Source organism: Streptomyces sp. NBC_00569 (assembly GCF_036345255.1).
Lineage (GTDB): Bacteria > Actinomycetota > Actinomycetes > Streptomycetales > Streptomycetaceae > Streptomyces.
Genome location: NZ_CP107783.1, coordinates 9,256,775 through 9,312,855, shown reverse-complemented (window position 1 = coordinate 9,312,855; position 56,081 = coordinate 9,256,775). Strand labels below are relative to the sequence as shown.

The window sequence follows — 56,081 nt, the reverse complement described above, 5'->3', positions numbered from 1 at the left end:
GGCGGCGGCCTGCTCCCGCGCGTTCCGGGGCTCCTTCTCGCGGCGCGGGAGCAGCAGCGGGGTGGCCAGGAGGACGACCCCGGCGATCGCGATCGCGGTGCGGGGGCCGGTGACGGCGGCGATCACACCCCACACAGCCGTCAGCGCGGCGATGGACAGGCTGCTGCTGACCGACCACGCGGACAGTGTGCGGGCCACCCGCTCGGGGTCGCTGTGTTCGAGCCGGTAGGTGGCGAGCACGGGGTTGAACAGGCCGCAGCAGGTCACCAGGCCGAGCTGGACGGCGATGACGAGCACGATCCCGGGAACTCCGGGCTGGACGAATGCCAGCCCGATGGGCCAGCACGCACGCAGGGCTCCGACGGTGAGCATCACCTTGCGCTGGCCGAACCGTGCCACCAGCGGGTGCGCCATCCGTGAGCCGATGAGTCCACCGATGCAGGGGGCCGCGAACGCGAGACCGTACTGCCAGGGTGCGAAGCCGAGCCGGCTCAGCATGAGCACGGCGATCAGCGGCTCGGAGGCCATGATGAGGCCGTTGACGACGATCGAGTTGAGGAACAGCGGGCGCAGGGTGCGGTGGCCGATGATGTAGCGCCACCCTTCGAGCAGATCGCCCGCGCGCAGCCGTGGAGCGGCGGCCCGCGCGGAACGCGCTTCCGTCCCTCCGATGGCGCGGATGCCGAGCGCCGAGAGCAGGTAGCTGACCGCGTCGGCGATCACCGTCGTCACGGGGCCGAACATCCCGATCGCGGCCCCGCCGAGCGGTGGCCCGACCACGATCGAGGTCCATGTCGTGGACTCGAACCGGCCGTTCGCGACGAGCAGGTCCTCCGGTGGCACGAGCGACTTCAGATACGCGCCGCTTGCGGCCTTGAAGGCGATGTCGGCCGCGGCGACGACGACGGAGACGACGAGGAGCTGGGCGAAGCTGAGCCCGCCGAACGCGAACGCGACGGGGACGGTCATCAGCGCCGCGAACCGGATCAGGTCCATCGCGATCATGACGGGCCGCTTACGCCGGAACTCCATCCACGGCCCGAGCGGCACCGCGACCACGGCCCCCACGGCCCGCCCCGCGGCGGCCAGCGCCGCCACCTGCGTCGGCCCGGAGTGCAGCACGAGGATCGCGATCAAGGGGAACGCACCGAACCCGAACCCCGTGCCGTACGAACTGACCGCGAACGCCGCCCACAACCACCCGAACCGCCGCCCCAGCGCCCGCCTGCCCTTCACGCCCACCGCACCTCTCGCCGCCCCCGACAACCACATGCCGACCGCCGACATCAAAGCGAGGAGCAGACGACGAGATCAAACAACCGACCCGCCATGAGAACACAACCAGTCGTTGTGCGGACACTCGGGCAGCGTGGATCTCCCGGCGACGAACCGGGAATCGCGCGGGCCTGAGGCTCGAAAGGGGATCGGCGGGCCGCGATGATGTGGCCATGACGTTGTCGACGGCGTTCACGGAGATGTTCGGCGTGCGGTACCCGATCGCACTGGCGCCCATGGGTGGGTCGGCCGGGGGCGCGCTGGCCGCAGCCGTCTCACGCGGCGGCGGGTTCGGATTCCTGGGCGGCGCGTTCGGGGACCCGGAGTGGCTGGCGCGCGAGGTGCCGATCGTCGCGGGCACCGGCAGTCCGTGGGGCATCGGATTCCTGACCTGGGGCATCGACGCCGCCGCGGTGGAGCGGGCGCTGGAGTACGGACCGAGGGCCGTGATGCTGTCGTTCGGCGACCCGGGCCCGTACGCGGAGCGGGTCCGCCGCGCGGGCGCGCTGTTGATCCTTCAGGTCACGGATCTGGAGGAGGCCGAGCAGGCCGTGGACCTGGGCGCCGACGTGATCGTGGCCCAGGGGACCGAGAGCGGGGGGCACGGAGCCCGGCACGGGCGCTCCACGTTGCCGTTCGTGCCGGCGGTCGTGGACCTTGTGGACCCGGTGCCCGTACTGGCAGCCGGCGGGATCGCCGACGGCCGCGGCGTGGCGGCCGCACTCGTGCTGGGCGCCGCCGGAGCACTCATCGGCACCCGCTTCCAGGCCACCACGGAGGCCCTGGTCGCCCCCTCGATCACCAAAGCGATCCTCGAAGGACGCGGCCGGGACACCGAGCGCAGCACGGTACTGGACATTGCCCGCGGCTCCCGATGGCCGGCGAAGTACCCCGCCCGCACCCTCGGCCACCCGTATCTCGACCACTGGCGCGGCCGCGAGGCGGAACTCGCCGCCGACCCCCAGGCCCGTCAGAACTACCAGGACGACGTGGAACGCGGCACGGTGCCCCCGCTCCCGGTGTGGGCCGGCGAAGCCGTCGACCTCATCACCGACCTCCCGTCGGCCACCGACCTCGTCCCCGCCCTGGCCGCTCAGACGCAGGAAGCGCTGACCCGCGCGGGCCGCCGCTGACATACCGACTGCCTACGTGATCAAGACGCGTAGGCCGCTCGCCCGAGGAACGCCCGGTCGGCCAAGGCGTAGTCCACGATGCCCGGGTGGAGTTGCCGGATCTGGCCACCCGCCGCCTCGTCGACGGATTAGTTGCCCCTGCCGCCCAGCCAGTAGTTCCAGATCCACGCGGTGTGCGGCCCGCTGGTGTCGATCCCGCTGTACCGGCCGCCAGGCATCAACTCCCTCTCATCGTGAGGCGATTGAGGGACACCGAGGTGAAGGAGACCGGGCGGGCGCCGTTCTGAGGCGGGCCGGCCTCAGCTGACCGCCCGCTTGATGAGCGCGCCGATCCGCGCCTCGTCGTCGGCGTTCAACTCGGTCAGGGCGTACGCGGAGGGCCACATGGTGCCGTCGTCGAGCTTCGCCAGATCGCTGAAACCGAGCGTGGCGTACCTCGTCTTGAACTTCTGCGCGCTTTGGAAGAAGCAGACGACCTTGCCGTCCCTGGCGTACGCGGGCATGCCGTACCAGAGCTTCGGGGCCAGGTCCGGGGCGCTGGTCCTGACGATGTCGTGGATGCGCTCGGCGATGACACGGTCCGCTTCCGGCATCTCGGCGATCTTGGCGCGCACCTCGCTGTCACCGTCCGCCTTGGACGTGCGCGATCCGCGTCGAGAGGACGCCTTGAGTTCCTTGGCGCGCTCCTTCATCGCGCCTCGCTCCTCCTCGGTGAACCCGTCGTACGTCTTGTCGGCCGTGACGGTGCCGGTGGTGCTCCTGGCGCTCTTCGGGGTCCTCTGCGGGTTCGGCATGGCAGGTTCCTCTCGGGCAACGCGTGGTCAGGGCGAGGGGGACGGGGGTGGCTCAGATCAGGCGGCGGAGGCGACCGTGGTGGCCTGCCAGGCGAAGTCGTCCGGGTCGGTGAAGGTCCCGGCGTCGCCGCCGAGTACGAGCCGGTGCGATCCGCTGCCGTCGACGGGGACGCCGACATCCTTGGCCAGCGCGCGGCGCCCGTAGAGAGCCAGCTTGACCGGGCTCGACGGTGTTTCGAACTCGACGTACTTACGGCCGAAACTCTTCGCCACGGTGAGACCGCGGTCGACGTAGAACTGCCTGCTCGCGGCCACGTCCGCCACGCCCAGCAGGAGCACGATGCTGTCGATCTGCCGGGTCGCGGGGCCCTTGTCCTTCCGCGCGGACGTGGCGACCTTCCAGATCGTCCCGTCCGGTGCCTGGACGACGCCGCCGTATCCCCACAGGGACTTCGTGACGGGCTTGAGGGGCGTGGCGCCGGCGTCGAGGGCCGTGCCGATGAGTGCCTTGACGTCGGCCGGCTGGGACACCGTGAGCGACAGCGAGAAACCGCGGAAGCCGGTCGTCGGCGCCTCGGAGGCGCTCAGTCCGACCTGCGTGTCCAGGCCGAACGCGGCGGTGTAGAAGCGCTGGGCGGCCGTGGGGTCGGCCACTTCGAGGGTGATGGACTCGATGGAGGTCATGGACATCACGCTAGTTCCGGCTCGGCGAGGAATGCTTCTCCATTCCTGACCGGTATCGGCGGCGTCCCCGTCGCGGCGGCCACCCCGAACCGGTACGCGCCGGGCGTCATGCCGACCAGCTCGGTGAAACGCGTACGGAAGACGCCCTGCGACGAGTAACCGACCAGGAAGCCGACCTCGGCGACCGTGAGGTCGCCGCCGCGCAGCAACGCCTTCGCCCGCTCGACACGACGCGTCATCAAAAATGCGTACGGCGACTGGCCGTACGCGAGCCGGAACTGCCGGCTGAGATGCCCGGCCGGCCACTTCACGCGGCGGGCGAGCGCCTCCATGTTCAGCGGCTGCGCGTACGCCCGGTCGATCCGGTCACGGACACGGCGCAGTCGCACCAGGTCCTTCAGCCGCTCGTCCTGGGCGAGCGCACGCCCCCAGGCGGGATGGCACATACGACACCTACCTTCATGGGTGTCCGCGCGCGCCAGGGGACCCGGGGGCCACCTGGCACGGCAGGGCTCAGCGAAGCTCCTGGATGCGGACCATGTTGCCCGCGGGGTCACGGAAGGCGCAGTCTCGGACGCCGTACGGCTGCTCGGTCGGCTCCTGCACGACGTCCACGTCGGCTGCCTGCACCTTCTCGAACGTGCCGTCCAGGTCCCGGGTGGCCAGCAGGATCCAGCCGTAGGTGCCCTTGGCCATCATCTCGGCGATGGTGCGGCGCTCGTCCTCGCTGATGCTGGGGTCCGCGGCCGGCGGCGCGAGGAGGATGGACGTGCCGGGCTGGCCGACGGGACCGACCGTGATCCAGCGCATCTTGCCCTGGCCCACGTCACTGCGGACCTCGAAACCGAGGACGTCGCGGTAGAAGGCCAGGGAAGCGTCCGGGTCGTCGTGCGGGAGCGAGGTGGTGTGAATGGTGATGTCCATGGCACCACGTTAGTAGCGGCCCGGCGGACTGCGCTTCTCCAATCCTGACCGGCCGGGCCGGATCTCACCCCAGTGGAGCGAGGGGGCATGCCCACGACCCGGTGCGACTACTGCTCCAGTCCCTTGACGTTGTCCCCGAACGTCCACCCCTTCGACCCGTCCCAGTTGATCGACCAGGTCATCAGCCCCTTGAGGCCGTCGCCGTACGTGTTCCATGCCTGCGACACCAGACTCGGCGACATGTAGCCTCCGCCCGCGCCGGGCTGGGCGGGCAGACCGGGAACCTGCTTGTCGTAGGGGACCTTGATGGTCGTTCCCTGGACGACGAGCCCCTTGTTCAGGCAGTCGGTCTGGGCGGTGAAGCCCTGGACGGTGCCGGCCTCGTAGGAGTCGCCGGAGCAGCCGTACATGCTGCCGTTGTAGTACTGCATGTTGAGCCACCACAGGCGGCCGTTGTCGGCGTACTTCTTGATGATGGGGAGGTACGCGCCCCAGATCGAGCCGTACGTGACGCTGCCGCCGGTGACGTACGCCGTCTCGGGGGCCATCGTCAGGCCGAAACCGGCGGGCATCTGGGCAAGGATGCCGTCGATGATGCGGACCAAGTTGGCTTGGGATGTGGAGAGTTGGCTGATGTTTCCGCTGCTGGTGAGACCCGTCTCGATGTCGATGTCGATGCCGTCGAAGTTGTACTTCTTCAGGATCGGGACGATGGTCTCGACGAAGTGGTCGGCGACGGCGGTCGAGTTGAGGTCGATGCCCGCCGCCGCGCCGCCGATGGACATCAGGACGGTCTGGCCCGAGGCCTTGGCCTGACACATCTCGGCGGGGGTCGCGACCTTGACGTTCGTGTCCATGCCGTCCTCCCACAGGGCGGTGCCGTCGGAACGGATCACCGGGAAGGCCGCGTTGATGACGTTGTAGCCGTGCTGCGCCATCTCAGGGTTGGTGATGGGGGTCCAGCCGAACGGCGGGTGCACGCCGTTGGACGCGCCGTCCCAGTTCTCCCAGTACCCCTGGAGGACCTTGTCGGCCGGTCGCGGTTTGGTCGCGCAGGTGTCGGCGGCGGGGGCGGCGGGCGCCGCGACGAGGACGGTGGAGAGGGACGCGGCCGCCGCGAGGGCTGCGCCGAGGAGACGGGACGTACGACTGCGACGGGACATGGGGGGCCTCCGCAGGATCGCCGGGCGAGTGGGGGTTGGCGTGAGCACGACGCACGGTAGAGAGGTCCAGACCTTTCGTCAATGGGTATGGACCAATGGGGAGTTGGGGTCGATTCGCGAACGGCCCTAGGACGTCGCGCGCCTCTGCTGCGGCCGGGCCCTGCTCCCGTCGGCGGTGTCGGGGCGGTCCTCCGGCGCCGAGCGCGCGGCCTGCGCCCGCAGGGCGGCGAGCCCCGCGACGACCTCACTGCGGTTGGCGGCCGAGGTCATCCAGTCGGGCAGCCTCGGGATCATCGCCAGGGACGACGACGGACTCCCCCGCTCCCTCAGACGCGCGCCGATGTACGCCGCGAGCGCGTCCACATGCTCGATGTCGTACGCCCACAGCAGCCGGCCCGCGCAGCGCGCCTGCAACCACAACGGCCGGCCGAAGAACGGCTCGGCCGGACCACCGAGCGTCACCCCGACGCGTGCGCCGCCACGCCGCTCAGGCTCCCACTCGGCCGTGGCTCCGCAGCGGGCGCAGACCAGCCGTCTGGGCAGAAACAACAGGTCTACGGAGTAACGCAGTTCGGGCCCTCCGGGCCGAGGCACGACCACGGCGCGCCCGGAGCAGCGGGGACACACCACGAGGATGCGGGCCGCGAAGCGGGCCAGCATGGCACCCCTGTCGGCATGCCGTTGCCCGGCGTCCATCGGGCCTCCCCCGCGCACTTCGGCACTCGGATCCGCTTACCTCGACAAGCCGCAGCGTACGCAACGGCCGACCACGCCGCGCGGACCGCGCCAGGTCACCGGCCGCCCTCCGCCCCGGTCAGCGCATCGAGATCGAGCACAGCGCCCAACGCCCCCTTCAGCGCACCGACACACATCCTGTGCAGTTCGGCGCGACTGAACGACTCATTGGTCAGCCAGTCCACACAGAGCACGCGGACGAAGACCAGCCAGCTCGTGAGCGCGGCCGACACAAGGTGTGTCGGCCCGTCGCCGAGCACCGTCGCTTCCAGCAACCTCCGTCGCAACTCGGCCAGTTCGCCCGTGATGATCGCCTGGATGACCGGGTCGCCTGCGAGCACCCGGTTCGCGGCGAGCACGGTGTGCCTGTTGGCGGCGAAGTAGTCGAAGTGCGCGTCGAGCCCTGCCGCGAGCTGCTCCATGACGGGCGCCGACTGGTCGAGCCTGGTCGCGGCCAGCAGCTGGTCCGCGGCCTGTTGGTAGACCGCGGCGAACAGGGCGTGCTTGCTCGGGAAGTAGCGGTAGAGCAACGCGCGTGAGACACGCGCCCGTTCGGCGACGTCCTCCATGAACACCTCGTCGTACGGCTTCGCCGCGAACAGCCGCGCTCCGACGTCGAGCAGTTCACTGCGGCGCTCGGCGGGATCGAGTCTTCGGCGCGCGGTCATGCACCCACCTTACTTGACACATGTCTACTAACGGTTCTAGCGTCGCACTAGTAGACACGGGTCTACTAGTGAGCGGAGGCGGTTCCCTCATGGCCAGACTTCTCAAGTGGCTCGCACTGGCGATGGGCATCGCCTGCGCGGCGATCGGCCTCTACCACCTCTTCCTCGGCATCGCCTCCGTACCCGGCGAGGGCTCGACGGGAGCGACCGTCGACAGCCGGGAGCGGTTCTACAACGCGATCTTCCTCGGATACGGGCTCGCGTGGATCTGGGCCGCACGCCAGTCGCCGATCCCCTCGACGGCGGTGCGGTGGCTCGCCGGCATCTTCCTGCTCGGAGGCATCGGGCGCGTGCTGTCGGTCGCCGTCCACGGCTGGCCGCACTGGTTCCAAGTGCCGCTCAGCGCCCTCGAACTCGCCCTTCCCCCGCTCCTGTTCTGGCTGTCGACCGCGGACGAGCGCAGGACGAGGGAGACGGCCGCGGACGGGGACCGTGTCGGGGCGCTCTGACCACTGACCGTCCGCCCGTCCGACTGCCGGGCGGCGGACCGGCGTTCACCGATTGAGGCCGGTTCCAGTTCTGACGCGCAGGGCCGGCCTCGGCCGGCGGTGCCGTCCGCTTCGCGTGGGTGGGCGGCACCGCTCGGCCTGCACTTTCCAGGCGTCTACGCGTCGATTCCTAGAACGTGCCCGTGGCTACTTCCTGACCGGGCACATCCCCTCGGAGAGGGTGTTGTACGTGGGGGAGCTCTGCGTCGTCACCGCGCTGCTGCCGCCGAGCTGGATGAGGATCTCGTCGGACAGCAGGTCCTCCTTGCCCTTCAGAGCGTCGGCGACCTTCGTGTCCTTCGGGAACACCATCTCCGCAGCGATGTTGTCCTGCACGATCCGGGCGAGGTTGTCGAGCGCCGTGAAGATCGGGTCCTTCGGCGTCTCGAGGCCGGGCAGGTCGATCAGGTGGGTGGCGACCTTCGCCGCGTTCATGCAGTCCTTGATGATGATGGTGTTCTGGTTGAGCACGCTGGTGGTCCACTGCGACAGCACCACGCAGTACAGATCCGCCCATGCCGCCTCGCCGACCTTCGCGCGCCAGGCCTTCATGGTCTCCTGTACGCCCTTGATCTGGGCCTGCGCGGCGTGCTCCATGTTGACGCGGATGTCGGGGTAGACGCTCCCGGAGAAGTCCTCGAAGGACTTCATGTCGAACACCTTCGCCTGGACCGAGGCGTTGATGAACTTCAGCGCGGCGTCGAGGATGTGGCCGCACGATGTGGTCAGCGCGGCCGGCAGACCGGCGGCGGGAAGGTTCTCGCGTGCCGTGGCGAGGGTGGCGGCGTAGGCCTGAAGGGGTTCGATCCACGCGGTGGACTTGTCGTCGTTGAACGCGACCAGCAGGAGGTCATGCGGGTCGATGCGATCGGCGTTCGGCAGGTTCGGGATCTTGTCCGCGAGGTACGAGGCGATCACGGAGAAGCAGCCGAGCGGAACGTGAGCGATGGACTTCGCCAGCTCGAACGTCTCCGCCACGGGGTTGACGGACTCCTGACCGTTCGCCGTCACGAGGGTGAACCTGCCGCCCTTCGCGTCGTTCTGCACCACGATCACCGGCGACAGGTGCTTGACCAACTCCGCCTTCAGAGTGGCGTAGTTGGAGCGCATTCCGGCGTTGACAGCGAAAATCGAGTCCTTTGCCTGCTGCTGGGTCACGGACGACGCGGCCGTTCCCGCCGTGTCCGTCAGCGGAGAGTCCGCGGCACTCGGGGACGCCGAGTAGCCCAGCAGCGCCGCGGTGCTGATACCGGAAGCGCTGCCTATAAATCCTCTGCGCGTAGCCATCTTCGTTTTCTCCGTAGCGGTTCGGTGCGCGAATGTTGACTGAGTGGGGGGACCATCTGCATGGGGGGCATGTGGGACATGAGGGGAAGTCCATTGGTCGGGTGAGTCATTCGTGGGGGGGCCTTACTAGTGGGGGTTCTTCTCTTTTTTGGGGGATCAGGAGGGGCGGAGGGGGAAGGAATGCGCATTCCTTCCTCCTCCGAACGCCGAACGCCGAACTCAGGGCTCCGAACTCAGGGCTCCGGACTCTGACCTCCGAAGTCGCATAGAGAGGCGAGCACTGGGCGAGTACCGGCTACTTGAGCGCGCTCTGCTTGGGGACCACGACTCCGTAGAGGTCCTGAACCGTGGCGAGCGCGGCCTCGTGAACCTGCTTCGCGGGAATGCCGTTCGGGTTGCCCTTGAGCGGCAGCGGCCGGGTCGCGGAGGCGTCGCCCACCACGGTCGGATTGTTGCCGTTGAGGAACGCGCCCTGGGTCGTGAACAGGGTGCACATGTTGGTCATGAATCCGGCGATGATGACGTTCTTGCGCCCGGCCTTCTTGACCTGTTCGGCGAGATCGGTGTGGTGGAAGCCGTTGGGGACGGTCTTCTCGACGACGGGCTCGCCCTTCGCCGGCTCGAGTGCCGGAATGATCTGGCCGGCCTTCGACTTCAGGTCGTAACCCTTGTCGACGATGTGGATGACCGGTGTGCCCGCCGCACGGGCGCGCTTCAGCAGGGCTTCGGCGTTGTTCACCGCGGAGTGCCACCCGTCGAGTTCCATCACACCCTGGGTGTAGGTGTTCTGGTAGTCGACGAGGATCAGTGTCGCGTCGGAGAGCTTCGCCGGGGTCTCGTCCAGCTTGTTGAGCTGCCGGAGCGTCGTCGTGTCCTTCGCGACGTTCTTCTCCCCGGCGTTCCCTCCGGCGTTCTCCCCGGCGTGCGACGGCTTGCGGTCGGTGCGCGCGGCGGCTTCGGAGTTTCCGCCGCACGCCGTCGCGGTGGCCGCGAGGACGGTGGCGAGACTCAGCGCGGCGGCGGAACGCAGCAGCTTCATCAGGCGATCTCCTTCTGGGTCGGTACGACGACGCCGTACAGGTCGGCGATGGTGGCGAGGGCGCTGTAGTGCACCTGGCAGGCGTCGAGGTCGGTACCGGCCACCGGCAGCGAGCGGGTGGCGGTGGCGTCCGCGACGACCGTGGGACGGTTGCCGCGCAGGAACGCGCCCTGCGCGGTGAACGCCACGCACATGTGCGTCATCCAGCCGGCGATGATGACGTCCTGTCCGTCCGGGACGTGTGTGCCCAGGTCGGTGTCGACGAACGCGTTCGGGACCTGCTTGACGACGACGGCCTCACCCTCGGCCGGCGCGACACGGGGGTGGATCCGGCCGATCTCGGCCCGGATGTCGTACGGGGTGCCCTCGCCGCCGTCGTTGATGACGTGGACGACCTTCGTGCCCTCCTGGCGGGCCCGTGCCAGCAGCTGCGCGGCGGCGTCGAGCGAGGCCTCCCACCCGTCGAGTTCCATCACGCCCTGGGTGTAGGTGTTCTGGAAGTCGATCAGGATCAGCGTCGAGTCGGCCAGCTTGGCGGGCGTCTCGTCGAAGCCGTTGAGCTCGCGCAGTGTGGTTCTGGACATGGGTGTACCGCCTTCGGTCTTCGCGTGAGGTTGGCAGCCCGAGCGATGCGGTGGGCTGCGACTAGAACGCTATGACCCAGCAGGCGTGTCGACAATGACGTCTAACATGCAGATACCGACATGCCGCTCGTGCTTCACCGACCGCCAACTGCCAACCGTCGACGGCCGATCGCCGACCAGGGGGACTCATGCAGGACATCGCCAGGCGGCTCATCGTCATCGTCCTCTTCGAAGGCGTCGACCTGCTCGACGTCACCGGACCACCGGAAGTGTTCTCCCTGGCCCGGCGCGAGACCGAGGACGCCGCGGGCTATCACGTCGCCCTCGCCGCCGAGAGCATGGACCCGGTGACCACCTCCGCCGGAGTCCGCATCCTCCCGGACATCACCTTCCGGGAAGCCGCCGAGGGAAGCATCGACACCCTCATCGTGCCCGGCTCGGTGGAGGTCGACAGCGAGCGCCGCGTGCGCGCGCTCGTCGACCCCGAGCTGGTCAGCTGGGTGAAGACTCTCGCCGAACGGACGCACCGGGTCACGTCCGTCTGTGTCGGAGCGCACCTCCTCGCCGCGGCCGGGCTCCTCGACGGCAAGCGGGCGACCACGCACTGGTCGACCGCGCCGCAACTGGCCGCGGATCACCCGGCGGTGGAGGTCGACGCGGATCCGATCTTCATCCGCGAGGGCAACGTGTGGACCGGAGCCGGCATCAGCGCCTGCCTCGACCTGTCGCTCGCCCTGATCGCCGATGACCTCGGCGAGGCCATTGCGCTGCGCGTCGCCCGGCAGCTCGTGATGTACCTGAAACGGCCGAGCGGGCAGAGCCAGTTCAGCGTTCCCCTGGAACAGCTCTCCACGACGCGGCGCATCGAGGATCTGCGCCACCACATCATGCGCAACATCAGCCGGTCGCTCACCGTCGTGGACCTCGCGGAGTACGCGCATGTCAGCGACCGTCACCTCACGCGGCTCTTCAAGACCGAACTGGGCATGACCCCTCACGCCTACATCGAATCCGTCCGGGTCGAGAAGGCACGCCACGACCTCGAATCCTCCGACGCCACCCTCGAACGCATCGCGTCCAGCTGCGGGTTCGGCACGACGGACACCCTGGTGCGGGCGTTCCGACGGCGGCTGAACACGACGCCGACGGAGTACCGCCGCAGATTCCGGGTGCCCCAGACCCGTTGACGACCGAGACCCGCTCACCCCCGCCCCCGCCGATAGACACTGTCTACACATCAGTGGTAGACAGTGTCTATGGCTGATGAGAACTCTCTTCGCGAGCGGCTGATCGACGTCGGTGTGGACCTGGTCCTCACCGAAGGCTCCGCCTCAGTGGGGCTGCGGGAGATCGCCCGGCGGGCCGGGGTGTCGCACGGGGCCCCGCGCCGGTACTTCGCCACGCACCACGCCCTGCTCTCGGCCGTCGCGCGGCGCGGCTTCGAGGACCTCGCGGCCCGTTTCGAGACCGCCGTCGACCCCGAGGCGCCACCACGCGCCCAGCTGGAGCAACTTGCCAAGACCTACGTCGGGTACGCGCTGGAGTGCCGCGGCATGTTCGAGCTGATGTTCCGCCACGATCTGCTCGACGGTGCGCAACAGGACGGCGGCGGGCCTCAGTTGCGCACCTCCACGCTCCCGCTGTTCGCGCGGATGGTCGCGCTGGTCGGCCGGTGCGGTGACGATCCGGGCGCCGTGCACCGGCCCGGCCCGCCCGACGGTTCGGCCGTACCTCCCACGGTGACCGCCGCCGCCCTGTGGTCCGGGCTGCACGGCATCGCCCAGCTGTGGACCTGGGGAAGCCTGCAACTGGCCCTCGCCACTCCCCCGCCGGGTGACGAGGAACGCGACCGGCTCGTCACGGCAGTTCTGGACGCGCACCTCGGCCCGGTGACGGCGTGAGCACTGCCGCACGGCGGCCCTTCGCCCTCCTCGCCTCGGTGTCCGGGGCGATGATCGTGGCGCTGGACGGGACCGTCCTGCTCGTGGCGCAGCCCAGCCTCCGCCATGATCTCGACGCGAGTGTGGCCCAGGTCCAGTGGACGAGCACCGGCTACCTGATCGCCGTCGCCACGCTGCTCGTCGTCGCCGGTCGCCTCGGCGACCGATACGGACACGCAAGGCTCCTCTTCACGGGCGTCCTCGGATTCGGGGCCGCGTCGGCCGGCATCGCGCTCGCGCCCACCATCGGCTGGGTCATCGCGCTGCGCGCCGCACAGGGCGTCTTCGGCGCACTGCTCCAGCCCGCGACACTGGCCCTGCTGCGGCTCACGTACCCGCCGGACCGTCTCGGCACGCCCATCGCCGTCCGCACCAGCGCGATCGCGGTGGCCGCCGGGGCCGGTCCGGTCCTCGGCGGGATCCTGGTGCAACATCTCGGATGGCGTGCGGTGTTCTGGGTCAACGTGCCTGTTGCGCTGGTGATCGCCGCGCTCACCCTCGCCGTCCGTACGCCGGTGCCTGAACGCGCCGGTTCGCAACGGCTGGACCTCACCGGCACGGCCCTGCTCACGGCGGCACTCGCGGTACTCGTCCACACTCTGGCCGGCGTGCCGGGGCGCGGCTGGACCGCCGGGTCGACGCTGCTCGAACTCGCCGTCGGCCTCGCCCTGTCGGCGGCACTCGTCCTGCACGAGCGCCGCGCCGCACACCCGATCGTGCCGCGTGCCGTGGCCCGGTCCGTCCCTGTGACCGCGGCCATGGCACTCCTCCTGGTCATCAGCGCGGGTCTGTTCGGCGCCCTGTTCAGAGCCACGTTCTACCTTCAGGACACCCTGCGTCTCGCCCCGCTCGCCACTGGCCTGCGCGTCCTTCCGCTGACCGCGCTGATGGTCCTGGGCGCGCCCGTGGCCGGCGCCGCACTGCGCCGCTACGGCCCACGGCGCACCGCCGTCGCGGGCACGGCTCTCGTCGTGGTCGGCATCGCGCAGCTGTCGTCGCTCGGTCCGGCCGGCCCGTGGCCGTCCATGGCAGTGGCCTTCGCCGCGCTCGGTGCCGGGTTCGCCACGGTGATGGTCACCGCCACCGGGACAGTCGTCGGTGATGCGCCGCCGGGGTATGCCGGAGTCGTCGGAGGGCTCAAGCAGACGGCGATGAACATCGGCCCGTCGCTCGGCATCGCGGTCGCAGCCGGCGCGACGGGCGCAACCGCCGGCTCCGCTTCCACGATGAGCCTCAGCCTGCTGCCCCTGGCGCTCCTCGCTCTCCTCGGTCTGATTCCCGCCTGCCTACTGCCTCGACGCCCGGCCGGACACGTCCCGCCGCGTCGACCGGAGCCACAGGAAGGGGCTGTTGCAGAGGTCGGCGAACGCCTGTAACAACCACGAAGCGCCGCACGCGACCCCACCCCAGGGCCACGTGCGGCGCGTATTCGGGAGACGGTCAGAGCTTCAGGCGGTGCACACCTCCCTGGACCGTGCCCACGTACAGCCAGCCGCCACCGGCCGCGAGGCTGGTCGCGTTGAGGTTCTGCAGGCCGGTGGAGATGTTCTGCCAGGTCCGGCCGCCGTCCGTGGATCGCAGGACGCCACGCCCGCCGCGTGGCAGGGCGGTCTCCCAGTAGCTGGTGGTCGCCGCGTACAGCGTGCTGCCCACCTGCAGCACGTCCTTGACCCGGAGCGGCAGCTTGCCGGTGTCGCCGGTGCGGAACGTCTTGCCGCCGTCCGTCGACACCTTGATGGCGTCGCCGCCGGTCAGCATCCGTGAGCCGGTGAACTCGATGGTGTCCACGCGGCCGTCGCTGACCTTGGTGATGTCGTCGCCGCCGTTGTCCGAGCGGTAGAGGCCGTCGGGGGCGCCGAGCCACAGCCGGTCCGGGTTCTTCGGGTCACCCGCGACCGCCGTGAAGTACGTCCGGTCGTTGAGCAGGTTCTTCCAGTTGGCTCCCCCGTCCTCGGTGGAGAACAGGCCCACGCCCAACAGGTTGCCGTACGAGACGTACACGCGGTCGGGGTCTGCGGGGTGCACGGCCATCGCGAACACCGTGCCGTCACTCTCGCCCTTCTTCTTCCAGGTGGCGCCCGAGTCGCCGCTGCGCTCCAGACGGAAGCCGCCCCAGGCGTTGTACTGCACCCGCCAGACGATCCGTGAGTCCTTGGCAGAGGTCTGCAGCAGCCGGGTCTCGACGCCTATCCTGCCCTCGCCCCCGGTGGTGCCCCACTCGGCCCCGGAGACCGGGAGCCGGGCCCGGTGACTGCCCTGCCGGCCGGCCGCGAGCAGCTGGTCGCCGCTCACCGCCAGGGAGTTGACGGTGCCGCCCTGGACGCCCAGACGCCGGTAGTCCTTGCCGTCCGCCGTGCTCCGGTACACGCCGGCCGCGTCCGCCGAGACGGTGAGCGAGCCGTCGGCCCAGCGGTCGAAGTCGGAGACGGTCGAGGCCTCGTTGACGCCGGGGATGGTGCTCCACTCGCGGCCGTGGTTGCGGCCGACCCGGGTGTCACCGCCGTAGCTGACGTACAGGTCGCCGCCGGTGAGGGTCATCCCGGAGGCGCCGTATCCGTGATTGTCCAGCGCCGCCCAGGTCTTGCCGCCGTCGAAGGAACCGACGATGCCCGAGCCGATCTCGTAGATCGCCACGACCTGGCTGTCCGCGACCACGTTGACGGAGACCGCGCCGTCCACCGAGTCGTGGACCTTGACGGCCGCGCCGAGCGTGCCGGTGGAGAGGCCGTCGCGCTTCCAGAGGGACGTGCCCGCCGAGAGGTAGAGGCTGTCACCGCCGATCGCCAGGTCGTAGACGTGGTCGGCCGGAAGACCTATGGGCTCGGACGCCCAGGTGTCGCCCCCGTCCCTGCTGATCAGCAGATCGGTGGCGGTGCGGGCGACCAGGGTCTTCGTCGCCTCGTCGGCGAGGAAGTCGTAGAGGGGGGTGTCGGGGGTGTTCAGGGTCTTCCAGCTGCGGCCGGCGTCCTCCGTGCGCAGGATCGAGCCGGTGCGGGGGATGCCGGAGGCGCTGTTCGCGGCGTACCACCAGCGCTTGGCGTTCGTCGGGTCGATGACGGTGAAGGCCTGGCCCGACACATTGCCGAGCGGCAGCCTGGTGTGCTGCTTCCAGGTCGCGCCTTTGTCCTCGGTCGACCAGGGGCCGGCCTTGTTGTACTGAGTGAGGACGGCGGCCCCTGGGTCGCTCTGCGCGGTGCTGATGTCGCCGCTCTCCGAGTTGGGTCCGACCGGCTGCCAGCGGGAGTCGCGGCTGTCCTCGGGGGTGACCTCGAAGCCGTCGCGGTTGCTCGTCAGGGTCTTGCCGTCGGTGGTCCGACCGGTCACTGAGACGAGATGCGCGCCGACGCCGCGGCCGGTGATCTCCGCCTGATAGACGTTCCCGGAACGGAGTTCGGTGGTGACCGTGTACGGCCTGCCGTGCGGCGGGGTCACGGTGAGGACCGGCGGCTTCGCCAGCGGGGCCGGCGTGAAGACGACCGCGGTCGACCTGCCGTCGCTCGGGTCGGGACCCGCCTGCACGAACAGCCGGCGCACCACCAGGAGATACGGGACGCGCAGGGCCGCGCCGCCCTCCGGGGTGACGGTGACCGTGCCGTCGATCTCGGCCTCGCCCGTGGGGCGGTCGGCGCTGAGGGTGACGGTCACGGTGGCGCTGCCACCCGCCGGGACACGCAGGCTGCTCGGGGTGACCCGCGCCTCGCCGCTCACCTTCACGCGGACGGTGCGGGTCCGGGATCCGGAGTTGTTGACGGTGAGCTTCTTGCTGCCGCCCACGGTGTGCTTGGCGAGGTCCGCGAGCCCGTACGAGAGGGTGGCCGGAGCGGTGGTGATGGCGCCGTCCGCCCGGTCCGCGGCCGCGGCGACGTCGAGTCGGCCGGAACCCTTGGTCGTCGTCCCGTAGTCCTTCAACTGCCGAGCGCTGGAAACGAGTTCGGAGGTGATCTTCGTCGGGGTCTCACCGGGGTGGAGCTGGCGCAGCAGCGTCGCTGCGCCCGCGACGTGCGGTCCCGCCATCGACGTACCGGAGAGGCGGTAATAGCCGGGCGCGTACAGGGACTTGGGGATCGTGGAGCGGATGTCGTATCCCGGTGCGACCAGGTCCGGCTTGAGGTCCCAGTTCAGGTCGGGGCCGCGCGAGGAGAAGGAGGCAATCTTGTCGGTGACGTCCGTGCCGCTGATCGTCACCTCGACCTTGCCGTCCGCCAGACGGCGGCCGAGCTCGGCGTACTGGGTCGAGTCGACGCCCAGCATGACCATGGAGTCCATGCGCAGCGAGTCGCCGGACTCCATGACGGACGTGGCCGGGGCGAGCGGCACGGTGCCGTCCGCCTTCGCCGGCGGCTGACCCGCGGTGTCCGGCCGGTCGGCGCCCTCCGGCTGTCCGGCGAGCACCGGACCGCCACCCGAGCTCGTCCCCCCGATGATGGCGAGCGCCCCGTGGCGCTCCGCCTCGCGGGCCATCTCGATCTCCCCGGCGGACAGATGCTCCTGGGTGTCCGCGACGAGCATGTCGATCCGGACGGCCTTGCCCTTGACGTCTCCGGCCCGCTCCCAGTCCTCCGGGGTGCCCTGGCCGAGGTCGACGACCCCGGTCGTGACGGGGGCCGCGGGCGGGTTCGCGGAGATCACGCCGCGGTACGTCTGGATCTTCTTGCCGCCCTTGTAGGTGGCGCCGGGTATGCGCAGGCCACTGACCGAGGCCCCGACCGCGATGACGCCGTCGGCAGCGGCCGGGGTGCCGACGGTGCCGCTTCCCGGGCCCTCATTGCCGGCCGAGGCGACGACGACAACTCCGGCCTTGGTGGCGGCGGTTGCGGCCAGGCCGAGCGGGTCGTGGCCGTCGCCGTAGCCGCCGAGGCTCATGTTGATGACATCGGCGCGGTGCGGATTGGCCGGGTCGATCGCGGCCTCGATACCGGCGACGATGTCGGAGGTGTAACCCTCGCCCGCATCGTCCATGACCTTGTACGCAAGGAGGTTGGCGCCCGGGGCCACGCCGGTGACGCCGCCCTTCTCGGCGGCCCTGCCCGCGATGATGCCGGCGACATGGGTGCCGTGGCCGTTGTCGTCCGTCGGGTCGGCGTCGCGGTTGACGAAGTCGTAGCCGCCGACGACCTTGTGTCCCTTGCCGAGAGCGCCACCCAGGTCCGGGTGGCTGTAGTCGACGCCGCTGTCGAGGACGGCGACGGTGACGCCCTTGCCGTCGGCGCCGTTGCCCGCCGGGTCCTTGCGCTGCCAGACCTGAGGGGCGTTGATCAGCGGCACGCTGTCGTCGGTGAGGATGTGCATCTTGGCGTCGGGGACCACGGAGGCCACCCCGGGCAGCTGCTTCAACTCGGCGACCTCGGAGGCCTTCACGGTCAGGGCGACCGCGTTGAGCAACAGGTTCAGGCGGCGCGGGGAGCCGGTGTGCAGACCGGCGTCCTTCGCGTCACCGAGGAGCGTCTTCTGCCGGGCGGAGAGGGAGGCGCGGTCGGCGCCGATCTCCTGGGCGTCGGTGGACCGCAGCGTGCCCTTTCCCGTCACGGCGGCAGCCCCGGACAGCGTAACGATGACACGCTGCTCGGGGTCCTGGTGTGGGTCCGCGGTGGCGGACTGGGGCACCGTGGACAGCAGGCCGCCGATGACGGCGGCCGTGAGCCCGACGGTGAACGTTCTTCGAGGGGTCATGCCAAACGAATTAATCGGACGCCAGTTGTCCGGACAACGATTTTGCCTGGCCCATTGCTGCCCCTGGCACACACGGGCCAAGATCCGGACATGCCTCAGCTGACCGCCGCAGGAATCGAAGCCTTCGACGAGAGCGTCTACCGCGCGATCCTCGTCCGGCACACCGCCTCGCCCGCCGACCTCGCGGGCGACCTGTCCTGCTCCACCGAGCGGGTCGCCCGCGCCCTCGACCGGCTGCGCGAGAACGGCCTGGTAGGACGGCTCGCCGGAACCCGCCGCCGGTACGCGGCCATTGAGCCGGGCGCGGCTCTGGAGTCGCTGGTCCGCTCCCGGACCGCGGATCTCGACGGCGTGCGGGCGGCGGCCGGCGAGCTGTCACGGCTGTTCGCCGCGGCCCGGCAGGGCGGCTCCGAACAGGTCGAAGTCATCACCGGTGGCGAGGCGTTGGGCCGCTGGTTCGTACAGCTCCAGCAGGAAGCGCGCGACGAGGTCATCACCCTGGACCGCCCCCCGTACGCGCTGACCACCTCCAACCCGGTCGAAGCGACCGCCCTCACCCGGGGTGTCCGCTACCGCGCCGTCTACGCCCCCGAGGCGCTGGAGTGGCCCGGAGTCCTGGGCGACATCCGCGAGCTGGTGGCGCACGGCGAGCAGGCCCGCGTACTGCCGGGCCTGCGCATCAAACTGGCCATCTCCGACCGCCGCCTCGCCCTGATGCCCCTCACTCTCGACTTCACCACGGAGGTACGCGCCGCCGTCATCCGCCCGTCGGCCCTGCTCGACGGCCTCATCGACTACTGGCAACTGTGCTGGCGCACCGCGACCCCGCTGGGTGCCCCCACCGAGGAGGACCCCCTCGGCGAGGAGGACCGGCAGATGCTGACCCTCCTCGTCGGCGGTCTCAAGGACGAGGCCATAGCCCGCCAGTTGGGCTGGTCGGTACGGACGATGCGGCGCCGGATCAGCCGCCTTCACGAGGAGCTGGGCGCCGCGAACCGCTTCCAGGCGGGGGTCATCGCGGCGCGGCGGGGATGGATCTGAATTCCCGTAATCCGTAAGCCGGTTGAGCGGCTAGCCGTGTTGCCCGGCAGCCTCGAGGTCGTCGGAGCGTCCGGCCCGCAGGCGGGGCCACTGGGCGGTGGGGCGTCCGTCGGTGCGCATGTAGTTGCCACTGATCTGCGGCCAGCCGGCGGGCGAGTCCTCCCACGGCTCCTGCCGCCCGTACGCCGTCCGGTCCAGCAGACCGTACGTCTGGTCCATCGCCTCGACGCCACGGCCGGTGGTCCAGTACGTCTCGAACACCCGGTCTCCCTGGCGCAGATAGCACGCCAGCATGAACGGGCCTCGCCCCGCCATCAGTGTGTCGATCGACTCCCGGGCCGAGTACCAGGGCACGTCCCAGCCCATGAAGTCGCGGTAGCGGACGCTCTCCTCGTACGGGCCCTGGCACAGCGTCGCGTAGGTGACGTCACGGGAGTGCAGGTAGGACAGCTCGCGGACCTGACTGTTGAAGAACGTGCAGCCCTCGCACTGCTCGGCGGCGGGGTGGTCGGCGTGCCACATCTGGAAGTACGCGATGAGCTGCGTGCGGCCCTCGAAGGCGTCCAGCAGCGTGACCCGGCCGGACGGGCCGGTCAGCGGGGTACCGGCGTCCACCTCCACCATGGGCAGCCTGCGGCGGGCCGCCGCGATCGCGTCACCTTCACGGGTGTACGCCTTCTCCCGGATCCGCAGCGCGTCCAGTTCTGCCTGGTAGGCGGCTCGGTCGACGGCCTTGGGTGCCGGAGCGCTCGTTTCGGTGCTCATGAGAACTCAATCCCTTCATGTCCTGTCCGGAGGGTGCTGTCCGGAGGGTGCCTACCGAAGGGTCTTCGGCGGCTCTCCTGCGGCTCTTCTCCGGAGCGACTGTCACCCCACCGACGAACGCGGCCCCACCGGATCGACAGCCGCGGCGAAAAAAGTTCGCGGAATGTGCGAAGTTCGTCAGAGCTCACCGTCTCCGCTGGTCAGCTCGCTGATCCGGCTGGAAAGGTAGCGCCGCTCGGCCTCGGTCGGCGCCAGATTCAGGGCTTCCTCGTACGCCTGCCTGGCCTCGGCCGTCCGGCCGGAGCGGCGGAGCAGGTCGGCCCGGGTCGCGGGCAGCAGGTGGTAGCCGTCGAGGCGCCCGGATGCCGCCACCTCGTCGACCAGTGCCAGACCGGCCGGGATGCCCTCCGCCATCGCGACCGCCACCGCCCGGTTCAATTCGACGACCGGGGACGGGGCCAACCGGGCCAGCTCCGCGTACAGCACCGCGATCTGCGGCCAGTCCGTGCTCGCCGCGTCGGGCGCGGTGGCATGGCAGGCGGCGATCGCGGCCTGGACCTGGTAGGGCCCGGTACGCCTTCCGGCCAGCGCCAGGTCGAGGATCTCCACGCCCTCGGCGATCAACCCCTGGTCCCACCCGCTCCGGTCCTGCTTCTCCAGCGTGACGAGCACGCCGTCGGACGTACGGGTCATGCGGCGCGCCTCGTGCAGCAGCATCAGGGCGAGCAGCCCGCGCGGCTCGGGTTCACCGGGCATCAGCCGGACCAGGACCCGGGCCAGCCGGATCGCTTCGGCGGTCAGCGCCCGGCGGGCGGCCTCGCCCTCGTCGTCGTACCCCTCGTTGAAGATCAGGTACAGCACCGCGAGGACGGCGCCGAGTCGCTGCGGGAGCAGGTCGGCGGGTGGCACGCGGTACGGGATGCCGGCCTCGGCGATCTTGCGCTTGGCGCGGACCAGGCGCTGCGCCATCGTCGGCTCGGCCGTCAGGAAGGCCCGGGCGATCTCGGCGGTGCTCAGCCCGGCCAGCGTACGCAAGGTGAGCGCGACCCGGGCCGGGAAGGGCAGCGCCGGATGGCAGCAGGTGAAGATCAGTCGCAGTCGCTCGTCCGGGATGTCCTCCACCGGTGGTTCGTCCGGGCCCCGGGTGATCGCGGCGAGCCCGCGCAGCTTGGCCGCGCCGACGGCGTCGCGCCGCAGCCGGTCGGTCGCGCGGTTGCGGGCGGTGGTGGTGAGCCATGCGCCCGGACGGCGCGGCACGCCGTCACGCGTCCAGGTGGTCAGCGCGGCGGCGAACGCGTCCTGCGCGCAGTCCTCCGCCAGGTCCCAGTCGCCCGTCGCCCCGATCAGGGTCGCGACCACCTGACCCCACTCGTCCCGGAACGCGGTGTCGACGGCCGTGCGGACCCGGTCGTCCGGCGCGGTCATTCCCAGACCGGGCGGATCTCTACGCCGCCCCAGCGCGCGTAGGGATGGCCTTCGGCGATCGCGATCGCCTCGTCCAGGTCCGCGCACTCGACGATCACGAAGCCGCCGACGAAGTCCTTGGTCTCCGCGAACGGGCCGTCCGACACCAGGGTTTCGCCACCCCGGACCCGGACCGTGGTCGCGTCCACCACCGGACGCAGCCGCGCGCCGACGAGCATGCCGCCCCGCCGGTCGAGGTCCGCGAGCCAGGCCTGGTGCACGGGGTCCGCCGCAAGGTCCTCGTTGCTGGGCGAAGCCTTCTCGTCGTCGCAGATGAGCAGCACGTACTTCACCCTGTTCATTCTGCCTCCGATATCGTCGGCGTGAGGGTTGCGAATCGCATCGCAGACGGGCCACACCACACCCGCGCTCCTTGTCGTGACCGGCTCGGTCTGTCGTCCGTCCATGCCAAGATCTCCGCTGCACCTTGACGGACAGCAGCTAATGGGTCGCGGCCGCGCTGTCCGCAGACCGTTGCGACGTCCGGCGCGTTGTCCGGCCCCACAGCGCGTCATGCACTCCGGTCTCCATCCAGTCGGCCTGGCTGTCGTCGGCCCCGGCGATCGCGAGAGCGAGGAGCCTTACTGAGGCCGTCGTTCCCACGCGGGCCAAGGCCTCTGCCGTCTGCCGGTGACCGCCGTGTCCTCGGTGTCCAGCAACAGCCCCGCCAACGCTTCCGCAGCCTCGGGAACATGGGCGGCTCGCGAACAAACCCGGGCCGGGGAGCCGAAGGCGCCGACGAACGACCGTGCCGGAGCAGGATGCTCGACCTGAGGCCGCGGCAACCACTCGGTGGGGTCGGCCATGACCGGCTACCCAGTGGCTGTCGCCGCGTCCACGGTCTCGGGCGCGGTCGGCTCGTCGGGGGTCGGCGGCGTGCGGTACGCGCGGAGGGAGGCGTTCGTCGCTGCCACTGCGGCGACAGCCAGCGTGGCGGAGAGGCCGCCGGTGACCAGGGTGAAGGGGGCGGAGGTTGCCGATGCCATCAAGCCGCCCCGGAAGTTGCCGAGTTCGGGGCCCGCGACGCCGATGACGTGCTCCACGGAGGAGACCCTCCCCCGGTACGCGTCCGGGGTCTCCAGCTGGACCAGTGCACTGCGGGTGACGACGGAAACGGTGTCGGCGGCCCCGGCCACAGCCAGGCATCCGAGCGCCGGCCACAGCGGCCCGGACAGGCCGAAGCCCGCCAGCGCAAGGCCCCAGACTGCGGCAGCGCACAGCTGGACCAGGCCGCCGCGGCGCCAGCGCGTCACCATGCCGGAGAGAAGGCCGGCCGCGATCCCGCCGACCGCGACGGCCGAGAGGAACAGACCGAGGGTCTGCGGGTTGCCGTCGAAGCGGATCTCGTTGACCAGCGGGAAGAGCGCGATCGGCATGGCGAGCAGCGTCGCGGACAGGTCGGTGGCCATCGAGCCCCACAGTGTCGGGCGGCGCAGGACGATCCGCCAACCTCCGCGCTCCGGGCGGCGCCTGGAGACCTTCGCGTCGGTGCCGCCGGGCTTCATGGCCGGGAGGCGGAGCACCGCGAGCACCGAGACAAGCGTCGCCACAGCCTGGGCGGCGTATGCGGCGGAGAGGTCCCAGCGGGCGATGATCAGCCCGGCGAGTGCGGGCCCGGCCAGCATCGCCACCTGGAACGAGACGTTGGTCAACGCGAGACCTGCCGCGACCTGGTCCGCCGGAAGCAGCCGGACCGGGAAGGTTCGCCGGGCAGGGGCACCCAGCGCGCCGCAAGCGGTCCCGGCGGCAACCAGGGCGAGCAGCAGGAACACATTCCGGTTGCCCGCCACGGCTTGAGCGGACAGCCCTGCGGCGACCAGCAGTTGGCCTGTCGTAGTGGCCCGCACCAGCGCCCGGCGGTCGACACTGTCGGCCAACGTGCCGCCGAGCAGCCCGAACAGCACCATCGGCAGGCCGGTGGCGAGCCCGATGGCACCAGTGCCCACCGTGCTGCCGGTCAGCTCCCAGACCTGGGCGAGCACCGCCACCGTCGCTATCTGGCCGCCGAGTTGGGAGGTGGAGGTGCCGATCCACAGGTCGCGGAACGGCCTGCTGCCACGCAGCGGGCGGGTGTCGAGGAATCGGACACGCCTGTTCACCGGATTTCTCCGAGGCCGGTCCGGCCTTCGGGCCGGGGAGGGATCGGACTCCTGCGGGGCAGGGCAGGAGAAGGTGATTCGCCGGCTGGGCGGATCGGCGTGCTCCCGTCGTGGTGGTGGGGCAGCCCATATTGGTTCAGAGCTCTCAACTGTCAGTCCTCCCGGATAGGTTGCTGTTCATGACGAACGCGGCGCAGGAGAAGGCAGGTGTCGGGCATGCCCGCTACACCTTCCGTCTTCGCGTGTCGTCCACCGCAGTTGGCGCTCTCGCAGCGGAATGGGCGCGGTGCCGGTGGCTGTGGAATGAGTGCTGCGCCCGCTCGAAGAGGGCGCACGCCGAGAACGAGAAGTGTGGTCCGGCCCGGCTGGACAAGATGCTGACCGAGGCGCGTGCCTGCATGGGCTGGCTGCGCGAGGGCTCCAGCGTTCCTCAGCAGCAGGTGATACGCGATTTCGCGAAGTCGGGGGCGAAGGCGCTGAAGGACATCAGGGCCGCTGTGCCGGTGCGGCAGCGGGCCGGGATGCCCAAGTACAAGAAGAAGCACCAGGACGACTTGTCGCTGAACTACACCCGGCGGGGTTTTCGGCTCAAGGGCGGCCGCCTGCACCTGGCAGGCGGCATCGCCGTGACGGTCGTGTGGTCGCGTGCCCTTCCCGAGCCACCCTCCAGCGTCCGCGTCTACCGCGACAGCACCGGAGCTTGGTACGCGTCTTTCGTCGTGGCGAGCATGCCCGAGACACTGCCGAAAACCGGCCGGGTGATCGGGATCGACTGGGGTGTGAAGGAGACCGCGACCACCACCAGCGACGACCACGACCTTCCTCACCCGCAGCACGGGAAGAGGGCCGCCCAGCGCTGGGCGCACTATCAGCGGATGATGTCCCGGCGTAAGCCGAAGCGTGGATGCGCCGGATCGAAGGGCTACCGCGAGGCGAAGCGGCAGACGGCGAAGCTGCACAAGAAGGTGGCCCGGCAGCGTCAGGACACCGTCCGCAAGTGGGCCAAGAAGGTCGTCCGCGACCATGACGGCCTGGCCGTGGAGGACTTCCGGCCGAAGTTCCTCGCGAAGTCCACCATGGCCAAGAAGGCCGCTGACGCGGCGATCGGCGCGACCAAGACAGCCCTGGTCGAGATGGCCCGTAAGCACGGCCGGTCCGTGCACCTGGTGCACCCGGCGCACACCACGATGGACTGCGCAGCATGCGGAGCGAGAACCAAGCACGCGCTGCCTCTCAGAACGAACGTATACGTGCACCACGTGCGGGGTGTCCCGACCTCGGGACAAAAACTCAGCCCGTGTGATGCTCGTCCGGGCTGGTCTCTGTCCCGGCTAGTGCTGATCGTGTAAGACCTGCATCCCCGCCGGGGATCAGGCCACGTGAGCTAGGAATCCCCCTGCTTTAGCTGGGGGAGGTTTCAATGCGCTGGCTCCGTGAGGTGGTGGAGGATCCGCTCCCGCATCGACCGGTGCTCCAGTGCCCGCCGCACCTCCTCGACGACAGCCGTCATCGCATGCGGGATCTCGCCGTCAAGCTCGGCGACCGTGGCGTGCGTGGCCCGCCACTCGGCCTCAAGGAATGGCACCAGTGAGCGTCCGCGCTCGGTCAGGTTGATCCGCCGGGTGCGGGCGTCGGGCCCTGGTTCGGAGGTGACCAGATCCTCCTTGCGCATGGCGGCGATGGTCTGGCTGATCGCGGAGTGCGAGCGGTTCAGGGACTCGGCGAGTTCGCGGATGGTCAGCGGTCCGGTGTGGGCGAGCCGGATCAGCGGGTACGCGAACCGCGGCCGCACCCCCTTGATGCCGCGCTCGACGTAGACCTGCTCGATCTCGGCGTCCATGGCGGCCAGCAGCTGGTGCAGCGACTGCCACGGATCAGGCAGCGTCGTGGGGTCGGTAGATGTCACAGTGCTAATATAACAGCGCTGCGATAAATGAGGATGCGTCACTACCGCCCAGCCGAATCGGCCGAACTCGCCAGAAATCCGACCGAGAACCACCACCTCGTGCCGCTGCCCAACGTCGACCGCCATTACTGGCAGCTCGTGCAGGCCATGCACCCGGAACTCGGGTTCTTCTCGGAGCTGCTGATGTCCTGCGCCCTCGGCGTCGCCGAGCCGGACGCCGAAGCCTTCCGTCGCGCGAGCCGAGCAGCGGGCACGAACCCGGAACACTGCTTCTTCGCCGACGACACGATGGCGAACACGGGGGCCGCCAAGGCGCTGGGCTTTCAGGCCCACTGGTTCCGCGATGTTCCCGGCCTCCACCGAGCCCTGCAAGGCGCCTGAACGACGGAGGCGCGGGCGGCACGCAGGGGCTCCGCGGGTCCCGTCTCCGGATCGGACGGCCTCCAGCAGACCCAGGGCCGCCACCCGGCGGGCCGGCCCGGGACACGGCACACCTCGACTTGATAGGCAAGTGAAGAGTTGCCTATCATTGTGGCCATGGCCGACGATCTTTTCAAAGCCTTGGCCGACCCCACCCGCCGCACCATCCTCGACGAGCTCTCGGAGCAGTCCGGACAGACACTGTTCGAGATCTGCGGGCGACTGAGCATGAAGCATCAGCTCGGCATCTCACGCCAGGGCGTCTCCCAGCACCTTGCCGTACTGGAGGCCGCCGGGCTCGTCGAGACCAGGCGGGAGGGCCGCTACAAGTTCCATGACCTCAACACGGCGCCGTTGCGCCACATCGCGGAGCGATGGCCCGTGCCCGACACATCCGAACCGGAGGAGAGCACCTCATGAGGATCCACCTGACCAGCGTCTTCGTCGACGACCAGGCCAAGGCCGAGCGCTTCTACACCGAGATCCTCGGCTTCGTGAAGAAGCACGACGTCCCGGTCGGCGAGAAGGACCGCTGGCTGACCGTCGTCTCGCCCGACGAGCCGGGCGGCACCGAACTCCTCCTGGAGCCGGCAGGTCACCCGGCCGTCAAGCCCTACCGCGACACGCTCGTCGCGGACGGCATCCCTCTCGCCCAGTTCGCCGTCGACGACGTCAAGGCGGAGTACGAGCGCCTGCGCGCCCTCGGTGTGGTCTTCACCCAGGAACCCGTGGAGATGGGCCCCGTCACCACCGCCGTCTTCGACGACACCTGCGGCAACCTGATCCAGATCGCGACGAAGCCGGAGTAGGCGACCGCCCGCCCGCGCGAGAGGCCCCCGGCCGGGACTACGCCTCGGCGGGCTTCACGGCCGGCGCGTGGAACTCCGCGAGCAGGCCGAGCACCTTGCCGAGTTGCCCCCGCACCGCGGGATCGGTGATCACTCCGTCCGTGCCGATCATCCGGCGCTCCACCGGGATCCTCGCGCAGGCCGACTCCACGATGTCGGCGCCCGTGTAGCCGAGTACGGTGCGCAGGGTCGCCGCGGCGCCCTCGCCCCGGCCCGGGGCAGCCGCGTTCACGAAGGCCACGGGCTTGTCGCAGATCTCGGTGCCGCCGACCGTCCAGTCCAGCAGGTTCTTGAACGAACCCGGCAAGGTGCCCGCGTACTCCGGCGTACAGATCAGGATCGCCGTCGCCTCCGCGATCGCCGCGCGCAACGCGGCCACCGGGATCGGCAACGGATCGGCGTCGTCGTCGGGGTTGAAATGCGGAAGCGCCGCCAGCCCGTCGTACATGACCGTGCGCACCTGAGGGGAGGCCAGGGCCTGCGCAGTGCGCAGCACGGCCTCGTTGGAGGAATCGGTGCGCAGGCTTCCGGACAGCAGCAGGATCGAAGGCAGCGTGGTCATCCGCTCAACCTATCGGGCCGTGAGCCGGTTCCGGCTGCGGCTTCCTGCGGCGCACGATCGGGGCCCAACTCCCCTACTTCCGCTGTGAGCCGCCTATGCGCGGCTTGCCCCCTTTGCGGCCCTCCCGCTACGTTCGCCCCTCAGGCGTTTCACCCCTCGCACGGAGACCTCGCCCATGTCGCAGCTGGAGATCGATGCCGTCGTCTTCGACGTACTCGGCACCCTCGTCGACGAACCCGCCGGTATCCGCAACGGCATTCGCGCACTCGACCCGTCGCTCGACAGCTCCACCGTCGAACAGCTGTTGTCGCTGTGGCAGCAGCACATCGAACGCGAGCAGCGTCGCGTCCTCGACGGCGGCCGGACCTACCTCACCAGTGACGCACTCGACCAGGAAGCCGCCCGGCTCGTCGCCGAGGCCGCCGGAGTCGGCGACCCGGCCTCCGTGGCGGCGCTCGCCCGGTCAGGCCGACGGCTCCCGCCATGGCCCGACACCGTGACCGGCCTCGCCCGACTCGCGGAACGGCACCCGCTGATCGGGCTCTCCAACGCGAGCCGGACGGCGCTGCTGGAAGTCAACGCCCACGCCGGCCTGCGCTGGCATCAGGCGCTGTCCGCCGAGGACGCCCGGACCTACAAGCCGGACCCGGCGGTCTACCGGTTGGCCGTGACGGTCTCCGCACGACCGCCCGAGCGCCTGCTGATGGTCGCCACCCACGCCTGGGACCTGCGTGCGGCCCAGACTCTCGGCCTGCGCACCGCCTACGTCACCCGTCCCGTCGGCGACCCGCCCACCGTCACGGACCAGTTCGACCTGTACGCCGACGGCTTGGACGACCTGGCCGACCAACTCGACAAGGACAACCCGTCCCTCCTCGGCCGGCCCACGTCATAGGTGGGGTATGACCCAGATCCGGCAGAAACGGGCCATGGGGTGATCTTGGTCCAGTTCGGACCTGGCGGAGGATCTGGATGGCGGGCTCGGGTGACATCAGGTCGTCCATCGCCTGGCGGTGGTTGGCGTCGTCGCCGTGGCAGACGAGCCGGTCGCTGAGGACGTACAACCTAGTGGCGGGCCGCTCCGCGCGCCTCCTTCTCCGTGTCGAAGACCATGAGCGTGCCGTCCCACTCATCATCGACCAGATCGGCGCCGCACACGTCGCACAGGGCCTGGAGCATTGACCGGGGCTTGAACACCATCTCGCTCTCCTTCAGTCGTCGGCCTCGGCGAGCGCCCGGTAGAGCGACGCGACGGAGGGGTGTTGGCCGGCGTTTTTGCCGGTCTTGACGGTGAGCTTCTTCGTGATGTCGGGGACGGGGGGTGCCCTTGGCTTTGAGAGCCTGGGCGAAGGTGAGCATGTCGTCGTCGATGGCCTTAGGCGCGGGGCGCCATCCTGGTGTGTGCCGGGAGGTGTCCCGCTGGAGGAGCCTCCGACGGGACACCTCCCGGCCGAGGCGGTTGTTGTTGTCAACGGCTTTTCGCGGATGCCTCGTTCGACGTGGTGACCGCATCTGGATGGGGGGAACGTTGCGGCGCCACGGAGCGTTCCGCGGGCTCGGACCTCGCCAGCCACAGGCCGGTGAACACGGCGGTGGCCAAGGTGATGGCGCCAGCCGCGACGAAGGCGCTGTTGAGGCCGGTCTCGAAGGAGGCGCCGCCGGATTGCCGGGTGCGGACGATGACTCCGAGTACCGCCACGCCGAGTACCGCGCCGATCTGCCGGGTAGTGCTGCTGACGCCTGAGGCGAGGCCGCCTTCTTGCGGGCTGACCGCTTGGATGGCGGCTCCCGTTAGTGGGGACAGGGTCAGGGCGAAGCCGGTGCCGATGACGCCCAGCCGCCACCACACGTTCCCGTAGCCGGTGTCGGCGTGCACCATGCCGAGCGCCAGCAGTCCCAGGCCGGCCAGGGCCAGGCCGGTGGTGACCACGATGCGGAAGCCGTACCGGGCGGCGAGATGGCCCGCGAACGGGCTGACGGCCACCATGGCGAGGGATACCGGCAGGGTCTGTAGTCCGGCCCGCAGGATCGAGCTGCCCTGGACGTACACGAAGAACTGGGAGAAGAAGAACGACGACCCCATGAGCGCGAACCCCACGACGACCATGGCGGTGTTGGACACGGTGAACAGGCGCTGCCGGAACAGCCGCAGCGGCAGCATCGGAGCGGAATGGCGCGCTTCGACGGCGACGAACGCGGCGAGGAGGATGATCGCGGCGGTGAAGCTGCCCAGGATCATCGGCGATGTCCAGCCGCGGGCACCACCCTCGATCAGCCCGTAGGTCAGCGCCCCCACCCCCAGAACGGACAGCACCGTCCCGGGGATATCGATCGCGGGGGCGCCCGGGTTGCGGGTCTCTTCAAGGCTGCGCAGACCGACCAGCAGAAGGACCACGCCGATGGGCAGATTGACCAGGAAGATGGCGGGCCAGCCGAAGGCGTCGGTCAGCACGCCGCCGGCCACGGGGCCTGCGGCCAGACCGATTCCGCTGAATCCGGCCCACAGCCCGATTGCTCTGACCCGTTCCTGCGGCACGGGATAGGCGGCGGCGAGCAGGGCCAGTGAGGCAGGGCTCAGAGCCGCGGCCCCGATGCCTTGCAGCACCCGGCCGGCGACCAGCCAGCCGACCGAGGGCGCGAGGCTGCACAGCACCGACGCGACGGTGAACACCACCACGCCGGACAGGTACACCTGCTTGCGGCCGAACCGGTCGGCGAAGATGCCGCCGGACATCAGCAGCATGGCGACCAGCAGTACGTACGCGTCGACGATCCATTGCAGACCGGTCAGCTGAGTGTGCAGCCGGTGCTGCATATCGGGCAGCGCCGCTCCAACGATCGTGTTGTCGAGCAGGACCATGAACTGGCCCAGACAGGTCACCGTGAGCAGCACGGTGCGGTGGGACCGACTGCCTACGAATCCATGCGATGCAGCGATGGGAATTCCTCTCAATCGTTGGTCGCGCCGCGCCACCGTCGACGTGCGTGGCGATACACCGGAGCGCTTTAAAGCAGTCTCTGGCTGCGTTAACGGACTGTAGGAGGATCCGCAGGTAAACGCAAGTGCCGACTGCGTTAAGGTGGGTGCATGTACGAGCAACAGCGAGCCCGAAGGCCCGGCGGGCGTAGTGCCCGCGTCGGCGCGGAGGTGCACCAGGCCGTCACCGACTTGATCGGCGAGCGCGGCTACGGCAACTTCACCGTCGGCGAGGTCGCGGCCCGTGCGGGTGTGGCCGACAGCAGCATCTACCGCCGGTGGGGCAACCTGGAAACGCTGCTCACCGACGTGGCACTCACCCGCCTCAATGCGCAGTCACCGATGCCCGACACCGGGAGCCTGGCCGGTGACCTGCGCACTTACGCCGCCCAAGTGGCCCGCGAGATCACCGGACCCGACGGTCCGGCGGTGCTGCATCTGGCCGTCGCCCTGTCGAGCAGCGGTCAGCAGGGTCTGCGGGCTGGTGAAGCCCTCCGTGCTGAACGCACCCGGCAACTGCAGTCCATGCTCGATCGAGCCCGCGAACGTGGCGAGGACGCACCCGACGCATTCGCCGTGCTGGACCACATCCTGGCCCCGATGTACATCCGCGTCCTGTTCGGGATGGGCCCGCTCACCCCGGATTACGTCGACGGGCTTGTCGACCGACTGCTGTGACCTCAGCCCGGCCCCCGGGGCCACCTCTCGGACGCGGGGCCAGGGCTCCGAGAGGTGCTCGCCGACACGCGCCGGGCCAGCTCAGGCATCCGGCCCTTGGCCGGCTCACGCGGCCTGGCTGAATCCCTCGGTAGGCGGGCCGTCGCCGCGGATCGGGGTGAAGTCGACGTCCAGGTGCGGGTTGTAGGCGTCGGGTTCGTCGGCGAGTTCGTGGGTGGAGTATGCGCCGAAGCGGCGGATGTGCTTGGTCAGGTACGGCGAGACCTGCGCCGGGCCCTCCGGGGCGACCTTCTCTCCTTCGTCCTGCAGCTGGCGGACGATCTCGGCGCCGTCCGCGCGATGTGGAAGATGATCGCGTTGGCCGGCGGGGCGTTGAACTTCGCGGTCTGCTCCTGCTCGAGGGGGTCGTTGTTGGCGAGCACGCCGCCGTTGCCGACGCCGACCCACTTCGAGAAGTTGTTGAACGCCTCCACCTTGTTCGTCGCCGCCGTCACTCTGCGGCGCAGCAAATGCGGCGGCTGCTGGCGAGAACGGCGCACAGCGACGGGCGGACAGAGCAGGCGATTCCCGCGTCTGCCAAAATCGGACGTACCGCTTGGCCTCTGCGCCGCCACCCTGCAATACAGATCTACCGAGGTTGTCGTGACCAAGCCCGTGGCCCGCGCGTCTCAGCGCCGCAATGCACGATCCAACCGAGCGCGCATCCTGGACACGGCCCGCCAAGAGCTGGGCCGGAACCCGAACATCACGATGGAGGAGCTCGCGCGAGCTGCCGGCGTCGTGCGGCGAACCCTCTTTGGGCATTTTCCCGGGCGGGAAGCCCTGCTGGCCGCGCTCGCCGACGAGGCGTCCGCAGCGCTGCGGGAGGCGGCGGAGGACGCGGTGGGGCTGGATGATCCGGCAGAGCGGGCCCTGGCGCGGCTGTTCCTTGCGATGTGGCCCGTGGGAGACAGGTACCGGATGCTCTTGGCGCTGGCTCGCAGGCACTTGGGAGCCGAACGCGTAACGGGGATCCTGGCTCCGATCCGAGACGCGGCGACGGACATTTTGGAGCGGGGACAGCGGGAGGGAGTTTTCCATTCACACCTGCCACCCGTGGCGCTCAGCGCCGGGCTGGAGGCGCTGACGGTCGCCTTGCTGGAGAGCGTTAATGACGGGGTGCTGGATGATGATGTCGTCCCTCTCGTCATCGCCACCCTGATCGCTGCCGGGGTGCCGGAAAAGCGTGCGAGTGACGTGGTCGTGGACGTCTCTTCCGTGATCAATGCCGAGCCCGGCTTCGGTGATGGCGCCTGATCCCGGCCGCTGCGTCTCCATCGATCCGAGCCGCGCCGTGGCCACGAGGTGGGGTCTGTTCCTGCTCGCTGACTCCGGCCTCGGGCAGGTGCTGTCAGGGCACACCGGGTCGAGGGGGCGTCAGGGCTGTGGGTAACTCTGCTTCGACCCGTCTCGGTGAGCCGTACCTGTTCGATACGGCCATGGCCGATGCACTCGAGAAGTACGCACAGGCCGTCGACGAGCGCCTGCGCGGCGTCGATGATCCCGCTGAGCGCCTCGCCGAGGTGTGCGGCTCAGCGCGCGCGTGGCCGACTCATACCCGAAGACCATGCAGATCCTGTGCCACAGCCGGCCCGGTCGGATATGCCGGGGCGGCGGACTGGTTCCGCGGGCGAAGCGCGACGTGGAGGAGGGCGTGGCCGCAGGCCGGTCCACCGTGGTCGACCCGGTGCTCGCCCTGACCGCGCCGAACGGCAGCCTGCCGGCGCTCCTGAAGCTGTGGTGCAACCAGCCCGCGGCCGACAGCGGCCAGGCCGCAGGCACGATGGTCGAGATGGTCCTGCACATGCTCGGCCTCTCCCCGGATGAGGCCCGAGACCTCGCCCGGCGGCACCCCCCCCCCCGCTGCGGCGTGAAGAGGGTCCTGTCGCGCACCGGCCGGCTGGCGCCGACTGCGGGCCGGTTCTCGCGGCCCGCGTCACGGACCGGGGTGGCTGGTATCTCTCGCCTGCTGTCGCCCCCGCGGCCTCAGAGTTGGATGGGCAGGTGGCGGGGTCCGCGGAGCATGGCGTTCTGTCGGTAGGGCGGCGGGTCCTGGACCAGGCGTGCCGTGCCGAGGTGAGGGAGCAGCGCTCCCAGTGCGGCCTGGGCTTCGATGCGGGCAAGGGGTGCGCCGTAGCAGACGTGGATGCCACTGCCGAAGCCGAGGTGCTCGTTGTCCGGGCGGGTGGGATCGAACCGCTCGGGATCGTGGAACCGCCTGGGGTCGCGGTTGCCCGAGGCCAGCACCAGAACGACGGGGGCACCTTGGGCGATCGGCGTACCGGCGATGTCCATGTCGGCGAGCGGGATGCGCTCACGCATGTGGACCGGAGGTTCGTAGCGCAGCAGTTCCTCCACCACTCGCGGCAGCAGGTCGGGGTCACGGCGCAGCTGGTCCAGGTGCTCGGGTTGGCGCAGCAGGGTCAGCACCCCGTTGGTGATCAGGTTGACCGTGGTCTCGTGTCCTGCGATGAGGAGCAGCACGGCGGTTTCCGCGAGTTCCTCCTGGGTGAGTCGCAGGGCCGGGTCCGGCTCGTTGACGAAGGCGGAGAGCATGTCGTCGCTAGGCTTGCCACGTCGCTGTTCTGCGAGGTTGACCAGGTACCCGCCCATCTCGATGCGCGCCTGGTCGCCCGCCTTGTCGGTCTCGGTGGTGTCCTGTTCGGGCCTGACGTCGGCGGCTGCGACCAGCGCGTCGGACCAGGCCCGGAACAGCGGCTCGTCCTCGTGCGGTACGCCGAGCAGGCGGCAGATCACCGTGACGGGCAGCGGGTAGGCGAAATCGTCGACGACGTCGATCTGCCGGCCCGCCTCGAAGGACTCCATCAGTTCCTTGGTGATCCGGTCGATCTCGCCGCGCATGGCATCGACCCGGCCCGGGTTGTGCGGCGGGCCGAAGGGCCGCATGGCGAGGGTGCGCAGCCTGTGGTGCTCGGGGTCGTCGAGCCGCAGGAACGGCGGCTTGTGTGTCACTTCGCCACGGCTGCGGGGGTCGGCACTCATCCGCGGGTCGTGGAGCAGAGAGGCGATCTCATGGTAGGTGCCGACCAGGTAGCTGCCGTCTGCCTGCTGCACCACGGGACCGGCCTCGCGGAGTTCCGCGTACAGCGGGTACGGGTTGGGGCGACTGGCGTAGTCGGTGATCCGTGCCAGCAAGGTCTCGGAGGGCATCGTGGCTCCTCGTGGTTGGGCGGGACGGGGGTCAGCGGGTGGGCTGCACCACCGACAGCCGGCGGTCGGGCAGGTGACCGGTGAGCGCCACGATCGGGCCGTGCGACAACCCACTCGGATCCGGCACGTCCGACGGAACCGCGATGTCGGCCGCGATCGCACGGTCCTGGGCGCCGGGCGGGGGCGGGAACGGAGCAGCCGTCTCGATCAGGTGTCGGTAGTAGTCGAGCGACTTGGCCATGTCGACGGTGACGGCGGCGGTGACCCGTCCCTGGTAGCCGTAGACCATTGCCAGACGGCGCGCCTCCAAGGAGCCCTGGGCGATGACCACGTGGTCGGAGTAGGTGGGCACGCCCACCGATTTGATGTTGAGCCCGAACTGGGTCGACCAGAACGACGGGACAGCCAGGTGAGGGTGCTGCAGGGGCCCGGGATTGACCATGTTGTGTGCCGCCACCTTGGCCTGCTCGACCGCGTTTCCCCAGTGTTCCAGGGAGAGCATCTGGTAGCCGAACAGCGGGTGCGGGAACCGGGACACATCGCCGGCCACGAAGACGTCGTCGGTGACGATTCCGTACATGTTGAAGGCCCGGCATCCGGCGTCGCAGGCGATTCCGCGCGGGCCTGCCGCCAGCCCGGACTCCGCCAGCCATTCGACGTTGCGGATCGCGCCCAGCGCCACGACGCACACGTCTGCGTCGACGCGGCTGCCGTCAGACAGCTCCGCACCGGTGAAGCTGCCGTTCCCGCGCAGGGCGGTGACCGTCACCCCGGTGCGCAGGTCCACCCCGTGGTTGCGCTGCATGGCGGCCGCGAGTTTCGACAGGGTGCCACCCAGCGCGCCCACCAGGGGTGCGGGGCCGCGTTCGGCGACCGTGACCTCCAGTCCCCGTTCCCGGCAGGCCGAGGCGATCTCCGAGCCCGTGAAGCCGCCGCCGATCACCAGCACGCGCTCCGGCCCGGCGGCCAGCCGCTCGGCCAGTCCCCCGGCGTCCTCGCGGGTGCGCAGGGTGAAGACCCCGTCCAGGGCGCCCTCCTCCTGGTCGGGCCAGGGCCGCGCGCGGGTCCCGGTGGCGATCAGCAGCCGGTCGTACGGCAGCGACTCACCGCCCTCCAGCAGCACCTGTTTCGCGAGCAGGTCCACGCCGGTGGCGCGCACGCCCAGCCGCCACTCGGCGTCCGGGTCCCGGCGCATCGGCAGCCCGGTGGTGTCCGCCGTCGCCTGCCCGAGCAGCACCTGCTTGGACAGCGGCGGCCGGTCATAGGGCGGGTGGGGCTCGTCCCCGACCACGGTCAGCGAGCCGGTGAAACCCTCCTCACGCAGCGCCTCCGCCGCTCTGAGCCCCGCCAGCGACGCGCCGACGATGACGATACGGCCGTCCTTGAGGTCACCGGGCACCGCCGCTCACCTCCTCACCGAGGAGGATCGCCTGCACCGGGCACGCCGCCGCGGCCTGGCGCACGCGCTCGACCTGGTCGTCGGGGACGGCCGTGGCGTAAAGCAACCCCTCCTCGCCATGCAGCTCGAATACATCCGGCGCGAGAAAGACGCACTGCGCGTAGCCCTGGCAGCGCGTGAGGTCCACAACGGTCTGCATCCCCACCACTCCCTCCGTTGTTTCACCCCCTCATTTCCAGCATGGGGCCAGACGCGGGCACCCGCATGCCACGGCTTCGGAGACGGAAATCCCGGGCAGCTCGTCCCTCAGGGGCGAGGGCTCAGCCCAGGACGTGCTTGAGTCCGAGGCCGCGCCGATATGGGGATGGTGGATGAACGTGCTGGAACAGCTGGCAAGTTGCTCACCGGTGTGGCTGATCTCCGCGGGGCAGAGTCCGAGATGGTCGGCTCAGGTAAGCAACCTCTTGAAGGCCAGGCGTACTTCGTCCAAAGGGCTGACGCGGTCCGGGCCAGGACATCGAGCCGTTCATCCCGCTGGCGGCCGTGCGGACCATTTCCACCGCCTGGACAGTTCCATACGTCGTATGGTAATCCTGGAGGAGTACTTCCATACGCCGTATGGAAAAGTCTGCATCGGCCACGCCAGGCGCCGCACTGCGCTTGCAGGCATCCGATGGTGCAGATCGCATCAGTCGGGAAGGGAAGACCATGAATAAGCTCACGAGGCGCATTGCTGTCACCGCTTGCTCCGTGGCGGTCGCGGGTGCCGCCGTTCTCAGTGCCGGGGGTACCGCTTCGGCCGCGACTTCTGCATCCGCGCATGTCCAGCACCCAGCCGTCAACGCCGGCGACGACCGCTGGGACCACGGTGTCGGCTACCTGCTGGAACTGGGTTACTCCTGGGACGAGATCCATGGCTGGCACCGCGACGGCCGGGATGAGATCAGCGGTCGCGGTACCGCTTCGGCCGCGACTTCTGCATCCGCGCATGTCCAGCACCCAGCCGTCAGCGTCAACGTCGGCGACTACCGCTGGGACCACGGTGTCGGCTACCTGCTCTTCTTGCAGGGCTACTCCTGGGACGAGATCCGTGGCTGGGACCACGACGGCCGGGATGAGATCAGCGGTTCCTGACCGCTGCCCAGGCAGGAGCGAAAGTCGATGGAGACTTTGAAGCCCGTCATGCAGGGGGTGGCCGTGCGGCTTGTCATCTCGCGCGCCTACTCGCTGTCCATGTGCTTGAGCCTGCGGGACGGGATCACTGATCCCTTGGTCGTCCGTGCCGCCCCTTTCACCGACACCGACGAGCCGGTCGAATGAGTCCTGGGGCGTGATCTTCTGGCCGATGGCCTGAGGGGTTCTGCCGACTGTGGGGACGTCCGGGTCCGGTCGACCGTCGGCCGCGGTGACCAAGCGATGTGCATCGTTCTCGGTCACCCGCGGGCACCGCTTCGCTCGAGGTTCCCGTGCAGGACGTCAAGGCCCTATTGGAGACCACGAGGGCGGTAGCGCCAGGGGGTACCGAGTCCGGACCCATCGACTGGGACCTCGAACTGGCGAACTTGTTTGCAAAAGGCTGAGAGAAGCCTCCCAACCGCCGTGCGGCTGGGGATCTTTGCCCCGGCGGCAGAAGAGAAGGAACGAGTGTTCATGCCCCAATACCAGCTTCGTGTCTACACACTGCGCAGCCCTGAGGCGCTCGTCGCCTACGAGAACATCTGGGCCAAGCACATTCCCGGTATGGCCAAGCACAGGATCAACACACACGGCGTCTGGACGGTGCCGGCGACCACCGCCAGTGAGGCGCCCCAGCTGTACGCCCTCGTTTCCTACCAGGACGCCGACGACGTTCAGGAGAGGCTGGAGGCGTACCTGTCCAGCCCCGAATTCCGCGCGGACATGGAGGGCTTCGACATCAGCCAGATCGTCGGCGTCGCCGAGTCCGTGCTGACGCCCACCGCCGACTCACCCTTGCGGTGACAGGTACCGAGCCGCTCGAAGTCTGCTGCGACCTTCTCGTTCGTATCAGGAAACGCCGCGCAACTCCGCCAAGGCGCTCACCGGTCGGCAACGGGCAGGGACGAGATCGGCGAGGTCGGCGTGACGGTTGCAGTTGCTGAAGACCTGGCCGAGTGCCCGTCAGTACGGCGGCCGACACCCAGTGACATGGAGGCTCAGCAGACCGGGGCGGGAGCGCGTCCCGGCGCACCGTGCGCCGGGCTCCGGGCTGCGACCCTGCACATGACTCGGCCGGCCGAGTCATGTGCAGGGTCGCAGCCCGGAGCGTGGCCGAGCCGCACGGCAGCGCCCAGGTCCCTGGACGCTGCGGTTCCTGGGACCGAACGAGACCGGGGGCCAGGCGCACCACCCAGGTGGGCGAACCAGGGGCAGGGTGAGCGCGAGGTGGCGTAGGGCAGGCTGCGCCCGCAGGGCGCGCAGGTGGATCCGTCGACGGAGTACACCATCAGGTCGGTCAGGTCGGCCACAGATCGGGCGCCCGACCCAGCCGCGGCACACCGCGCATCTGCTGCGGCCGCGTGGACAGGACCTTTCCGGATGATGGGTGGCTCCTCATGGGCCGCGGCCTGAGCCCGCCCGAGCAAGGGCGAGCCTCAGGCCGCAATGCTTCAGGACTGCCCCATAAATGGCCGGCGCCCTGGCCGTCCGTCATCCATCGGCGGCGAGTCGGCTCTCCAGACCCGTGATGATCGTGTCCAACGCCAGACGGAAGACGCCGTTCTCGTCACTGCCTGGAGGGGCGAGCCCGTCTTCGCCGACAGTGGGGGGTTTGAGGCTCGACCACTGGTCGAGCGCGCCGTTGAGCTCGGCGGTGAGGACACCGGTGATGACGGCGCACACGAGAGCGGCGATTTGCGGGAGCTCGGAGTGCGGCACCCCAGCGGCGTCCAGGATCGCGGCGAGCGAGACCCAGAACGGGTCTTCAGGCTGGATGAAGTCCGCCTGGTGGCTGAACGAGTAGGCCATGAGCTTGGGGTGGCGGTGCGCCAGCGTCCGGAAATCCGTGGCGAGCAAGCGGATGCGCTCCTGCCAGGGGGCATCCTCCAGCGTCACGCTGCGGAACTGGGTGCCGACCATTCTCGCCACGCCGCGCAGCACGGCGTCCTTGTTCGGCACGTGGTGGTAGAGCGACATCGGGTTCGCATCAAGCGCGGTCGCGAGTTTGCGCATGGTGAGCGCCTCGACCCCGTCCGCGTCGATGAGCCGCAGGGCGGCGGCATAGATCCCGGCCTCGGTCAGAGGCACGTCCCTCTTTCTTGTTCCCCGCGGGGGACGCTTCGCCTTTTCCATACGCGGACGGTATCAGTTTCATACAGCGTATGGAAATAGCTTCGGCTACATGGCGGCATGACGGTCGCCACACAGACCCCGGGGTTGCGGTCGACTTTCCATACGCCGTATGGTACCAATTCCATACGGCGTATGTTTCCGTGATGCATCCCGGTATCGCCGCCGCCCTTGCCCGTCCCCTCTCTGCACAGAGGAGCAAGCCATGACCACACAGCCCAAGAACGACCTGCGACCCATCCGGTCTCCGCGCGGGGTCCCCTTCCTCGGCCACACACCGCAGATCCCCAGCACCAACCCAGTGGAGTACTTCGGCGAGCTGTCCAAGCAGTTCCCCGAGGGGCTCTACGGCATGGAGATCGCCGGCATCGAGCAGGTCTTCGTCTGGGACCCGGACCTGGTGGCCGAGGTCTGCGACGAGACGCGGTTCTTCAAGCAGATCGACAAAACGCCGCTGGCCCATGTCCGGGACTACGCGGGAGCCGGCCTGTTCACTGCCCACCAGCACGAGGAGGAATGGGGCATGGCGCACCGAGTCCTCCTCCCGGCCTTCAGCCAGCGGGCCATGAAGGGCTACTACGGGCAGATGCTGGAGATCGCCCAGAACCTGGTGGGCAAGTGGGAGCGTAAGGAGGGCAAGCCGGTCAACATCACCGACGACTACACCCGGCTGACCCTGGACACCATCGCTCTGTCGGGGTTCGGTTACCGGTTCGACTCCTTCGCCAAGGAGGATCTGCACCCGTTCCTCAAAGCGCTGCTGGAGGCGCTGGTCGAGTCGCTGCGGCGCTCGCAGGAGCTGCCGATGATGACCAAGATGCGCAAGGCCGATGACAAGAAGTACCGCGCGAACATCCAGCTGATGCGGGACCTGGTCGAGAATGTGATCAAGGAGCGCCGTGAGGGCAAGGGCACCGCTGAGGATGACCTGCTGGGTCTGATGCTGGAGGCCACCGACCCGGAGACCGGCAAGGGGCTGGACGACGACAACGTCCGTGACCAGGTGGTGACGTTCCTGATCGCCGGTCACGAGACCACCAGTGGTCTGCTGTCGTTCGCCACGTACTCGCTGATGCGCAATCCGCAGGTGCTGGCCCAGGCCTACGCCGAGGTCGACCGGCTGCTGCCGGGCGACACGGTCCCGGACTACGACACGATCATGCAGATGGACGTGATCCCGCGGATCCTGGAGGAGACCCTGCGCCTGTGGGCTCCCATCCCGATGATCGGCAAGTCGCCGATCGAGGACACCGTCATCGGCGGCTGCTACGAGCTGAAGAAGGGAGCGCGGGTCAACCTCCTCGAGGGTCCGCTGCACACCCACCCCAAGGCGTGGGACCGGCCGGAGGAGTTCGACATCGAGCGGTGGCTGCCGGAGAACCGGGTCAACCACCACCCGCACGCCTACAAGCCGTTCGGCAACGGCGTGCGTGCTTGCATCGGCCGGCAGTTCGCGCTCACCGAGGCCCGTCTGGCCCTCGCACTGGTGCTGCAGAAGTTCAAGTTCGTCGACACCAACGACTACAAGATGGACGTCAAGGAGGCGCTGACGCGCAAGCCCGGCGGCTTCGAACTGAAAGTGCGGGCCCGTCGGGAACACGAGCGGACCGTCTTCGGCGCAGTCGACCTGCAGACCGACGACATGCGGGAGCAGGCCGCGGTCAGCGGTGTCGGGGTGAACCTGACCGTCGCCTACGGCTCCAGCCTCGGCTCGTGCGAGGACCTGGCGCGCACCATCGCCGACCGCAGCGAGCGCTCCGGCTTCGGCACCACCGTGGTCGGCCTGGACGAGCTGGGCGACAACCTGCCCACCGAGGGCCTGCTCGTCGTCGTCGCCTCCAGCTACAACGGCAAGGCCCCGGACAACGCGCAGCGTTTCGACGACCTGCTCGCCGCCGGACTCCCGGAGGACTCGCTGTCCAACGTGCGGTTCGCGCTGCTGGGTGCCGGCAATACCCAGTGGGTGGCCACCTACCAGGGCTTCCCCAAGCGGATCGAGGCAGGCCTGCTGGCCGCCGGCGCCACCCCCGTCATCGAGCGCGGCATCGCGGATGCCGCCGGTGACTTCGACGGTATGGCCACCCGCTGGATGGACAGCCTGTGGACCACCCTGGCCGAGGAGTACGCGGCCGACACCTCGGAGGCCAGCGGCCCGCGCTACCAGGTGCAGCTGCTGACCGAGGCGGATGTGCGCCCCGCGATCGTCTCCGAGCAGGCCTACTCACTGACCGTCGTCGCCAACGAGGAACTCGTCAGCGACGCGACCGGGCTGTGGGACTTCAGCATCGAGCCGCCGCGCCCGGCCGCGAAGTCCATCACCATCGAGCTCCCCGACGGCGTCACCTACGACACCGGCAACCACCTGGCCGTCTTCGCCAAGAACGAGCCGGCCCTGGTCAACCGCGCCCTCGCCCGCCTCCGCGTCGACCGCGACCAGGTCCTGCGCCTGGAACTGCCGGCCGGCGGCCGCACCCACCTTCCGGTGGGCACCCCGGTGACGGCAGGCCTGCTGCTCACCGAGTTCCTGGAGCTGCAGGACGTGGCCACCCGCTCCCAGATACAGACCCTGGCCGAGCACACCGAGTGCCCGTGGACGCGGCCGCAGCTGCAGGCCTACACGGCCGACACCACCGAATCCGAGGAGCGCTACCAGACTGAGATCCTGAGCAAGCGGGTCTCCGTGCTGGGCCTGCTGGAGCGCTTCCCTGCCGTCGAGCTGCCGCTGGCGGTCTTCCTGGACATGATGGGCCCGATCCGCCCGCGGTTCTACTCCATCTCCTCCGCCCCGCTGGCCAACCCGCGCCACGTGCGCCTGACCGTCGGCCTGCTGGAAGGCCCGGCCCTGTCCGGCGACGGCCAGTACCGCGGCACCTGCTCGTCCTACATCGCAGGCCTCGAGCCCGGAGACGTCTTCTATGGCTACGTGCGCGTGCCCTCGCCGACCTTCGCCCCGCCGGCCGACCCGGCCACGCCGCTGGTCCTCATCGGCCCGGGCACCGGCATCGCGCCGCTGCGCGGATTCCTGGAGGAGCGCGCCTCGCAGCAGGAGAACGGCATAGAGGTAGGCCTGTCCCAGGTCTTCGTCGGCTGCCGCCACCCGGAGCACGACTACTTCTACCGGCAGGAGATGCAGACCTGGGAGCAGTCCGGGATCGCCCAGGTGCACACCGCCTACTCCGCGGTGACCGGCCACCCGGCCCGGTTCGTCCAGAACGCCATCGCCAACGCCGCCGAGACCGTGTGGCAGGCCATCCAGGACGGCGCGTACATCTACGTCTGCGGTGACGGCCGCCGCATGGCACCCGCCGTGCGCGAGGCCCTCGCGGCCATCTACCGGAAGCACACCGGCAGCGACGACGAGGCCGCCCAGCAGTGGCTCGCCCAGCTCGAAGCGGACGAGCGCTACCAGCAGGACGTCTTCGCCTGACCCCCAGACGCCGGGAGAGTGCGGCGCTCTTGACACCCCCACTCTCCCGGCCACCACTCACCCTCGACGGCACCACACGGCACCCATCGACCCGAACCGCCGGACGTGCCGCTCACAGAAAGCAGTGCACCATGGACACCATGCTCGCCGGACGCTTCCACCTGGACAGCAAGAAGTTCGCCGTGGAGGAGATCCCCGTCCCCGTTCCGGGCCCGGGTGAAATCCTGATCGAGGTGAAGGCCGCAGGCGTCTGCCTGTCGGACGTCCACCTGCTCGACGGCTCCCTTGTCCCGCTGTTCGCCACCTCCGACACGGTCACCGTCGGCCACGAGGTCGCCGGTGTGATCCACACCCTCGGCCCCGGCCTCAAGCGCGGTCTGACCGTCGGTACCCGCGTCACCCTGGAGGCCGGCAAAACGTGCGGCCAGTGCGCCGGCTGCGTGCGCAGCCGCCCCTGCACCCAGATGCGCACCGCCGGCATCGACTACGACGGCGGCTGGGCCCAGTACACCCTCGCCCGCGAGGACACCCTCATCCCCATCCCCGACAACCTCCCCTTCGACCAGGCCGCGATCATCCCCGACGCGGTCTCCACCCCCTACGCCGCCGTCGTCACCACCGCGGGCGTACGCCCCGCCCAGTCCGTCGGCGTCTGGGGCGTGGGCGGAGTCGGCGCGCACAACGTCCGCGTGGCCCGCCTGGCCGGCGCCGCGCCGATCATCGCCGTCGACCCGCTGCCCAGCGCGCGCGAACGCGCCCTGGCCTTCGGCGCGGACTTCGCCTTCGACCCGGCTGCCGACGACTTCGCCGACCAGGTTCGCGCGGCCACCGCCGGACGAGGCCTCGACTTCGCCTTCGACTGCGCCGGCGTGCCCGCCGTGCGCGAGCAGGCCGCCGCCGCGCTCGGCCTGGGCGGCTCCCTCATCCTGGTCGGCATCAGCCCCAGGCCCCTCACCATCACCGAGGGCCTCACCTTCAACTACCTGGGCAAGCAGGTGCGCGGCCACTACGGCGGCACCCCCGAGTCCGTCACCGAGCTGGTCCGGCTGGCGGAGGTCGGCCGTCTCGACCTGGCCCCCTCCATCACCGACCACATCCCGCTCGCCGAGGCCGCCGACGCGGTCAACCGGCTGGAAAACAAGATCGGCGACCCGATCCGCCTCATCCTCGTCCCCTGAAAACTGAACAGAAAGTTCAACAAAGCCACCTCGGGCAGGGGTGAGTGGGCGCCGGTGCTTGAGAGAGCACCGGCGCCCACGGCTTCCCGGTCTGGCGCATACCGAGCGTGCCTACGTCTTACACGGCACCGTCGCCGTGGCCTCGCTCCGCCCCTCTGGTTCAAGTGATCCGCCTCGGGATCCCGACGTGGCGAGGACCTTCCCTTCGTCTCCCCTGAAGACCTGGGCCTGTGCCCCGGGGACGATCTCGAACCTGCGGTGCAGGTCGGCCAGTTCACCAGGACTGACGCCCAGTCACTCAGCCATGCGGGGTCGGGCCCCCTGCGGTCGGCGGCGCGACCTCATCCGCCATCCGCCGACCGCCATGTCCGCGCGCGGCCCGACGGTGCGGGGCGATCGCGGCAGACTGCCCACCGACAACTGCCGCGCCTCAAGAACTGGGCACGTCGCTCGTCCATACGCGACGGGGGCGGTCGAGGTACGCCGACAGGTGCTGCATCGTCAGCCGGTCGAAGCCCCTGAGAACCTCGCGATCGTCCCGGCGGGCCGGCGAAATGGTGCTCATTCGACCCCGGAAATGCCCTCCAAGTCCAGCGCTGCCGCGTCCGAGAAGACCTTTGGGGTGCCCAGGGCGCACTCCGCCCAGACCGTCTTGCCACGTCGGGCATGGCGCGTTCCCCAGTGCTCGGCGAATTGAGCGACGAGGAACAGACCTCGCCCGCCCTCGTCGAAGACACGGGCCCGGCGCAAGTGCGGAGTCGTGCTTCCCGCATCCGCGACCTCGCACATGAGGGTGCGATCGTGAATGAGACGCAGCTGGATGGGAGGCCGGCCGTAGCGGATGGCGTTGGTGACCAGTTCGCTGACGATCAGTTCAGCGGTGAAGTCGAGTTCCTCCAGCCCCCAAGTAATCAACTGCTCGGAGACGCTCGCTCTCGCCCGGGCGACCTCGGCCGGGTCGGCACCCACGTCCCAAGTGGCGACCTGACGGTCTCCGAAGGTATTGGTGCGGGCCAGGAGGAGTGCCACGTCGTCGTGCGGTCGGTCTGCGGGCAGCAGCGCTGCGAGGACGGTGTCACAGGTCGCCTCCAGGGAGGCGGAGGACTGCTCGAGCGCGCGGCACAGTCGGGTCAAGCCCGCCTCGACGTCGTGGTCGAGGGCCTCGATCAGGCCGTCGGTGCAGAGGGCTATGAGGCTGCCCTCGGGCAGGTCGATCTCCGCCGCCTCGAACGGCAGGCCGCCCAGGCCGAGTGGCGGGCCGGCGGGCAGCTCGAGGATGTCGGCGGTTCCGTCCGGGGTCATCACGACGGGCAGCCCGTGGCCCGCGCGGGCAAGGGTGCAGCGACCGGCGACGGGATCATAGACGGCGTACAGGCAGGTGGCGCCGATGTCCCCTGCGGATTCGATGACCGCTTGGGCAGAGACTTCGCAAGAGATCTCAGCGGTCAGGCGGATGACGACGTCGTCCAGGTGGGTGAGGAGTTCGTCGGGCGGCAGGTCGATGTCGGCGAGGGTGCGCACGGCGGTCCGCAGCCGACCCATGGTGGCGGCGGCGTGGATGCCGTGGCCGACCACGTCGCCCACCACGAGTGCGACCCGGGCGCCGGACAGCGGGATGACGTCGTACCAGTCGCCGCCCACTCCGAGCTGGGCGGCAGCAGGCAGGTAGCGGCAGGCGACCTCCACGGCGGACAACGCGGGTGTACTGCGCGGGAGCAGACTGCGCTGGAGGGTAAGGGCGGTGGCGCGTGCGTGCGTGTAATGACGGGCGTTGTCGATGGCGACCGCTGCCCTGGCCGCGATCTCCTGGGCGAGGAGCAGGTCCTCGTCCCCGTACGCATCGGGCTTGTGATGACGGAAGAACTGAGCGACACCCAGCGTGTTGCCACGGGCGCACAGTGGTACCAGCAGCATTGATGCGGACGGACCGAGGTGGTGCCGTGAGGGCCGGCCGGTGATCAGGGCGCGAGCCGGTGGCGATCCGTCCGGATACGTTTGGAGCTGCTGCGACGGAACCGGCGACTCCCCGTAGATCGCTTCCAGGGAGGTCGTTTCGGGACAACCGTCCATCACCGACCGCTGGGCAACTCGACGGACCACGAGTGTGCCCTCCGCAGGAGGCGCGTCTCCGGAAGACGTGTCGAGGAGGTCGACGGTGACGGCGTCGGCGAAGTACTCGGTGGCCAGGTCCGCCAGCTCCTGGGCCGTGCGGGCGATGTCCAGGGTCGTTCCGACGCGCACGCTCGCCTCGTTCACCACCGACAGCCGCCACTGCACCTGGCGATCCCGCTCCGCCTGGAAGGCGAGAACGCCTGTCTCCGATGTGCGGTCCAGGTACCCGGTCATCAGTGCGATCAGCTTGCGTGCCTCCGCGTTGATCAGCTCTGCATCGCTGGTGAGCCGGGGCAGCTCTTCGAGCAGCCGGTCGAGGATACGGACCTGCGCGAGCCGGAAGGCTCGCAGCATCGCTGTGACCGGCTTCCCGCGCTGAGCCAGCCAGCGCGCGCGCTCTGCGTCGGCGGGCGGCGGATCGATCCGCCGAGGCTCGATGTCGTGCTCGATACCGAAGAGTATGGCAACGACGTGCTCGGCGATGTTCTCCCGCGTCGTCTGTGAGACATCCGGTTCGTCCCACAGTTCGGGAACCTCGAGCCGCAGGCGTCGCTCTACGTCGTGGATCAGCTCGTCCGCTCGCGGACTGAGCTCATGCGCGGCACGGGACAGAAGGCTGTCCGCGGTGAGGTCCACACTGACGACGCTACGCCGTCCTGGTGGACCGCGAAGCCTCAGCCGGCTATGCGGTGTCGGGGCCGAGCCCGGTCTCACCGGCCGGTCGTGGTCAAGGACGAGCGGGCCGCGAAGCCACCGGCGACCTCGGTGGCGCCCACGGCTTTCCTGTGCCCACGGGGCCGGGCACGGCCGGTGCTCCGGGTCAACCGAGATGGGGCAGCGGCCGCCGGGTCACCTGGCGGGCGTCGCCCGGCGGGACGCCGAGCATGCGCAGGACCATCTCGGCCAGGTCGGAGGCGGCCTCGTCGCCGTCGAGGTCGGGGCGGGCCAGCCGCAGTGCCACGAGGGACAGCAGGGTCCCGCCGAGGGCGGACAGGGCGGTGGTCGGGTTGGTGCAGGTGAAGCGGCCCGAGGCGATGCCGATCTCCAGGTCGCGCAGGGCTCGAGGGGCGAGACCCCGGTCGGTGTGGATCTGGGCCAGACCGCGGTCGCGCAGGATCCGCATGAGTTCAGGGTGGGAGTCGGCCATCCGGGCGGTGAGCCGGAAGCCGGCCGAGACGAGCTCGGCGGGGTCGTCGATTCCTTGTACGCGCTCGTCTATGACCTGCCCGAACTCGTCCAGGGCGTCCGTCACCGCTGCGTCGAACAGCTTCGTCTTGGACTCGAAGTGGTTGTAGAAGGAGCCGAAACCGACGTCCGCGCGCTCGGCGATGGCCTGGATGCTGGCGCTGGTGTCCCCGGTCTCCGCGAGGATCTGCCGGGCCGCACGGATGAGTGCCTGACGGGTCTCGGCACGGCGCCGCTCGAAGCGGTTCATGGGCGGGGCTGACGTCGGCATACGGCGAGTGTAACAACCGTCGCGATGAGTCTGCCATTACTGATGAGATTATCAATTGTTTGGGTCCACCCTATTGACGATGGGTATCGCCAAAGTTGATGATTTCCTCATTACAGCAGTGTTGCTTGGAGGACACCATGTCCCGCACCTCCGTTAACAAAGGCGCTCCCCAGACGCCCCACCAAGACCTCCACAGTGAGCAGGGCTCCTTGCGCGGCGAGCATCCGGGACGGTCCCGGAATCCCGTGATCAAGGTGGCCGACCTGGCCTGGCTGGAGTTCGAGAAGCCCGACCTGGACCGGGCCGAGGTCTTCGCCCGTGACTTCGGCTTCGCGATTGCCGCCCGCACCGAGGGCGAGCTGTGGCTGCGCGGCACCTTCGCCGGCTCGCCGTGCATGGTGATCCGCAAGGGGCGTACGTCCCGCTTCATCGGACCGGCATTCCGCGCGGCCGAGCGGGCCGACCTGGACCGGCTGGCCCGCGCGACCGGCAGTACCGTCCGGAACATCGACGTACCGGACGGCGGGCAGTCAGTCGCTCTGCTCGATCCCTCGGGCCTGCCGGTCCGGGTCGTGCACTGCTTCGAACAGCTGCCCGCCCTGCCCGAACAGCAGCCGCTGATCCTCAACTTCGGCACCGATCACCGTCGTACGAACGCCACCCAACGTCCGCCCCGTGAGCCGTCCCGTATCCAGCGGCTGGGCCATGTGGTGCTGGAGACACAGGTGTTCGCCCGCACCCTGGACTGGTACCTGGACACCCTCGGGATGATCGTGTCCGACTTCCTGTTCCTGGACGGGCAGCGCGGGCGCGGGCCGACGATGGCGTTCGTCCGGTGCGACCAGGGGAGCGTGGCCGTCGATCACCACACGCTGGCCCTGCACCTAGGGCCCGGAAGCGGCTACGTCCACTCCGCCTACCAGGTCACCGACCTCGACGCGATCGGCGCCGGCGGGGAGTACCTGGCCGAACGCGGATACCAGCGCAGCTGGGGCATCGGCCGGCACATCCAGGGCAGCCAGCTGTTCGACTACTGGCGCGACCCCGACCACTTCATGCTGGAGCACTTCGCCGACGGCGACCTCTTCTCCTGCGACCTGGATCCCGGCTGGGCGCCGATGTCGGCGAGCGGCCTGGCCCAGTGGGGCCCGCCGGTCACCCGCGACTTCCTGGGCGCCAACCCGTCCCCCGCCAAGCTGCGTGAGGTCATGACGGCCCTGCGTGGCGACAACGAACTCGATCCCGCACGCCTGCTGGGCCTGATGAAAGCGATGAGCTCATGAGTACCAACGTTCTGCGCACCACCGACGGCTGGTGGGTCGTCCGGGACGAACGCGCCGTCCGCGTCGAGACCAAGGCGGCCACCACCGCCGAACTGATCGCCGACCGGGACGCCGTCCGTGAAGCCGCCGCCTCCGCCGAGAGCGGCACGCCCGTCGCCGACCTGGTGGCGCTCCCCCCGGTCACCACCCCCTGCCGGGTGGTCGCCCAAATGGTCAACTACCGCAGCCACGCCAAGGATTCGGGCTTCACCGGCGACATCCCGCCCACCTTCTTCCGCAAGGCTTCCGGCTCGGTCAGCGGCCCCCATGGAACGATCATCCGCCCCGCCCACGTGAAGTTCCTCGACTACGAGGTGGAACTCGGTCTCGTCATAGGCGCGACCCTGCCCGTGGGCACCGTCGTTGAGGAGCAGGACCTGCCGCGCTACGTCGCCGGCCTTGTCCTGACCAACGACGTCAGCGCCCGCGACGTCCAGCTGACCAAGACCCAGTTTTACGAGAGCAAGTCATATCCGACCTTCACGCCGACGGGTCCGTACCTGGCCCTGCTGGAGCCCGAGGACTTCACCCATCTGCTGAATCTTCGGCTGCGGCTGTCGGTCAACGGCGTGTCACGCCAGGACCGCACGCTGGCCGACATGATCGTGCGGCCCGCGGAGGCGCTCACCCTGCTCGCCCGCTTCCAGACCCTCGCCCCAGGCGACCTGCTGCTGACCGGCACTCCCGGCGGAACGGCCCTGAAGGCCCCGCCCAAGGCGGCCGAGAAGATCGCTGCGCTGCTGCCTCCCGCACTGAAGTGGAAGGCATTCTTCAAGGGGCAGGCCAAGAACCCCAAGTACCTGCACAGCGGTGACCTCATCACCGCCACGATCGCCACACCGGACGGACGGATCGACCTCGGCGAGCAGCGGACCCCCGTTACGGACGCACCGTGAAGGCCACAGCCCGTAGGCCGGTGGTGATCATCGGTGCCGGGCCCGTCGGGGTCACGACCGCCCTGCTGCTCGCCCGGCACGGAGTGCGCAGCGTCGTACTGGAACGCCACCGGGACGTCTACCCCTTGCCGCGCGCCGTCGTCGTGGACGACGAGATCCGCCGGATCCTGCAGAGCGTAGGTGTACACGAGGAGTTCGCCTCCCTCACCCGCTCGGCGCCGGGACTACGGCTGCTGGACGCCCGGCGCCGCGTGATCAGCGAGTTCCCGCGGTCCCTGCACGGGCACCACGGCTTCCCGCAGACCAGCATGTTCGACCAGCCCGATCTGGAACGCCTGCTGCGCGACGCCCTGGCGCGCCGCCCCGAGTGCGAGCTGTGGGGCGGGGTGGAGGTCGTGTCCGTCACCCAGGACACCGACGGACCGAACGATCCCACGGGTCCGGTCCGGGTCACCTTCCGGCGCGACGGCAGCGACGAGGAGGAGCACCTGTGGGCCGATGCCGTCCTCGGCTGCGACGGTGCGGGCAGCGTCACCCGTGACGCCATCGGCACCCTCTGGGAGGACCTGCACTTCGAAGAGAGCTGGCGGGTCATCGACGTGCGCACCAGCCGCCCGGTACGCACCTGGCAAGGCGTCGAGCAGATCTGCTGCCCCAACCGGCCGGCCACCTTCATGCGCGTCAGCGAGGACCGCTACCGCTGGGAGTTCCGGCTGGCCGACGACCAGAACCTGGACGGTCCGGACGGATGGGAGCGCCTGCGCGAGCTGGTCGCCCCCTGGGTGGACCTGCCGCCCGATGCCTCGTCGGGCGACGACTTCGAGGTGATCCGGCAGGCCCAGTACACCTTCCGGGCCCGCCTCGCCGATCGGTGGCGCCGGGGGCGCGTCTTCCTGCTGGGCGATGCCGCCCACCTCACCCCGCCCTTCGTCGGCCAGGGTCTGTGCGCGGGCCTGCGCGACGCCCACAACCTCACCTGGAAACTCGCCCGCGTCCTCCAACAGGGCGCACCCGAGGAGCTGTTGGACACCTACGAACGCGAACGCAAGCCGCACGCCCGCCATGTGATCCGGATCGCGGTCGCCGTCGGCTGGGCCATGACCGGCGGACAGGACCGGGGTGCGGCGTTCCGCCGGGCCGCCGTGGGCACGGCCTGTCGCATCCCCGGCGTGACCGCGGCGGTGAGCCGTGACCTCAGTCCCGCCCTGACCGCCGGTCCACTCGTACGGCGCCGCCCCAGGCTGACCGGCCGCGTGCTGGCAGGCACCTTCTGCCCGCAGCCCTGGGTGCGGCACGACAGCAGGCGAGTGCGCCTCGATGAGGTCCTCGGGGACTCCTTCGCCGTCCTGACCGCTGTGCCGCCCACGGCGCAGATGACGGCTGTGGCCACGGCACTCGGCGCCTCGACGATCCGCGTCGACGACCTGGACGACGACGGCACCCTGGCCGGCTGGCTGGCACGCGGCCGTGCCGACGCCGTCCTGCTGCGCCCCGACCGCGTCGTGATGGACACCATCCCGGCCGGCACCGGCAACTTCACAGACACCGTCGCCTGGGCCCCCCTGCTGCACACGGCCCGCCGAACCGCCGACGCCCGGCCCGCCTGACGAGGAGCACCACACCATGACCACCCCGCACCCTGAGCCGTATACGGAACCCTTCTTCACCCCCGACCCGAAGTCGGCCGCCCACAGCCGCATCGCGGACTTCGCCCGATGGGCGGCCCGGCGCCGGGGTGGCGAAAGGATCCAGGAGCCCACGGACTACCCCGCCCTGTACCAGTGGTCCGTGACCGACCTCGAAGGGTTCTGGGCTGCGGTATGGGAGTACTTCGACATCGACGCGACGACTCCGTACGAGCGGGTACTGGACGAGGAGACCATGCCCGGCGCCCGCTGGTTCCCCGGCGCCACCCTCAACTACGCCCATCACGCGCTGCGCAACCTGCAGCCGGACGCTCCCGCGATCACCGCCCTGGACGAGACCGGAGCCGGCTATGAGATAACGGGCCAGGAACTGCGCGCCCGGGTCGCCTCGGTCGCTGCCGGCCTGCGCGACCTGGGCGTCGGACAGGGCGATCTCGTGGTGGGCTACCTACCCAACACTCCCCACGCCGTCATCTCCTTCCTCGCCACTGCAAGCCTGGGCGCGGTGTGGTCGGTGTGCGGCCAGGACTACGCCCCCAAAGCCGCCGCCGACCGCTTCGCCCAGCTCGAGCCCATGGTGCTCATCACCGCGGACGGCTACCTCTTCAACGGCGCCACACACGACCGCCGCGCCGCCTCGCTCGAACTCGCCGCCGCCCTGCCGACGCTGAAGGCCACGGTGCTCGTGGACCACGTGGGCCTCACCTGGCCCGAGGGCGGGAACCCGGGGCTGACGGTTCCCTGGGAGGACGCGGCCGCCCGCACCGAGGACCTCTCTTGCGTCCAGGTGCCGTTCGACCACCCTCTGTGGGTGGTGTTCTCTTCCGGCACCACCGGACTGCCCAAGGGCATCGTCCACGGGCACGGCGGGGTCCTGCTCGAACACCTCAAGATGCTCGGCCTGCACACCGATCTGGGCGCCGGGGACCGCCTGCTGTGGTACACCACCACCCACTGGATGATGTGGAACCTGGTCGTCTCCACTCTGCTGACCGGTGCCACCACCTGCACCTACGACGGCAGCCCGGCACCGCAGGCACGTCCGGACGTCCTGTGGGAACTGGCGGCCCGTCACAGGGTCACCGTCTTCGGCACCAGCCCGCAGTATCTGCTGGCCATGGCCAAGCTGGGCATCGAACCCTCCGTGCACGACCTGTCGGCCGTCCGTGTCGTCGGCTGCACCGGCTCCGCTCTGCCCGCCTCCGCCTACCCCTGGGTCCGCGACCACGTGGGCGCAGGCGTCCAGCTGGCCTCCACCAGCGGCGGCACAGACATCGTCTCCGGTTTCGCCGGCAGCGCCTCCACGACCCCCGTCTGGGCGGGGGAGCTGTCCGCCCCCGGCCTGGGCGTGGCGCTGGCCGCCTACGACGCGACGGGCGCCCCTGTCCTCGATCAGGTCGGGGAACTGGTCGTCACCCGGCCCATGCCGTCCATGCCGCTGTACTTCTGGAACGACCCCGACGGCAGCCGCTATCGCGACGCCTACTTCGGTGCCTACCCCGATGTGTGGCGGCACGGCGACTGGATCACGCTCACCTCGCACGGCTCGGTGATCGTCCACGGCCGCTCCGACGCCACCCTCAACCGCAACGGCGTGCGCCTGGGCAGTGCCGACATCCACTACGCCGTCGAGCGCCTCCCCGAGATTTTCGAGGCCCTCGTCATCGGTGCGGAGGAACCCGACGGCGGCTACTGGATGCCGCTCTTCGTGGTCCTCGCCGACGGAGTCCGCCTGGACGACCCCCTGCGCGACCGGATCCGCGACGCGATCCGCGCCGACGTCTCACCCCGCCACGTCCCCGACGAGATCCTCGCTGTACCGGCACTCCCGCACACGAAGACCGGAAAGAAGCTCGAGGTTCCCGTCAAGCGCCTGCTTCAGGGTGCTCCCGCCGAGCAGGTCCTGAACCCCGCGGCGGTCGACAACCCCGAACTGATCGCCTACTTCGCCCGGTTGGGCGCGGAGCGGAACAAGCGTTCAACGCACCACACATGACGTCGGTCAGGGGACCACAGGCCCACGTGACAGCACCGGGTCCTTGTGCCCCGCCCGGCTCCGCAAACCCCGTCCCCACGGGGTGGTGCCGGGGCGATCAACCCGCCCCGGCACCACACACAACCGAAGTAAGAGAGAAAAGATGAGCATGACCGACCGCGAACCGCGGGCCCTCGATGTCCTCGACGACGCTGGACGAAAGGTGCTGTTCACCGAGGCCCGCACCGTGAACACCTTCGCCGAGGTGGCCGTTGCCGACGACGAACTCGCCACGATCTGGGAACTCGCCCGCTGGTCGCCGAGCGCCGCCAACGGCCAACCTCTGCGTGTGCTCTTCGTGCGCACCTGCGAGGGCAAGGAGCGACTCGTCCGGCATCTCGACGAGGGAAACAGGGCCAAGACGCTCAGTGCGCCGGCCGTGGCGATCCTGGCGTACGACGCCGACTTCCACGAGCAGATGCCGACAGTCTTCCCGGCCCGCGGCGACATACTGCGAGCAGCGTTCGCCCACCAGATCGACGCGCGCGAGGGCATCGCGGCCTACAACTCGGCACTGCAGACCGGGGTCTTCCTGCTCGCGGTGCGCGCAGCGGGGCTCGCCGCAGGTCCTATGGCGGGCTTCAACAAGGCGGGCGTGGACGAGGAGTTCTTCGCCGGTACCAGCTGGCGTTCGCACTTGGTGGTCAACATCGGTCACCCCGGTGCCGACCCGTGGTTCCCGCGGCTGCCCCGCGTGCCCGTCGAGGACGCCGTCGCCTGGGTCTGACGGCACTGACGCCACCTGGTCGCGCGGCATCCGAAGTCCGAGCGGCCCGGGAGTGGTCTGCGTGGACGTAGAAAATGCCATGCCATAGGCGCCGGTGTTCTCCTGAGTGCCAGGGCCCATTTTTTCGCCCCTGCCCGAGGCGGTTGTGGTGGGCTTTCTGGAAGACACCGTCCTCGTAGCGGCCATCTACAAGGGCGGAGGCCAGGGTGATCAACAGGTGCCCGGTGCCCGCCGGGCCGGCATCGGCCGGACCGGGAACGAGCAGTGGCATGTCCTGGCCGACCTCGAGGACGATGAGTTCTGCCTGCTCGGGCCCGCATCAAGCCGCTTTGACGCTCGTCCGAGGCCTCAGGGTCACGCCGCGGCCTGCGGTGCTCCCGCGGCCGCGGCATGATCGGCCGGACAGGCCCTAGCTGCCGTTGCCCCATAGGCGACGTTGAGCGTACCCACGCTGAGACTGGCACACTGAATTTGTGCTTCCGCTGACGGCCGCCGTTGATCAGAATGCGTTCTCATCGCTTTCTGCTGCCAGCGTCGTGTCGATCAGTGCATTGCTCTTCACCGTAGCCTCATTCTGGTGGATCAACGCCAGACAGGGGCGCCTGGAGACGTGGGAGCCTCACTCCTTTGCAGCGATTTGCCACGGCTCCATGACTCGCCTGCGGCTTCCGCTCGTCTTTCACAACACCGGCGCCAAGCCGATAGTGGTGCAGGATCTCATGCTGAGCTTCCCGGATGAGCCCGCCTCTCATCTGCCGCTCCTGTGGGCATCTTCACCATCTCGTCTCCAACCCGGGCCGGACGAGGAAAAGAAGCTACCAGCCGGATTCGTTGTGCCTGGCAGAGCGGCGCAACAACTCTTCATCGAGTTCGAGGCACCGTTTTCCGGGTTGGTTCTCGAGGCCCGCGACTACAAGGTTCGAGTCCAAGTGAGGGTTGGCCACCGCAAGGGTTGGCGCTCGCTTCTGACGTTCACCTTGAGGACCACCAACATCATTTATCCCGACCGGTATGCCGTCTACATCAACGCCCCTGTCGAACTGACGAAGGAAGACCAGGAAAAGGCAGACTCTGCGCTCCTGGAGTTGTTGGAGGGGCAGGGAAAGGGCCCTTCCACCAAGGGCGAGATCAAGCGGCGAGACTCTCCGAACGACGAGGGCAACGCCGGTACGGACCTTTAGCTCGGAGACGTGTTCCCGAGTTCAGCCAGGGCTAACGTGCCGGAGGCCGGCCCGCTGCCGTCGGATCCGGCCATGGAGGGCCGGGACCGCGATGCTGAAGCTCGGTGACGAACTCGTGCCAACGGCTCACCTCGGCGGTGGAAAACGATCTACAAGGGCACGGGAAACGATCACCGAGCGGCTGGAGTCGCCACTGACCTGCGCATTTCGTCGGTTCCCTTAAACGAGTGAACGAACGCGGGGTGCCGCGTGATGCTGTTCCGCCAGTAGACCCGTCAGTGAGACCGCCCGCCTCCTCGGGGCTCCTAGGGCTACCGCCTATCGCGCGCTCAGCACCCGGAACGGCGGAGCTTCGTCACTCGCGCGGGCAGACGCGGCTACCCCTCCGATCCAGCACTCGCTCGGCTGGGCCGGCCTGCGGGACTCGACGACGAAACCAGCGGTCACCTGGCTCCCGTCCTGGACGACGCGTTGCGCCACACCCAGGCGGCTGCCGGCCGACTACGGACCTGGCCAAGAAGCGTCGAGGCGCTCGCGAGGATGAAGGCCGCCTCCATGTCTCATGAGACATATCGAAGTCTGGAGAACAACGGTTTTGCTCGGTGGTGGTCCGGCAGGCGCCGCTCCAGCAGCTCGGTCATGCGATCGCGGCCGAATGCGCCCATCCGCTCGTGCAGCCGATCCAAGATCGAGCCGTTCACCTCGGCGCGGATCCGGGCGGCCGTCCGGTCCAGGGTGGAGAACTCCGGGATCTCCAGCCCGGTCTCCACCACCTTCTCCAACGCGATGTCGATCAGGTCGACCGGGCGGTTCTTGACCGCGGCCGTCTCCCGGATCGCCGTCTCGGCCACCTTCCGGGCCTGGTCCGGGGCGTAACGGGCCTGCAGCAGTCGCCGGACCAGGCTGCGGTGGTTCTTCGAGGCCTTCTCCGCGAGCGCCGGCAGTTCGGCCTCCTCGCCGAGTTCCACGGCCCGGCGGGTGA

52 protein-coding genes and 3 pseudogenes (2 of these 55 running past the window's edge) are annotated in these 56,081 nt (G+C 69.5%); 26 read left to right on the top strand and 29 right to left on the bottom strand.

Annotated elements, in window-relative coordinates:
* Window positions 1–1,236 carry the 5' portion of an MFS transporter gene (locus tag OHO83_RS42095; RefSeq protein ID WP_266680398.1) on the bottom strand. Its footprint begins 12 nt before the window's first position, so only the first 1,236 of its 1,248 coding nucleotides appear in the window; it begins with the start codon at window positions 1,234–1,236; its stop codon lies beyond the left edge, outside the window.
* A 212-nt stretch (window positions 1,237–1,448) separates the two neighbouring features.
* Here OHO83_RS42095 and OHO83_RS42090 point away from each other — a divergent pair, with 212 nt between their 5' ends.
* Window positions 1,449–2,408, top strand: a complete 960-nt coding sequence (locus OHO83_RS42090) for an NAD(P)H-dependent flavin oxidoreductase (RefSeq protein WP_266680396.1) — start codon at window positions 1,449–1,451, stop codon at window positions 2,406–2,408.
* A gap of 35 nt (window positions 2,409–2,443) precedes the next feature.
* On the opposite strand, the pseudogene OHO83_RS42085 reads toward OHO83_RS42090, so the two are convergent.
* From OHO83_RS42085 to OHO83_RS42050, 8 genes and pseudogenes are all read right to left on the bottom strand, one after another.
* Window positions 2,444–2,626, bottom strand: a pseudogene (locus tag OHO83_RS42085) (SAM-dependent methyltransferase); the annotation flags it as partial.
* Between the two features lie 81 nt (window positions 2,627–2,707).
* A complete protein-coding gene (locus OHO83_RS42080; RefSeq protein WP_266680394.1) occupies window positions 2,708–3,202 on the bottom strand; it encodes an iron chaperone in 495 nt (164 codons plus the stop codon).
* A 57-nt stretch (window positions 3,203–3,259) separates the two neighbouring features.
* A complete protein-coding gene (locus OHO83_RS42075; RefSeq protein WP_100594656.1) occupies window positions 3,260–3,886 on the bottom strand; it encodes a glyoxalase in 627 nt (208 codons plus the stop codon).
* 5 nt (window positions 3,887–3,891) lie between these two features.
* Window positions 3,892–4,332, bottom strand: a complete 441-nt coding sequence (locus OHO83_RS42070) for a helix-turn-helix transcriptional regulator (RefSeq protein WP_266680391.1) — start codon at window positions 4,330–4,332, stop codon at window positions 3,892–3,894.
* 67 nt (window positions 4,333–4,399) lie between these two features.
* Window positions 4,400–4,810 (bottom strand): VOC family protein, encoded by a 411-nt coding sequence (locus OHO83_RS42065; RefSeq protein WP_266571662.1) that lies wholly within the window; start codon window positions 4,808–4,810, stop codon window positions 4,400–4,402.
* A 107-nt stretch (window positions 4,811–4,917) separates the two neighbouring features.
* Window positions 4,918–5,973, bottom strand: a complete 1,056-nt coding sequence (locus tag OHO83_RS42060) for a chitinase (protein WP_266680388.1) — start codon at window positions 5,971–5,973, stop codon at window positions 4,918–4,920.
* 126 nt (window positions 5,974–6,099) lie between these two features.
* Complete coding sequence (locus tag OHO83_RS42055; RefSeq protein WP_266680386.1) at window positions 6,100–6,669, bottom strand: hypothetical protein; 570 nt, start codon at window positions 6,667–6,669, stop codon at window positions 6,100–6,102.
* A gap of 95 nt (window positions 6,670–6,764) precedes the next feature.
* Window positions 6,765–7,376 (bottom strand): TetR/AcrR family transcriptional regulator, encoded by a 612-nt coding sequence (locus tag OHO83_RS42050; RefSeq protein ID WP_266680384.1) that lies wholly within the window; start codon window positions 7,374–7,376, stop codon window positions 6,765–6,767.
* Between the two features lie 89 nt (window positions 7,377–7,465).
* Between OHO83_RS42050 and OHO83_RS42045 the strand changes: the two genes are divergently transcribed.
* Window positions 7,466–7,885, top strand: coding sequence for a DUF4345 domain-containing protein (locus OHO83_RS42045; RefSeq protein ID WP_266680382.1), 420 nt, complete (start codon window positions 7,466–7,468; stop codon window positions 7,883–7,885).
* Window positions 7,886–8,071: 186 nt separating this feature from the next.
* Here OHO83_RS42045 and OHO83_RS42040 read toward each other — a convergent pair whose 3' ends face one another.
* From OHO83_RS42040 to OHO83_RS42030, 3 genes are all read right to left on the bottom strand, one after another.
* Window positions 8,072–9,211: a hypothetical protein gene (locus tag OHO83_RS42040; protein ID WP_266680380.1), complete on the bottom strand. Its 1,140-nt coding sequence runs from the start codon at window positions 9,209–9,211 to the stop codon at window positions 8,072–8,074.
* 295 nt (window positions 9,212–9,506) lie between these two features.
* Window positions 9,507–10,250, bottom strand: coding sequence for a cysteine hydrolase family protein (locus OHO83_RS42035; RefSeq protein ID WP_266680378.1), 744 nt, complete (start codon window positions 10,248–10,250; stop codon window positions 9,507–9,509).
* Window positions 10,250–10,834, bottom strand: coding sequence for an isochorismatase family protein (locus OHO83_RS42030; protein ID WP_266680376.1), 585 nt, complete (start codon window positions 10,832–10,834; stop codon window positions 10,250–10,252). The genes OHO83_RS42035 and OHO83_RS42030 overlap by 1 nt, the downstream gene beginning before the upstream one ends.
* A gap of 188 nt (window positions 10,835–11,022) precedes the next feature.
* On the opposite strand from OHO83_RS42030, the gene OHO83_RS42025 reads away from it, so the two are divergent.
* The 3 genes from OHO83_RS42025 (at window position 11,023) to OHO83_RS42015 (ending at window position 14,150) form a co-directional block, all read left to right on the top strand.
* Window positions 11,023–12,021, top strand: a complete 999-nt coding sequence (locus OHO83_RS42025) for a GlxA family transcriptional regulator (protein WP_266680374.1) — start codon at window positions 11,023–11,025, stop codon at window positions 12,019–12,021.
* Window positions 12,022–12,090: 69 nt separating this feature from the next.
* Window positions 12,091–12,735, top strand: a complete 645-nt coding sequence (locus tag OHO83_RS42020) for a TetR/AcrR family transcriptional regulator (protein ID WP_266680372.1) — start codon at window positions 12,091–12,093, stop codon at window positions 12,733–12,735.
* Between the two features lie 50 nt (window positions 12,736–12,785).
* Window positions 12,786–14,150, top strand: a complete 1,365-nt coding sequence (locus tag OHO83_RS42015) for an MFS transporter (protein ID WP_443066111.1) — start codon at window positions 12,786–12,788, stop codon at window positions 14,148–14,150.
* Between the two features lie 64 nt (window positions 14,151–14,214).
* On the opposite strand, the gene OHO83_RS42010 is transcribed toward OHO83_RS42015, so the two are convergent.
* Window positions 14,215–18,444, bottom strand: coding sequence for a S8 family serine peptidase (locus OHO83_RS42010; protein WP_323187139.1), 4,230 nt, complete (start codon window positions 18,442–18,444; stop codon window positions 14,215–14,217).
* A 90-nt stretch (window positions 18,445–18,534) separates the two neighbouring features.
* Here OHO83_RS42010 and OHO83_RS42005 point away from each other — a divergent pair, with 90 nt between their 5' ends.
* A complete protein-coding gene (locus OHO83_RS42005) occupies window positions 18,535–19,485 on the top strand; it encodes a helix-turn-helix domain-containing protein (RefSeq protein WP_266680368.1) in 951 nt (316 codons plus the stop codon).
* Window positions 19,486–19,515: 30 nt separating this feature from the next.
* Here OHO83_RS42005 and OHO83_RS42000 read toward each other — a convergent pair whose 3' ends face one another.
* The 4 genes from OHO83_RS42000 to OHO83_RS41985 form a co-directional block, all read right to left on the bottom strand.
* Window positions 19,516–20,250, bottom strand: coding sequence for a DUF899 family protein (locus OHO83_RS42000; RefSeq protein WP_266680366.1), 735 nt, complete (start codon window positions 20,248–20,250; stop codon window positions 19,516–19,518).
* Between the two features lie 177 nt (window positions 20,251–20,427).
* Window positions 20,428–21,675, bottom strand: a complete 1,248-nt coding sequence (locus OHO83_RS41995; RefSeq protein WP_266680364.1) for an RNA polymerase sigma factor — start codon at window positions 21,673–21,675, stop codon at window positions 20,428–20,430.
* Window positions 21,672–22,016 (bottom strand): YciI family protein, encoded by a 345-nt coding sequence (locus tag OHO83_RS41990; protein ID WP_266680362.1) that lies wholly within the window; start codon window positions 22,014–22,016, stop codon window positions 21,672–21,674. Before OHO83_RS41990 ends, OHO83_RS41995 begins: the two co-directional genes overlap by 4 nt.
* A gap of 510 nt (window positions 22,017–22,526) precedes the next feature.
* A complete protein-coding gene (locus tag OHO83_RS41985) occupies window positions 22,527–23,813 on the bottom strand; it encodes an MFS transporter (RefSeq protein WP_266680360.1) in 1,287 nt (428 codons plus the stop codon).
* 179 nt (window positions 23,814–23,992) lie between these two features.
* On the opposite strand from OHO83_RS41985, the pseudogene OHO83_RS41980 reads away from it, so the two are divergent.
* Window positions 23,993–25,218: pseudogene (locus tag OHO83_RS41980) on the top strand (RNA-guided endonuclease InsQ/TnpB family protein).
* Between the two features lie 12 nt (window positions 25,219–25,230).
* On the opposite strand, the gene OHO83_RS41975 reads toward OHO83_RS41980, so the two are convergent.
* Window positions 25,231–25,719: a MarR family winged helix-turn-helix transcriptional regulator gene (locus OHO83_RS41975; RefSeq protein WP_266666219.1), complete on the bottom strand. Its 489-nt coding sequence runs from the start codon at window positions 25,717–25,719 to the stop codon at window positions 25,231–25,233.
* A 33-nt stretch (window positions 25,720–25,752) separates the two neighbouring features.
* Here OHO83_RS41975 and OHO83_RS41970 point away from each other — a divergent pair, with 33 nt between their 5' ends.
* From OHO83_RS41970 to OHO83_RS41960, 3 genes are all read left to right on the top strand, one after another.
* Entirely contained in the window at window positions 25,753–26,100 is a 348-nt protein-coding gene (locus tag OHO83_RS41970) for an HAD family hydrolase (RefSeq protein ID WP_266666221.1), read from the top strand.
* A 156-nt stretch (window positions 26,101–26,256) separates the two neighbouring features.
* Window positions 26,257–26,559 carry an ArsR/SmtB family transcription factor gene (locus OHO83_RS41965; RefSeq protein WP_266666223.1) on the top strand — a complete coding sequence of 101 codons (303 nt, stop codon included), beginning with the start codon at window positions 26,257–26,259 and terminating at the stop codon, window positions 26,557–26,559.
* Window positions 26,556–26,948 carry a VOC family protein gene (locus OHO83_RS41960; protein WP_266666225.1) on the top strand — a complete coding sequence of 131 codons (393 nt, stop codon included), beginning with the start codon at window positions 26,556–26,558 and terminating at the stop codon, window positions 26,946–26,948. The genes OHO83_RS41965 and OHO83_RS41960 overlap by 4 nt, the downstream gene beginning before the upstream one ends.
* A 37-nt stretch (window positions 26,949–26,985) precedes the next feature.
* Here the strand turns inward: OHO83_RS41960 and OHO83_RS41955 are convergent, their stop codons facing one another.
* Window positions 26,986–27,549, bottom strand: coding sequence for an NADPH-dependent FMN reductase (locus OHO83_RS41955; RefSeq protein WP_266666227.1), 564 nt, complete (start codon window positions 27,547–27,549; stop codon window positions 26,986–26,988).
* Window positions 27,550–27,724: 175 nt separating this feature from the next.
* Between OHO83_RS41955 and OHO83_RS41950 the strand changes: the two genes are divergently transcribed.
* Window positions 27,725–28,444 carry a haloacid dehalogenase type II gene (locus tag OHO83_RS41950; protein WP_266666229.1) on the top strand — a complete coding sequence of 240 codons (720 nt, stop codon included), beginning with the start codon at window positions 27,725–27,727 and terminating at the stop codon, window positions 28,442–28,444.
* A gap of 170 nt (window positions 28,445–28,614) precedes the next feature.
* Here the strand turns inward: OHO83_RS41950 and OHO83_RS41945 are convergent, their stop codons facing one another.
* Together OHO83_RS41945 and OHO83_RS41940 are read right to left on the bottom strand one after the other, a co-directional pair.
* Window positions 28,615–28,749: a hypothetical protein gene (locus OHO83_RS41945; RefSeq protein WP_266666231.1), complete on the bottom strand. Its 135-nt coding sequence runs from the start codon at window positions 28,747–28,749 to the stop codon at window positions 28,615–28,617.
* A 268-nt stretch (window positions 28,750–29,017) separates the two neighbouring features.
* Window positions 29,018–30,487 carry an MFS transporter gene (locus tag OHO83_RS41940; RefSeq protein WP_266676062.1) on the bottom strand — a complete coding sequence of 490 codons (1,470 nt, stop codon included), beginning with the start codon at window positions 30,485–30,487 and terminating at the stop codon, window positions 29,018–29,020.
* Between the two features lie 150 nt (window positions 30,488–30,637).
* Here OHO83_RS41940 and OHO83_RS41935 point away from each other — a divergent pair, with 150 nt between their 5' ends.
* Window positions 30,638–31,204, top strand: coding sequence for a TetR/AcrR family transcriptional regulator (locus OHO83_RS41935; protein ID WP_266666233.1), 567 nt, complete (start codon window positions 30,638–30,640; stop codon window positions 31,202–31,204).
* 391 nt (window positions 31,205–31,595) lie between these two features.
* Here the strand turns inward: OHO83_RS41935 and OHO83_RS47150 are convergent.
* Window positions 31,596–31,710 (bottom strand): annotated as a pseudogene (locus tag OHO83_RS47150) (Tn3 family transposase); the annotation flags it as partial.
* Window positions 31,711–31,846: 136 nt separating this feature from the next.
* Between OHO83_RS47150 and OHO83_RS41930 the strand changes: the two are divergent.
* Entirely contained in the window at window positions 31,847–32,500 is a 654-nt protein-coding gene (locus OHO83_RS41930) for a TetR/AcrR family transcriptional regulator (protein WP_266676064.1), read from the top strand.
* Between the two features lie 310 nt (window positions 32,501–32,810).
* Window positions 32,811–33,284: a hypothetical protein gene (locus OHO83_RS47145; protein ID WP_443066110.1), complete on the top strand. Its 474-nt coding sequence runs from the start codon at window positions 32,811–32,813 to the stop codon at window positions 33,282–33,284.
* Here OHO83_RS47145 and OHO83_RS41925 read toward each other — a convergent pair.
* From OHO83_RS41925 to OHO83_RS41915, 3 genes are read right to left on the bottom strand one after another with little or no spacing between them, the layout of a single operon-like run.
* The gene (locus OHO83_RS41925) at window positions 33,230–34,414 is read right to left on the bottom strand and encodes a cytochrome P450 (protein WP_266666237.1); all 1,185 of its coding nucleotides are present in this window, start codon (window positions 34,412–34,414) and stop codon (window positions 33,230–33,232) included. The two genes, OHO83_RS47145 and OHO83_RS41925, sit on opposite strands and share 55 nt — an antisense overlap.
* A gap of 31 nt (window positions 34,415–34,445) precedes the next feature.
* Window positions 34,446–35,813, bottom strand: a complete 1,368-nt coding sequence (locus OHO83_RS41920; RefSeq protein ID WP_266666239.1) for an NAD(P)/FAD-dependent oxidoreductase — start codon at window positions 35,811–35,813, stop codon at window positions 34,446–34,448.
* On the bottom strand, window positions 35,803–36,012 hold the full coding sequence (locus OHO83_RS41915; protein ID WP_266666241.1) for a ferredoxin: 210 nt from the start codon (window positions 36,010–36,012) through the stop codon (window positions 35,803–35,805). The genes OHO83_RS41920 and OHO83_RS41915 overlap by 11 nt, the downstream gene beginning before the upstream one ends.
* A gap of 419 nt (window positions 36,013–36,431) precedes the next feature.
* On the opposite strand from OHO83_RS41915, the gene OHO83_RS41910 reads away from it, so the two are divergent.
* The 4 genes from OHO83_RS41910 (at window position 36,432) to OHO83_RS41900 (ending at window position 37,793) form a co-directional block, all read left to right on the top strand.
* Window positions 36,432–36,947: a hypothetical protein gene (locus OHO83_RS41910; protein ID WP_266666243.1), complete on the top strand. Its 516-nt coding sequence runs from the start codon at window positions 36,432–36,434 to the stop codon at window positions 36,945–36,947.
* A 27-nt stretch (window positions 36,948–36,974) separates the two neighbouring features.
* Window positions 36,975–37,133, top strand: coding sequence for a hypothetical protein (locus OHO83_RS41905; RefSeq protein ID WP_266666245.1), 159 nt, complete (start codon window positions 36,975–36,977; stop codon window positions 37,131–37,133).
* Window positions 37,134–37,136: 3 nt separating this feature from the next.
* On the top strand, window positions 37,137–37,322 hold the full coding sequence (locus OHO83_RS47140; protein WP_443066109.1) for an SsgA family sporulation/cell division regulator: 186 nt from the start codon (window positions 37,137–37,139) through the stop codon (window positions 37,320–37,322).
* Between the two features lie 141 nt (window positions 37,323–37,463).
* Window positions 37,464–37,793, top strand: coding sequence for an NIPSNAP family protein (locus OHO83_RS41900; RefSeq protein WP_266666247.1), 330 nt, complete (start codon window positions 37,464–37,466; stop codon window positions 37,791–37,793).
* A gap of 687 nt (window positions 37,794–38,480) precedes the next feature.
* Here OHO83_RS41900 and OHO83_RS41895 read toward each other — a convergent pair.
* Complete coding sequence (locus tag OHO83_RS41895) at window positions 38,481–39,077, bottom strand: TetR/AcrR family transcriptional regulator (RefSeq protein ID WP_266666249.1); 597 nt, start codon at window positions 39,075–39,077, stop codon at window positions 38,481–38,483.
* A gap of 247 nt (window positions 39,078–39,324) precedes the next feature.
* Here OHO83_RS41895 and OHO83_RS41890 point away from each other — a divergent pair, with 247 nt between their 5' ends.
* Window positions 39,325–42,546 carry a bifunctional cytochrome P450/NADPH--P450 reductase gene (locus OHO83_RS41890; RefSeq protein ID WP_266666251.1) on the top strand — a complete coding sequence of 1,074 codons (3,222 nt, stop codon included), beginning with the start codon at window positions 39,325–39,327 and terminating at the stop codon, window positions 42,544–42,546.
* Window positions 42,547–42,677: 131 nt separating this feature from the next.
* Window positions 42,678–43,724, top strand: coding sequence for a zinc-binding dehydrogenase (locus tag OHO83_RS41885; RefSeq protein WP_266666253.1), 1,047 nt, complete (start codon window positions 42,678–42,680; stop codon window positions 43,722–43,724).
* A 561-nt stretch (window positions 43,725–44,285) separates the two neighbouring features.
* Here OHO83_RS41885 and OHO83_RS41875 read toward each other — a convergent pair.
* On the bottom strand, window positions 44,286–46,472 hold the full coding sequence (locus OHO83_RS41875; RefSeq protein WP_266666255.1) for an ATP-binding SpoIIE family protein phosphatase: 2,187 nt from the start codon (window positions 46,470–46,472) through the stop codon (window positions 44,286–44,288).
* 184 nt (window positions 46,473–46,656) lie between these two features.
* Complete coding sequence (locus OHO83_RS41870; protein ID WP_266666257.1) at window positions 46,657–47,292, bottom strand: TetR/AcrR family transcriptional regulator; 636 nt, start codon at window positions 47,290–47,292, stop codon at window positions 46,657–46,659.
* Window positions 47,293–47,429: 137 nt separating this feature from the next.
* Between OHO83_RS41870 and OHO83_RS41865 the strand changes: the two genes are divergently transcribed.
* The 6 genes from OHO83_RS41865 to OHO83_RS41835 all read left to right on the top strand — a co-directional run bounded on the left by OHO83_RS41865 (window position 47,430) and on the right by OHO83_RS41835 (window position 55,099).
* Entirely contained in the window at window positions 47,430–48,575 is a 1,146-nt protein-coding gene (locus OHO83_RS41865; protein ID WP_266666259.1) for a VOC family protein, read from the top strand.
* Entirely contained in the window at window positions 48,572–49,510 is a 939-nt protein-coding gene (locus tag OHO83_RS41860; protein WP_266666261.1) for a fumarylacetoacetate hydrolase family protein, read from the top strand. Before OHO83_RS41865 ends, OHO83_RS41860 begins: the two co-directional genes overlap by 4 nt.
* Complete coding sequence (gene mhpA / locus OHO83_RS41855; protein ID WP_266666263.1) at window positions 49,507–51,117, top strand: bifunctional 3-(3-hydroxy-phenyl)propionate/3-hydroxycinnamic acid hydroxylase MhpA; 1,611 nt, start codon at window positions 49,507–49,509, stop codon at window positions 51,115–51,117. Before OHO83_RS41860 ends, mhpA begins: the two co-directional genes overlap by 4 nt.
* 16 nt (window positions 51,118–51,133) lie before the next feature.
* Entirely contained in the window at window positions 51,134–53,152 is a 2,019-nt protein-coding gene (locus OHO83_RS41850; RefSeq protein ID WP_266666265.1) for an acetoacetate--CoA ligase, read from the top strand.
* 142 nt (window positions 53,153–53,294) lie between these two features.
* The gene (locus OHO83_RS41845) at window positions 53,295–53,918 is read left to right on the top strand and encodes a malonic semialdehyde reductase (RefSeq protein ID WP_266666266.1); all 624 of its coding nucleotides are present in this window, start codon (window positions 53,295–53,297) and stop codon (window positions 53,916–53,918) included.
* A gap of 473 nt (window positions 53,919–54,391) precedes the next feature.
* Complete coding sequence (locus OHO83_RS41835) at window positions 54,392–55,099, top strand: hypothetical protein (protein WP_266666268.1); 708 nt, start codon at window positions 54,392–54,394, stop codon at window positions 55,097–55,099.
* Window positions 55,100–55,659: 560 nt separating this feature from the next.
* Here the strand turns inward: OHO83_RS41835 and OHO83_RS41830 are convergent.
* Window positions 55,660–56,081, bottom strand: partial view of a DUF4158 domain-containing protein gene (locus OHO83_RS41830; protein ID WP_266676066.1) — the 3' portion only. Its footprint extends 253 nt past the window's final position; 422 of the gene's 675 nt are visible here — the last part of the coding sequence; its start codon lies off the right edge, out of view; its stop codon occupies window positions 55,660–55,662.

Excerpts from the sequence above, each read along its gene's own strand:
- OHO83_RS42090 (WP_266680396.1), top strand. The coding sequence starts at position 1,449 with ATGACGTTGTCGACGGCGTTCACGGAGATGTTCGGCGTGCGGTACCCG.
- OHO83_RS42080 (WP_266680394.1), bottom strand. The coding sequence starts at position 3,202 with ATGCCGAACCCGCAGAGGACCCCGAAGAGCGCCAGGAGCACCACCGGC.
- OHO83_RS42075 (WP_100594656.1), bottom strand. The coding sequence starts at position 3,886 with ATGACCTCCATCGAGTCCATCACCCTCGAAGTGGCCGACCCCACGGCC.
- OHO83_RS42070 (WP_266680391.1), bottom strand. The coding sequence starts at position 4,332 with ATGTGCCATCCCGCCTGGGGGCGTGCGCTCGCCCAGGACGAGCGGCTG.
- OHO83_RS42065 (WP_266571662.1), bottom strand. The coding sequence starts at position 4,810 with ATGGACATCACCATTCACACCACCTCGCTCCCGCACGACGACCCGGAC.
- OHO83_RS42060 (WP_266680388.1), bottom strand. The coding sequence starts at position 5,973 with ATGTCCCGTCGCAGTCGTACGTCCCGTCTCCTCGGCGCAGCCCTCGCG.
- OHO83_RS42055 (WP_266680386.1), bottom strand. The coding sequence starts at position 6,669 with ATGGACGCCGGGCAACGGCATGCCGACAGGGGTGCCATGCTGGCCCGC.
- OHO83_RS42050 (WP_266680384.1), bottom strand. The coding sequence starts at position 7,376 with ATGACCGCGCGCCGAAGACTCGATCCCGCCGAGCGCCGCAGTGAACTG.
- OHO83_RS42045 (WP_266680382.1), top strand. The coding sequence starts at position 7,466 with ATGGCCAGACTTCTCAAGTGGCTCGCACTGGCGATGGGCATCGCCTGC.
- OHO83_RS42040 (WP_266680380.1), bottom strand. The coding sequence starts at position 9,211 with ATGGCTACGCGCAGAGGATTTATAGGCAGCGCTTCCGGTATCAGCACC.
- OHO83_RS42035 (WP_266680378.1), bottom strand. The coding sequence starts at position 10,250 with ATGAAGCTGCTGCGTTCCGCCGCCGCGCTGAGTCTCGCCACCGTCCTC.
- OHO83_RS42030 (WP_266680376.1), bottom strand. The coding sequence starts at position 10,834 with ATGTCCAGAACCACACTGCGCGAGCTCAACGGCTTCGACGAGACGCCC.
- OHO83_RS42025 (WP_266680374.1), top strand. The coding sequence starts at position 11,023 with ATGCAGGACATCGCCAGGCGGCTCATCGTCATCGTCCTCTTCGAAGGC.
- OHO83_RS42020 (WP_266680372.1), top strand. The coding sequence starts at position 12,091 with ATGGCTGATGAGAACTCTCTTCGCGAGCGGCTGATCGACGTCGGTGTG.
- OHO83_RS42015 (WP_443066111.1), top strand. The coding sequence starts at position 12,786 with ATGATCGTGGCGCTGGACGGGACCGTCCTGCTCGTGGCGCAGCCCAGC.
- OHO83_RS42010 (WP_323187139.1), bottom strand. The coding sequence starts at position 18,444 with ATGACCCCTCGAAGAACGTTCACCGTCGGGCTCACGGCCGCCGTCATC.
- OHO83_RS42005 (WP_266680368.1), top strand. The coding sequence starts at position 18,535 with ATGCCTCAGCTGACCGCCGCAGGAATCGAAGCCTTCGACGAGAGCGTC.
- OHO83_RS42000 (WP_266680366.1), bottom strand. The coding sequence starts at position 20,250 with ATGAGCACCGAAACGAGCGCTCCGGCACCCAAGGCCGTCGACCGAGCC.
- OHO83_RS41995 (WP_266680364.1), bottom strand. The coding sequence starts at position 21,675 with ATGACCGCGCCGGACGACCGGGTCCGCACGGCCGTCGACACCGCGTTC.
- OHO83_RS41990 (WP_266680362.1), bottom strand. The coding sequence starts at position 22,016 with ATGAACAGGGTGAAGTACGTGCTGCTCATCTGCGACGACGAGAAGGCT.
- OHO83_RS41970 (WP_266666221.1), top strand. The coding sequence starts at position 25,753 with ATGCGTCACTACCGCCCAGCCGAATCGGCCGAACTCGCCAGAAATCCG.
- OHO83_RS41965 (WP_266666223.1), top strand. The coding sequence starts at position 26,257 with ATGGCCGACGATCTTTTCAAAGCCTTGGCCGACCCCACCCGCCGCACC.
- OHO83_RS41960 (WP_266666225.1), top strand. The coding sequence starts at position 26,556 with ATGAGGATCCACCTGACCAGCGTCTTCGTCGACGACCAGGCCAAGGCC.
- OHO83_RS41955 (WP_266666227.1), bottom strand. The coding sequence starts at position 27,549 with ATGACCACGCTGCCTTCGATCCTGCTGCTGTCCGGAAGCCTGCGCACC.
- OHO83_RS41950 (WP_266666229.1), top strand. The coding sequence starts at position 27,725 with ATGTCGCAGCTGGAGATCGATGCCGTCGTCTTCGACGTACTCGGCACC.
- OHO83_RS41945 (WP_266666231.1), bottom strand. The coding sequence starts at position 28,749 with ATGGTGTTCAAGCCCCGGTCAATGCTCCAGGCCCTGTGCGACGTGTGC.
- OHO83_RS41935 (WP_266666233.1), top strand. The coding sequence starts at position 30,638 with ATGTACGAGCAACAGCGAGCCCGAAGGCCCGGCGGGCGTAGTGCCCGC.
- OHO83_RS47145 (WP_443066110.1), top strand. The coding sequence starts at position 32,811 with ATGCAGATCCTGTGCCACAGCCGGCCCGGTCGGATATGCCGGGGCGGC.
- OHO83_RS41925 (WP_266666237.1), bottom strand. The coding sequence starts at position 34,414 with ATGCCCTCCGAGACCTTGCTGGCACGGATCACCGACTACGCCAGTCGC.
- OHO83_RS41915 (WP_266666241.1), bottom strand. The coding sequence starts at position 36,012 with ATGCAGACCGTTGTGGACCTCACGCGCTGCCAGGGCTACGCGCAGTGC.
- OHO83_RS41910 (WP_266666243.1), top strand. The coding sequence starts at position 36,432 with ATGGAAAAGTCTGCATCGGCCACGCCAGGCGCCGCACTGCGCTTGCAG.
- OHO83_RS41905 (WP_266666245.1), top strand. The coding sequence starts at position 36,975 with ATGGAGACTTTGAAGCCCGTCATGCAGGGGGTGGCCGTGCGGCTTGTC.
- OHO83_RS41900 (WP_266666247.1), top strand. The coding sequence starts at position 37,464 with ATGCCCCAATACCAGCTTCGTGTCTACACACTGCGCAGCCCTGAGGCG.
- OHO83_RS41890 (WP_266666251.1), top strand. The coding sequence starts at position 39,325 with ATGACCACACAGCCCAAGAACGACCTGCGACCCATCCGGTCTCCGCGC.
- OHO83_RS41885 (WP_266666253.1), top strand. The coding sequence starts at position 42,678 with ATGGACACCATGCTCGCCGGACGCTTCCACCTGGACAGCAAGAAGTTC.
- OHO83_RS41870 (WP_266666257.1), bottom strand. The coding sequence starts at position 47,292 with ATGCCGACGTCAGCCCCGCCCATGAACCGCTTCGAGCGGCGCCGTGCC.
- OHO83_RS41865 (WP_266666259.1), top strand. The coding sequence starts at position 47,430 with ATGTCCCGCACCTCCGTTAACAAAGGCGCTCCCCAGACGCCCCACCAA.
- OHO83_RS41860 (WP_266666261.1), top strand. The coding sequence starts at position 48,572 with ATGAGTACCAACGTTCTGCGCACCACCGACGGCTGGTGGGTCGTCCGG.
- OHO83_RS41850 (WP_266666265.1), top strand. The coding sequence starts at position 51,134 with ATGACCACCCCGCACCCTGAGCCGTATACGGAACCCTTCTTCACCCCC.
- OHO83_RS41845 (WP_266666266.1), top strand. The coding sequence starts at position 53,295 with ATGAGCATGACCGACCGCGAACCGCGGGCCCTCGATGTCCTCGACGAC.